This is a genomic window from Planctomycetaceae bacterium (assembly GCA_041398785.1).
Classification (GTDB): Bacteria; Planctomycetota; Planctomycetia; order Planctomycetales; family Planctomycetaceae; genus JAWKUA01.
On the sequence record JAWKUA010000001.1, the window covers coordinates 172,487 to 230,157 of the forward strand.

Sequence of the window (57,671 nt, forward strand, 5' to 3'; positions counted from 1 at the left end):
CAGCACCTGCAGCCCTCGCGCCACGTCCGGGTCTTCGCTGATTTCTTCGCCGGTGCGTCCGCGGAAGAATGTTCGCTGAACGCCTTTCGGAAGCTCCACCAGTTCATCCGGTTCCAGCCCCTTGCCCGCGTAGTTCTTGTGATCGGGTGAATAGAATTTGGCGGTTGTCAGTTTCAGTCCGGTGTTTCCCGGCATCTGAATAATGCTTTGCACGGACCACTTACCGTAGGTTTTCCGACCGACGATCCGGCCGCGAGCGTGGTCCCGGATGGCCCCGGCCACAATTTCGCTGGCGCTGGCGCTGTTTTCGTCAACCAGCAGGACCAGCGGATAGTTGCGTGTGCCGAAGTATTGCGCGGTAAAGGTCTGAGCCTGGCTGTCGGCGCGGCCTTCGGTCGAGACCAGTGTTCCTTCGTCGATGAACTGATCCGCGACGGATGCGGCCGTGTCCAGCAGTCCGCCCGGGTTGCCCCGCAGGTCCCAGATCAGTGCTCGCATGCCTTCGCGTTCAAGCTGACGAAGCGCGTCGGACATTTCCTCGGGCGTGGAACTCTGAAAGCCGGCCAGTCGGATGTAGCCGATCTTCTGCCGCTCGTCGATGATCAGGGCGCGTGTGACGCTGCGGACCTGCACGGAGCGACGCGTAAAGCTGCCCGACGCGGTGGTCCCGTCCGGCGATTCGAACGTCAGGCGGACGGTGCTGCCCGATTTGCCGCGAAGCAACCGGGCGGCTTCGTCCGTTGACATTTCCCGGCAGTCCTGACCGGAGATTTCGACAATATGGTCGCCGGGACGCAGGCCGCCTTCTTCGGCGGGGCTGTCCAGCAGGACGTTGACCAGATGCATTCCGTGGCCCTTGTCGGCTTCCATTTCGATGCCGATGCCGACGAATTCGCCCTGAATGGAACCGAACAGGTCGTTGTACCGGTCGGGAGTCAGGAAATCGCTGTAGTCGTCCAGAGCGTTGCAGGCGCCGAAGACGTATTCCATCACAACGACAGAGTCTCGAATTCCCAGTTCACGGCGAACGAGTTCACAGACGGTGGTGACAACACTGCGCGCTTCCAGTGCGCTTTTGACGGGACGATTCCAGTAGTTGCGAATCAGTTCCTTCTTAACGCGATCAACATGGTCAGCCGCCTTATCGGAACCATTGCTGGTCAGAAACCGATCATTGGTCAGCGCCATGTAGAGACTTTCGGTCCCGTGAGCGACAAGCCGGGTGACGGAGATATTGTCAACGTATTCGTCCTGAATGCGGCGAATGACGTCTTCCAGCATGTCCAGCGATTCAGCACGGCCTTTGGCCAGCAGTTGTTCTTCGAAGCTGCGGTCGGAGTATCGCCGGTCGACACCAAACTGAACTCGCGTGCGCCGCAGGCCGTAACGGAGATCCTCGTCTTCGGGCCAGCGTTTCAGAGCGGTTTCGTAGAATCGAATGGCATCGATCCACTGTCGGTCGGCTTCAAGCGTCTCGCCGTGCCGTGCGGCTGTGGCCGCCGATGTGAATTCCGAAAGATCGACCTGTTCGGCGGCCGGTGACGCGGATGTGAATGCAATCGCCAGTACGCACACGGCCAGCAGGCTGTGAACCAGACCACGTCGCTGCATGATGTTTTCCCCTCACTGCGCCGCGACAGCAGTCGTCGACAGCGCAGCAGACTCAGGCTATGTGTCTGCGAAGGATTGCATCCTGCAACTCGCGATTCCTCCTTTGAAACAGATCCTTCACCGAAAGCCAGGTCGTCCCCTCTGCGGAACGCCGCATTGGACACCGTCCAACACGACAGAATTCAGCAGTCACAATACGTCAGCCGTCGGCAACTTTCATCCTGAAGTCCCGGAATCGGCGTGGCAGTGCTTCCGCTTCACCTGATGCAAACTGCCCGCGGCAGGAAGGCACCCATCCGTGCTTGCATACTGACAAGACCGAAGTGCCTGGCCCGACCGAAAGCGGTATGGCTTTCGTGACGCTCAGCTTAAGCGGGGGGACCGCCGTCCGCGTGTCACAAAACGACTATATGACTGATTTTGCGTATGGTCAAACAGCGGTAATCCGCACACGTTTCCCAGACTCACAGATTGCCGCAACTGCCAAACGGCACTTGACTTAGCCACAAATCACGGCTGGCGACCGGTAGGGTTTTCCAGGGAATACGCGCAAGTTTTTCCGGGGAATTTCCCTGCGCCTGAATTCGCTCGCCCCAACTGTCCGGATTGCTGCCGGCAATTCCGTTGTGCCTGATGTGCAGACTGTCACAGTCGTTTCGGCCGGAAACCGTGTGGCCGGCCGCATCGGACCCCGTGAGAACCACGTATGACAATCAGTAATTCCCGTTGTCGGGCATTCGGGCGTCTTGTGTTCGCGTCACACGTTCCGTAGAAACCCCGCTTCTTTCGGACAAGCCCTCTCTTCGCCGGTTTCCGACTTCAGAAAGACTTGCTGTGTTCCGCGTTTTGATCACTGATGGCCTGCATGATGCCGGGATGAGGATTCTGAATGCCGCACGGGGAATTGAACCGGTCGTGATGAGCGACCTGTCCCCGGAACAGGTCCGCGACGAACTGAAAACCGTCGACGGTATCATCATCCGCAGCAAGACCCGACTGAACGCCGACCTGCTGAACGGCCAGAAACGACTGAAAGTGATTGTCCGCGCGGGTGTGGGAGTCGACAACATTGACCTGGATGCCGCCACGAAGGCCGGCATTCTGGTGATGAATACTCCCACCGGAAACACCACCAGCACCGCGGAACACACGATCGCCATGATGCTGGCTCTGTGCCGCAATATCGGAGCCGCCGCGGCCAGCATGAAGGCCGGCAAATGGGACCGGAAGCACTTCCAGGGAACACAGCTTTCCGGCAAGACGCTGGCGATCATCGGTCTGGGCCGCATCGGGCTGGCCGTCGCCAGTCGAGCCAAAGCGCTGGAAATGAAGGTGCTGGGCTACGATCCGTTTCTTTCCGAAGCCAGAGCCGCCGAATTCGGAATTGAACTGTACCGCGACGTCGACGACATCGTCACGAAATGCGATTTTCTGACCGTCCATACTCCCATGACGCCGGAGACCAGGGGCATCATCAACGCGGCACGGCTGGCTGCCATGAAGAAGGGAGCCCGCATTATCAACTGCGCCCGCGGCGGAATCGTCGACGAAAACGACCTGGCCGACGCCATCGAATCCGGTCACATCGCCGGAGCCGCCCTGGATGTCTTCACCAAAGAGCCGCCCGATGACAGACGCCTGATCGACCTGCCGCAGGTGCTCAGCACACCGCATCTGGGAGCATCCACGGACGAGGCTCAGGAACTGGTCGCCGTCGAAGCGGCCGAAATCATTACCGACTACCTGCTGAATAACGAAATCCGTTATGCCATCAATATGGCCCCGGTTTCCGGCGCGGAAATGCAGGATATGCAGCACTTCCTGAACCTCAGCTACCGACTGGGCCTGCTGTCGTCTCAAATGATTCGAGGCCAGTCGCTGAAGTCAGCGGAAATCGAATACCGGGGCGAAGCGGCTGACAAAAAGACGAAACTGATGACATCCGCGTTCGCCACCGGACTTCTGGAATCCGTGCTCGACGAATCCGTGAATATCATCAACGCAGCCTCCGTGGCACATAGCCGCGGAATCAAACTGACGGAATCCGCCAGCGGCGAATGTGAAAACTTCGCCTCGATGATTTCCGTCAGGCTGGTTACCGACCAATCGACGTTTGAGGCCGCGGGAACGCTGTTCGGACATCAGTTTCAGAGACTTGTCAAACTCGGCCCGTACAGCTTCGAAGCGTTTCTGGACGGGCGGCTGATGGTGTACCGGCATCGCGACGTGCCCGGACTGATCGGCTATATCGGTACGATCCTGGGCAAGCACAACGTCAACATTGCCAACATGGCTCTGGGGCGATCCCGGAATGAACCAGGCGGCGATTCCGTGGCCGTACTGAATCTGGACAATGAACCGTCGACTGATGCAATTCAGGAGATCCTGAAGCACAAGGAAGTTCTGGGAGTCGAACTGGTTCACCTGCCCGTCGCCGGCGCCGGCCTGCCGTGGCTAAGCGGTGATTGACGGACGGCTATCCCGGATTCTTCACGCGATCCGAGTTTCCTGACGTAAGGCGTCTGGGAAAACGTGGTCACGTTGAGTCGGCGAAATGCACACTGCACGATGGGACTCCGGTCCCGTCGCTGCAATTCGACGGGATCGGAGTCCCATCGTACAAACGTGTCAATAATCCGGCCTAAGCGGCACGACGCAGCAGCCGATCTTCCGCGTGGCGTTCTGCGATGAACGCATGAAGGACCGATGGTCACTTTCCGATGCAGAAACGGCTGAAGATGTGGTCCAGAATGTCGTCCGTATAAACTTCGCCCAGGATGACGGCCAGTTGATGGAGCGATCCTCGCAGTTCGATTGCGATGATCTCATCGCCGGAACCTGCGTTCGCCGCGGCAAGTGCTGACCTGATGGCAGCGGCTGCTCCGGAAAGGCTCTCGCGGCAGCGCAATGCGGTGCTGGAAAGCAGTTCTGATTTCGGCGATCCATCGTTCAGCAGCGCGTCATCCAGTGCCGCCACCAGGTCGTTAATGCCCGCACCGGTTTTCGCACTCAGATGGACAGCGTGCGAAATACCGTCGACGGTCGCGGCAGCCGCCGATGCCAGGTCGCACCGCGTGCAGACGTCGATCAGTTGCGCTGACAGGCTGGCCGCGTTTTGCCGAGCTTTCTGATCTTGAAGCAAACCGTCGTCCGGAAGGTCCGCCGCGGTACACCACAGAACAATGTCTGATTCGCCAAGCTGAACGGCCCGCTGTCGTTGTGCCTGCCGCATGACCGGATCATCGGTCAGTTCCCAGCCGGCCGTGTCGATCAACTCCACTTCGGACCTTCCCACTACCCACGCGGAGGACAGAAAGTCTCGAGTCGTGCCGGCCACGGGCGACACAATCGCCGACGGTTTTCCCAGAAGGCGATTGAACAGGGTGCTCTTGCCCGCATTCGGCAATCCTGCCAGTACAATTCGACGGCGGTATCCCGCAGGAAGCCGACTTTGAGCGTCGTCAGAAAGCGCCTGCAGCGCCGACGATTCGGATTCCAGGCGAGCAACGACTTGCTGTCGCGTGACGAATTCGATGTCTTCGTCGACAAAGTCCAGTCCGGCTTCCAAATCCCCCAGCAGCGCCACCAGGCTGTCGCGCACGCTGGCGAGTTTTCCTGTCAGCCCGCCGGCCAGTTGCGTCAGCGCCATTTGAAACTGTTCGTGGTCGGCCGCTTCGATCAGTCCCAGGACGGCTTCGGCCTGCACCAGATCGATTCTGCCCGCCAGAAACGCCCGCATCGTGAATTCGCCGCGATGGGCGGCTCGCACATCACTTTCCAGGAGCCGATCAAGCACGGCGTCCAGCAGCGGCGGCGATCCGATCGTGTGGAATTCCGCCATCGGCTGCCCGGTGTAACTTTTCGAAGTCGGCCAGTAGAACAGCGCGGCGGGCAGCGGAATGCCGACTTCAGGAAGAATCAGGTGACCGGGAAACCGACGCGGCAGCCTGGTTTCGGCCCAGGCGAGCGAAGCGTCGTCCGGCGTGAAGACGCGCCGGATGGTATCCGCCACGCGGGGACCACTGATCCGCACGATTCCTCGTTCGGCCGCGCCGGGAGGTGAAGCGATCGCGGCAATGGTGTCGTCGGGATGCAGCGGCATGAAAACGACTTTCGGTTCCAAGCTGTCAGACTTGAAACAATGATCGCTGAACGATGCTGCCTACCGTTTTTTCTTTTTGCCGCGGGTTTCCAGCTTGCGGCTTTTTTCGGCCTGCTTTTGTGCCTGTTCTGCGGCTTCCACAAGCCGCTGCATGAATCCGACCTTCGGGGGCCGAGCAGGTTGTGGATTGCCCGCGCCGTTTCCGGCTTTGCGGTTGCCCGCCTGAACAACGCGTTTTGGCGAATCGTCGCCAGCCAGCGGATCGACATATTCGTCTTCATTCGCCGTGCCGTCCGCGTCCGTCGAAGTCGACGATGACGTGCTGCCCAGCAGTTGGCGTTCGGCGATACCCCACAGGCTCGAAGCGATGAAGTAGATACACAGTCCGGCCGGTACATGCCAGAACATCACGCCGAAGAACAGCGTCATCATGTTCATCATCTTCTGCTGAACTTCCTGCTGCTCATCGGCCGGCGGCGGCATAAACATCTTTTGCTGCATCAGGAACAGCACGACGGTGATGCACGGCAGCAGGTTGAAGTCCTGCCCCAGAAACGGCAGCGAAAACGGCATTCGGAACAGTGAATCCGGTGCCGCCAGATTGTCGATCCACAGAAATCTGGACAACCGCAGATCGACGGCCGTGTTCAGACACGTATAGAGGCCGATGAAGACCGGAAACTGCAGAAACAGCGGCAGACAGCCTCCCAGCGGATTGATCTTATGCTTCCGCCAAAGTTCCATCTGAGCCTTGGCCATTTTTTCCTTGTCGTCGCCGTACTTCAGTTTCAGTTCGTTGATTTTCGGCTGCAGGTCCTTCATCTTCGCGGCGCTGATGGCTTGCTTGCGAGACAGCGGAAACAGGCAGCCTCGCACGATGACCGTCAGGCACACGATGGCCAGAAAGTACGGCAGACCGGCCTTATGCAGGCTGTTCAGCAGCGCGTGCATGCCGCGGGCAATGAAGCCGAACCACGTTCCGTAATCCAGCACGGAATCGGCTTCAAACGGAGGAGCGTCCAGTAGTTCGCGGTACTTCGGACCGACGAACAGCGCGAACCGATGGGTGACCGTGTCCTGCGGAGTTCCGGCCGGCGACAGGGCCACGGGGGTCGACGCCATCCGAAAACTGATATCGGAAAGCTCCTTCCGACGGCGGTCTTCCTGCACCATCATCGGGTATGTCCGATCGATCCACTTTTCGGCAAGCCGCTCTTCCAGCGGTCGCTCGTCGATCGGGCTGACCAGAGCCGCAAAGAACTGGACGTCGACTCCCGCGTATCGAAACACTCCCGTCCACTGATCGTTTTCGCGCAGCATGGGCAGGATCTGAACGTCCGTCAGCAGCTTTCCGGCATCCGATGCCTTGTCGCGGTATTTGGCGTACAGCTTCTGCACGGCTGTCGCCGCCAGCGTTACATCCTTTTTGTCCCCAACGAACTCAACCTTGATGTCCCGATGCTTGCGAGTGTGTTCGGCGTTTTCCAACAGGATGCCGACCGGTCCCTGAAGTTCGTAGGCGATCGACGTCCGGCGATCGGCAAGGTTCTGCACGGCCACGGAGACTTCAATCGTGTAGCCTGCGGATACTTCGTGGAACGCATTCCGCAGGGCTTCCGGTGTCCCGTCGATTCGTGGCAGGTGAAACGTCTTCTGCACGCGCAGGGATCTGTCCGGGGCAACAAATGCGAACGTTGCCGAATCATCTGTCGACGCCACCAGTTCCCAGTCCGCCGTTTCCAGTGACATCTGGAACGGCAGCAACTGGTTGTCGATGGCGTCAACCGCCATTGAAAATGTGCGGTCGGTTGTCGAATTGGTGCCGATGACCGTGACCTGTTCGTCCTGCCGCGTCAGTTCGCGGAACTTGGGATCGGTCAACTGCACGCTTTCGATGACGGCACCTGCGGAACTGAGTTCAACGCGAAGAAAGTACCCGCTGGCGGGATCAAGACTTCCCAGTTGGACGGATGTGTGCGGGTGAATTTCGGGTTCCGGCGATGCGTCAGCGGCGATGGAACCGGGATCCGCCGCTTTGTCAGTATCGGGGGCCTCCGCCGGGGAATCGCCGGTGTCCGAAGCGGCCTGCTGCGGCTGCTCGTCGGTCCCGGCAGCGTTGCCGGCATCATTGGCGTCGACGTTGTTCACATCCGCCGGCACGGGTTTCGGCGGAGGAAAGAACTTCGGCGCAATGAACGTCGTGTACAGCCAGAGAAAGCTGAACGACGTCAGGATGAACAGGAAAAAACGTCGGTTATCCATGAGCAAACCAGGCGGCAGAGACCAGCACGGCGGAGGCGATGCAGCATTCGATTCTTCGTCGGCACAGCCGGATTATTGCCCGCTACGCCCAAAGTGGTCGGTCGCGCAGCATATCGCTCACAACCAGTCGCGCGAATCGATCCTTCCGGGGAACTTCGATTTCCCGGCGTTCAGGACGATTTTCGCCAATCTTCAGCCTGCCCAACCGATTTGGTGCGAAGCTGGGAAACCGTCTCGCCGGTGGCAGTTGGCCGACTTCCGACCTCGCGATCCGGCCTATCGGCCTTCGCGAAGTCGATCGCCCAGAAAGTTGTCCAGATCGGGAATCGCGTAGATCTTTTCGGCAGTGGCATTGAAATCGTATTCGACGCGATGGAACCGCACTTCGTTCCCATCGACAGTCACATACGATGAACGCGGGTCATTGTTACGCGGCTGACCGACGGACCCGACGTTGATCATCACCTTCACTTCATTGAGCTGGTACCGGAAGTCGATTTCTTCCGGGGCCAGGAATTCGAGTCGTTCCGTAAACACGCCGGGAATGTGCGTGTGGCCCTGAAAACAGTATTGCGGCACCAGGGCGAAGATCTTTTCCATCTTCACCTGATTGTAGATGTCGTCCGGAAACACGTACTCATTCAGCGGATTGCGGGCCGAACCGTGGACGTACATGGTGCGTTCGTCGTCGCTCATGTAGCGGCGGTTGAGTTCGCCGAGAAACTCCCAGCGCCGCTCCGCCTGAGCACCCGACGATCCTTCCAGAACGGAACGCGTCCAGAAGATGGCGCGTTCGGCACCAGCGTTAAATCCTTCCGGGTCGAACAGGGCCGCCTGGTCATGATTGCCCAGCAGGCACATGTCCAGGTCCATCACCCGATCGATACACTCGCAGGGATTGGGCCCGTACCCGACGATGTCGCCCAGGCAATAGATCTCCGAAATCTCCTTCGACCGGATATCCGCCAGCACGGCCTCCAGGGCTTCCAGATTGCCGTGAATATCACTAATGAGTGCTTTCAAGTTCACTGTCCTTCCGCAGAACCGCCGACGGCGGTTTTGTCCACGGCAGCCGGAGCTGGTTCAGGAACACCCTTCGCCGCACGCTGAAGCGGGCTGTCGAAGCCGCAGGATCGGTTATCCGGAATGCAAGCCGCTGATTTCAGACTTCGTCGGTTCCCGACCATCAGCACAACATCCGAGTTCGATTTGAAGCGGCCGAAAGCAGATACTCCCAGGAGTCACGTCGCATCCAGGCGAACTGTTAAAATTCGCCGAACCGATTCCCCTGTTTAATCTCAGGAATTGTCCTGATCCTGCAATCCGGCAGGAAGCGGGGGAGTTTAGGAAGCGGTGCAGAACCAGACAAGCGATTCGTGATTACCCGCAGGCACCTCAGGCCGCCGCTGTATCGCCATGAACTGCGACAGCGGCGACTGAGAACCCAGGACTCGCCAGCCACGGCGTTGCCAAAGCCGGGAACTGATACAGCCCGCGTTCCGAAGCCGGCGACTTCAGCACTACTTGCTGACGGCTGTCGTGGTTTCCTCGCCGATCAGCGGTTCTGTAATCGACGCACTCGCGACGCGCACTCGCAGGTTGTGCGTTCCTTCCCGGCGGCAGCGTGTCTGGATCGCAAACACGGCCGACTGCCCTGGTTCCAGAGTCGGGATGGAACGGAACACCAGCACGCCGTTTTCCGCGATGTATTCCGACGGGCCTGCCGCCTGCAGCAGTTCCAGACCGAACGGAAGCTCACAACTGAGTCCCACGCCGTTGGCCGCTCGCGAACCGTCATTTTCGATGCGGACTTCAAACACGGCTTCGTCACCGACAACCGCCTGCTTCGTCCGGGCATCCAGTTTCAGCGACAGTTCGGCAACACCTTCGACGGTCGTGGAATGTTCGGCCACGGTGACTTTTCCATGGTCGGACACGACACCGGCCTGGTGGACGGCGGCACCGGCAGTCGTCGGCCGCAGTGTCACAATCAGACTGCTGCTGGATCCCGACTTCAGCGTTCCCACAAACCAGTCCACCGTTCGCTCCTGTTCCATGAACTTGCCGCCGCGATCGGCGCTGATGAATTCATAGCCTTCGGGAACGCGGTACTTGGCTCGCACATTGTTCGAAGCCACGTTGCCATCGTTCACGACAACCACTTCGTAGTCCGTCTGCTGTCCGACAACCCGCTGTTCCGGCCCGTGGACCGCAATACTGAGCTGCGGTTCAACGACCGTGATGTTCGTCGTTGTCTGGTCGGTGAGTTCTCCGTCGGCCGTTGCACGAACCGCCAGGTTTTGAGGTCCGCCCTGAACCGCGGCAACGCTGAGTTTCGCCTGCCGCGATTCACCGGGATTCAGAGTGCCGACTTCAATGGTCAGCAGACTTCCGCGGCGGTGTTCGAGTCCTTCCGGAATCGCCGCCTGAATGGTCACATTGCGAGCGACGCCGGTACCGGGATTGGTCACTGACACGACATAGCTGCCCTGCTGCCCGACTTCCACCTGCGCCGGTCCGTCGACGCTAAGCTGCAACATCGGCTCCTTCACGGTGAACACCGACGCTGCAAAACCCGTGAAGCGGACAAACGCATTCAACTGCATTCCGCCGCGACCCAGCGGAACGACGGTCAGTTCCACTCGCCGGGAGTCTCCGGCTGCGAGTTCTTCAAACGTCCACAGCGCTGACCCCGCGGTTGAATTCGGATCGGGGGAAGCGGCGATGACCTGCAGCCCGTCAGGAATCACGGCTTCCGCAATCACATGACGAACCGGGCTGTCGCTGCTGTTTCGGATGATCAGGTCGCACTTGCACTCCTGTCCGACGTTGAAGTCCCCGTGCTGCACCCACTGCAGCGTTACTGACGGACTCTGCGGACCGGTGTCCTGTGAACCGACGCCGTCGGCGTACGCTCGACTTGGCGATTCCGATCGAACCACCGTTTCCCGCAGGGCAGGCGCCGCGACAGGCGCCGGACCCGGCGCCGGTGAAGCGGCTGTCTGCGGCGGCGCGGCGGCTGATTGTTCCTTCAGAAACTCGGCAAACGGATTCGTGTCGTCAAAGTCTGTTGCTTCAGCGGCGATGAGTTCAATGTTTTCGGTTTGGTTTTCGGAATCGATGACAGCGGCTGCCTGAACAACGCCTTCCGCCGGGGAATTCTGTGATGCCGCACTGGAAGGATGCACCTGAAACGAAGCCGGCCATGCCGTATCGCTCGCGGCGGCTGGCGCGGTTCCGGCAGCGGGAGCCTTCGAAGCAATCTGCGGCGATGCCTTCGGCGCAGCGGCAGGCGTGCCCGGGGAAATCTGTTTCAGAGGACGCCGCGGAGGTGTCTTGACCGCTTCACCTGGTTCCTTAACCGAAGTTGCTGTCGGTGAGAAATACTCCAGCGACGCTCCACCGGCGGATGGCTGTGCGGCCGCGGAGGCTTCTGTGATTCCCGTCTGGTTCTTCAGACTATCCCATTCCGCAAACGGATTGACTTCATCCGACGCCGCGACCAGGCCAGGCAGCGACAGCAGGCACAGAACTCCCAGCGTGCGGCGTGTGCGAAAGCGACTCAGCATTCCGGATTCCTCCAGGAACCGCGCCGGACGATCGCCGGGCGGTTTCGAATATTCGTGTGGCGTTTTTCTGTCAGCAAATTCCGCCGATGTCCGCCGACGCGCGATCAAAGAGCCGGCGTCGAAACACGGAAGAGACGTTCATCTCTTCGTATCGGTTGCAGCGACCGTACGGATTAGTGAAGTTCCGGAGAATTGGGAAACTTTGCCGGTTGTGCCGGTTGGTCGGACCCGTGGCAACGTCCGCTCACGCCACCGGACAACGGCACAATGATCGCGGTGGAAGACGCGATTTCCGTTCTTTGGCCGAGCCGGCATTCCTCGTCGGATGCGGCTCATCGGACAATTCGCAGTTTCAATACTGAGTCCTACAATGCCGCCCGGACGCCGGCAGCGAACCGGGCACGATCAGCCGGCTGAGCCCTTTGCACGGCGTCACCTCGCGCCAGGCCGGAGAACGACGGGTCAGCGCGAAAGCTTCTGATTCATGACGAACGATCCCAAAACGCAGGATGACGACCGGGAAGCACGCCTGGCCGCGGTGCTCGACCGCCTGCTGACGGAATCCGGACGTCGTCCGTCAGCGGAGTTGCTGAAATCCGCGGTTCGCGAACATCCCGATTTGGAAGTCGAGCTGCGTGAACTTTTCGCCACCGCGATGATTGCCGACGACGTGGCGTTGTTCCAGTCCACGATCATTGGCCCGCTGACCGATGACCAGCCCCGTCGCGGTCAGCGGCTGACCAGCAGTCACGGTTCAGCCGTCGGCACGTATATCGCCGACTATGAACTGCTGGAAGAAATCGGTCGAGGCGGCATGGGGGTCGTCTACCGAGCCCGGCAGGAAAGCCTGGACCGCACCGTCGCGCTGAAGATGATTCCAAACGCGGCCTTCGCGGCGTCGCAGGATCTGGCTCGGCTGCGGGCCGAAGCGCTGGCGGCGGCTCGCCTGCATCATCCCAACATCGTTCCCATTTACGAAGTCGGCGAACACAACGGCCAGCCCTGGTTCAGCATGCAGCTTCTGGAAGGCCAGACACTTTCCGAAAGGCTGATGCAGGGACCGCTGGCCGCGGAGGAAGCCGTGCGGCTGCTGATTCCCGTTGTGGAAGCCATCGGCGCGGCTCACCGCGCGGGCGTGCTGCATCGCGATCTGAAGCCGTCGAACATTCTGATTACTCACGACGGTACTCCCTTCGTCACCGACTTCGGGCTGGCCAAGCGAGTCCCCGCGACGGAAGAACCGGTTGCAGCGTGCAGCAGTTCCCAGGACGGGCTGACTCAAAGCGGTGCTATTTTGGGAACCCCCGCCTGGATGTCACCGGAACAAGCGGCCGGACAGACCGAATCCATCGACGTGACTTCCGACATCTACAGTCTGGGTACGATTCTGTATGCGATGCTGACCGGCCGGCCTCCGTTTCAGGCGTCGTCGTCGTTCGACACGCTGCTGATGGTGATGGAACAGGATCCTCCGGCGATGCGGGTTCTGAATCCCGGCATCGATTCGGATCTGGAAATGATCGTGCTGAAATGTCTGCAGAAGCCTCAGGACCTGCGCTATTCGTCAACCGCCGCGCTGGCCGGTGACCTGAAGGCCTGGCTGAACAAGGAGCCGATCAGCGCACGCACATCAACGATTGCCAATGTTGTCGCCCGCTTGTTTCGCGAATCGCATCACGCCGCCGTGCTGCAGAACTGGGGAGTGCTGTGGATGTGGCACAGCCTGGTCCTGCTGATTCTGTGCCTGACAACCAACGCCATGCAGTTGGGCGGAGTCAGCGAACGCTGGCCGTTTGTCGGCCTGTGGGTTGTCGGGCTGGGATTGTGGGCGGCAATCTTCTGGAACCTGCGACATCGCGCCGGACCGATCACGGCCGTGGAACGCCACATCGCTCACGTCTGGGCGGGAAGCATGGCGGCTTCATCAACGCTGTTTGCCGTCGAATGGATCATGAACCGTCCGGCACTGGAATTCTCACCGGTGCTGGGAACGATCGCCGGAATTGTGTTCCTGGTGAAGGCGGGAACTCTTTCCGGAAGATTCTACGTCCAGGCGGTTGCGCTGTTTGCGACGTCGCTGGTCATGGCGGCGATACAGGTGGCTTCGACTCGCTATTCCGGGCTGCCGAACGTCAGCATTTCACTGTTCGGCCTCGTCACGGCCGCCGCCTTCTTTTTCCCCGGATTGAAATACTACCGGCAGCAGCGACACCGCGGGTAGTACGTCTTCCAACAAGGCGTTTCGCGCTGCGTCCGGAATCGGCTGAAGGACGCTGTTGGAACAAACGATGTTCGATCGCGACAGGACGTCACAAGTCGGTTTCCGACGGCTGCGCCGCACAACTTCTGCGAAGATGTGCTACCCGGAGCGATCGACGTTTTGGGTGACGCTCCCGAGCGCGGCGTTATAGGTACTGGTTCACGATATTTTCCAGCATCTCCTGGCGGCCGCTGGGACTTGCGTCGGCTTCGCCCTTCTGAAGCATGTACGTTTCCAGTTCCTCAAACGTCGCCTGACCCTGTTCGATGCGCTGGCCGATACCGGTGTCGTAGCTTTCATATCGCTTCGCGACGAAATCCGTCAGTACCTTGTCCGCGCGAATGGCGGCAGCGATTTTCAATCCGCGAGCAAACGCGTCCATTCCGCCGATGTGAGCATGGAACAAGTCAATCGGGTCCGTACTTTCGCGCCGCACTTTGGCGTCAAAGTTTGTGCCGCCGGGAGCCAGGCCGCCCTGTTTCAGAATCACCAGCATCACCTGTGTCGTCAGGTAAATGTCGGTGGGAAACTGGTCGGTGTCCCAGCCCAGCAACAGGTCGCCGGTATTGGCGTCGATGCTGCCGAGCGATCCCTGAATCGACGCGTACTCCAGTTCGTGCATCATCGAGTGGCCGGCCAGAGTCGCGTGATTCGTTTCAATGTTCAGTTTAACAACGTCCTCCAGACCGTATTGCCGAATGAAGTTCAGGCACGCCGCCGCATCAAAATCGTATTGGTGCTTTGTGGGTTCCTTGGGCTTTGGTTCGAACAGAAACTGGCCCGTGAATCCGATGGACTTCGCGTGGTTGTGAGCCATATGCATGAACCGGGCCAGGTGATCCAGTTCCCGCTTCATGTCAGTGTTGTACAGATTCATATAGCCTTCTCGCCCGCCCCAGAAGACATAGTTTTCGCCGCCGAGTTCGTGAGTAACTTCGATCGCCTTTTTGACCTGCGCGGCCGCAAAGGCAAACACGTCGGCATTGGGACTCGTCGCGGCACCGTGCAGAAACCGAGGGTGCGAAAACAGGTTCGCGGTGCCCCACAGAAGCTTGACTCCGGTGGCCTGCTGAGCCTCCTTCAGTTTCGCCGCCACTTTGTCGAACTTTGCATTGGTCTCCTTCAGCGAAGAGCCTTCCGGTGAGACATCGCGGTCGTGGAAGCAATAGTACGGAGCACCCAGTTTGGTGATGAACTCAAACGCCACGTCAACGCGTTTCAGGGCATTGTCCAGCGAATCGCTGCCGTCGTCCCATGGGCGATTCAAAGTGGGAGCGCCAAACGGATCGACGCCCGTGCCGCGAAACGTGTGCCAGTAACAGACGCTGAACCGCAGCCAGTCGGCCATCGAGCGGCCTTCGACCATTTCATCCGGGTTGTAATGGTGAAACGCCAGTGGATTCCGTGAGGCGGGGCCCTCGAACTGAATCTTCTGAATCTCAGGGAAATAGCTCATCAAACTGTTTCTTTCCGGGCTTCAGCCGTGAGCGGCTGTGAGGTGTTTCGGCTGCGGATTGTTCGATGCGGGATGCCGCTTTCGATCGGGCGGACAGTCTAGCGAGCCCCTGTTCGGCAGGGAATCAAGCCGCGCGGACCGTGTTGCGTCAGTCGGGACTTCGTCGAATTCTGCCGCGCCGCATGATCAACAGACCGCCGATAATCAGAGTGCCGCCGACAAGCTGGCGCATCGTCACCGGTTCGCCTCGCACCAGCCAGGCACTGGTCATGGCAATCACCGGTACCAGATTCTGGAAGACGGCCGCGTGAGCCGCGCCGGCATGACTGACTCCGTAGTTCCACATGGCCAGAGCGAATCCCGTGGAGAAGATTCCGGACCACGCAATCGCCACCCAGACTTCCGGAAGATTCAGCTTTGCGACACTGTCACCCAGACGGGGAGCCGCGATCGCCACATGGAACGGAAGCATCGTCAGCGAAGCAAAGGCCGACAATTGCAGCGGAGAAAGCTGCTTCAGCACGGGGCGACTGGCCACCGTTCCGCCCGCCCAGGACAGGGCCGCGCAAAGCATGAACACGTTGCCGTACAGGGACCTCTCATCGCTGGAGAAACCGCCGTTCTGAATGGTCACCACCAGCGTTCCGACAAATGCGATCACCAAACCAGCCCACGCCACGCGCGCCAGTCGTTCGTTCAGAAAGATTCGAGCCATCAGCGCGGTCCACATTGGAACCGTTGCAATGATCAGAGCAACGTTGCCGGAGGCGGCTCTGGCGATTCCCAGCAGGAACGTCAGTTGATAAATCCCGGACGCCAGGACCGAGTATCTCAGCATGGCGGCGTACGAAACGCCGGGCCACGACGGAAGGATCGCGCCGCGTTCGTGCCAGGCCAGCAGGTTTAGCACAACAACCGACACCGCCAGACGGATGGCATTCAGCGAATACCAGTCCATCCGATCAAGCCCGAGCTTGAACACGGGGATGTTGATGCCCCAGATCAGCACGACGCCCAAGAGCGATACGTCAGGCCAGAAGGAACCGACAGCCGATTCCTGTGCAGATTCGTGGGACACGGCGGGCATGGCAGAAACGCAATTCGCGCAGGTCGGTCAGTCAGAGACAGATGCCGACAGCGAATTGCCAACGGCCGGACAACGGGAATGCCCGTTGTACCAATTCGACCGCGACACTGCAGCCGTCTCCCGAAGTCGCCAGGACAGAAATCGCACAGCGTTCGTTGTGCCGTGCGTCTGAGAGGATGCCCCGCTGGCCACCAGCGCCGCCGAAGTCGAAACAAGCCGGCTTGAGGCGTCTTACGCGACCCGTCGCATGGGAATCACGTCCGCCACGGGCCACTCACCAGTCCGGCCAATCAACTCGGCGACCGATTCGTCGCCGGCGATCAATCGGTCGCCAATGGCATCCAGACGGTCCATTTCCTGCTGAATCTGTGACGCAATTTTGGCGATCTGTTCCCGACTGAGATCCTCCGGCAATTCCATCGGCCGACCAGCGATCAGCAGAGCCTTTGAAAACGGCTTCGGCAACATCATGTCCGACCATCCGCCGGGAACCGACCAGGCTCTCGTCGCCTTCAGCGAAGTGGGGACGATGGGCCGGCCGGTGCGCGACGAGAGGTAGACAATTCCGTCCTTCATCACGCGGCGCGGACCGCGGGGACCGTCGGGAGTGATACAAACGTGCAACTCGGGACGGTCAATAAGCTGCCTTGTGGCCTGGGCTCCACCTCGGCTGGCGGAGCCTCGCACGGGAGTAATTCCGGACAGTTGAGCAGCGTGGGCCAGATACGTTCCATCCTGATGGCGACTGATCAGTCCGGAAAGAAAGTACGTCTTCAGGCCAAACACTGCCGTGACGATTGCATCATGCCACAAACAGAAGCAGTACCGACGTGATCCGGCGGGCCGGCGATAGGGAGTCGCGTCGTCCACAACTGTGCGGTGATCGATTCGAACGGTCAAAAACAACGCTCGAAGCGCCCACGTACCAAGTCGAGCAATGATCCAGTTGGCAATACTGTTGCGAATCTTCATGGTGGCATCCCTGCCCTGAAATCCGTTACGGACGGACGCGTCGCGGCTCGCACATCGTAGTGAAACTTCCGACGATCCGGGAATCTCAACATCCGCCTGTTGCAGGATGCTGCGTCTGATCGCCGTCGCCTGCCGCAGAATGCAACACCGTCCGTATGCGGACTCAGCCACTGCACCGATGACTGCGGAGGACAAGCCGAACCGATTGTGGGAATTCCACGGTTTCGCGGACTCCGTCTTGCAAGCGTTGGATGAATTTTGCAAAAATGCGGTCAGTTCCGAAAAATGGCGCGAACCATGCAAAGGGACAGGGCCAGATTGCCTGATACGCCGAATTCGGCCGTTGTGGCAAGTTCGGACTTTTATTGGCTGGCACCGTGGGGTGGGCCAAATTCTTCCGTTCGGTGAATCCGAACGCTGCTCGCATCATTCATACGGAGATGAAAAGCGTTCTCCTGAGTTCTCGTTACTTTCCGCGAGCATGTTTTCTGAAAGGCTTCGTCTGGTGTTATCCGGGCGAAGCCTTTTGCGTTTCGCACCGTGGTTGCGTCTCCTGCGGTAAGGGGGACTGGAAGCTGGCAGGACATTTCCGCTGGATTGGTTCCGAACTGCAGGTGCAGGTGCGGATTTCGCCGCGCGCGTCCCGTGACCAGGTCAATGGCCGGATGGGAGATCGGCTGAAAGTCGCGATCACAGCACCTCCCGTCGACGGCAAAGCAAACGCCCACCTGATCGCATTCGTCGCAAAGCAGTTCCGAGTCGCCAAGTCGCAGGTGCAGATCGTTCACGGGCAGACGAGCCGAGATAAGACGATCAGCGTTCAGGACCCCGTCGAACTTCCGGAATCGTTTGAAGTCCGGCGCGCGGAAGATAAGAACCCGCCGGAATGAAGTCTGCCCGTGCTGTCACCTTCCGCACAGATTGCCACGGCGCGCGAACTCGGACGCAGGAAGCACACACCCGGTGGACGAGTTGCCGGCGATCAGCAACCGAAAGCAGCACAGGCATTTGTACCTGTGCTGCGGTTCCGGGAATCATGGACAGAGACGCCGTGTCGCTTGCTGCGTGCGGGTGCTATTTTGCAGCCGCAGCCAGTTCTTCGGCCTTCTTCTTCAGCTCGGCGGCCTTAGCCACGGTTTCATCCGACTTCTTTTTCGTCGCGTCGATGGCGGCCTGAGCTTCGGTGGATTTCTTCGCAGCTTCTTCGGCGGCCTTGACGGCCGCTTCCGCCGCCTTCTTCGCTTCTTCGACTGAGGCGCGTGCGGCTTCGGCGGCTTTCTGAGCGGCGGCGTGTGCTTCGTTCGTCAGCTTTGTGATTTCCTCCGATGCCTTCGGATTGTCCTTCAGCGCGGCGACAGCCTTTGCAGCTTCCGCGACGGACGCGTCCGCTGCGGCGGCGATTTCTTCGGCCTTCGTCACGGACTCGCCTGCGGCTGTCGATGCTTTCGCCGCTTCTTCCGACGCGGTGATCGCTGCGGCGGCGGCTTTGATGTCGGACTCAACCTTCTGGGCCAGTTCCTCGACTTCCTTCGCGGCATCTTCGGCGGCTCGCTGCGTTTCCAGCAGTTCCTTTGCTCTGTCCTTTTTGAAGTCCGGCACAATTTCCAGAGATGTCAGCACGGCCTTCAATGGCTCTTCGCCAGCTTCCGACACGGCTGTCTGCCAGACAAACAGCTTCTTCAGGTTCTTCAGCCCCTCCAGTTGCTTCATCCCGGAGTCGGTGACTTTGGTGCCGTACAGGTTCAGGTATTCCAGATTCTCAAGCCCCTGCAGGTGCGCCAGCCCGGCGTCGGTGATTCCGGTTGTTTCAAGATGAAGTCTGTGCAGTTCCTTCATTCCGGCCAGATGCTGCAGTCCCGCGTCAGTGATTTTTGTTCCGCGCAGGTTCAGCGAGTAGACGTTTGCCGCATCCTTCAGCAGCGCCAGTGTGTCGTCGGTGACGTCCTTGTCCGAAAGGTGGAACGCTACGGACAGCCGGGCATCGTTCATGGCCAGCTGCATTGCCTGACCTCCGGCCGACTGGACGGCTTCAATCAGCTTCTGGTCCGCTTCGGACGGCTTTTCCTGTCCGGCAGCCAGGGATGCGGCGAATACAATGCAGAAAAACGGGACGAGGGTCTTCACGATCAGAATCTCCTGCGGAGGGCAGCGGGAGGCGGGAAATCATTCAGGCTTTGAGATTAGGCAGATTTGCGTCCGGGTTCAATCATTTCGTCGCGCCGGAATGTTTTTCGACGGACAGTGGATCCAAAATGGCCGGGATTTCAGTGGCCGCGGACTCCTGCCGACGGACGAATTTGAACCTCCTGAGTGTGAGATTGTGGCGGGAAACGAGCCGCCTCGCGGAAACACGTTGGTTCCGACACGAGCGTCACTCTACGATCCCTCCTTCGTGACATTCTCCGCCGATAGCAGACTGGTGATGACATTGTCGCCTTCCACAACAACATCCACTTCCCTGTTCGACGGCCTGTTGTGGCGTGGGCGAGTCAAGTGGGTGATCCTGAAAACGGCGATGGAAGAACGGCTGGTCTACCGCGGCGACTTCGCGTTTTCGACGCTGGTCCGGTTCCTGCCCATCGTTACGCAGATCTTTCTGTGGAACGCGATCTTCGCAGGTGACACGTCGCGACGGCTGAACAACTACACCTATCCGGACATGGTGGCCTACTATCTGCTGGTGATGGTGGCACGAGCGTTTTCGAGCATGCCGGGACTGGCGACCGGCATCGCGGAATCGGTCCGCAACGGGTCCGTTCGCAAATATCTGATCCAGCCGGTCGACATGCTGGACTATCTGTTCTGGCACCGGATCGCTCACAAGCTGGTCTACTACGTCATCGCCGTGCTGCCGTTCGCGCTGGTGTTCTGGCTGTGCCGCGGCTACCTGCCGGCATGGCCCGGCGCGAACGTGATGGCCGCGTTTGTGTCGTCGCTGGTGATGGCGTTTCTGATCGGGTTTCTGATCGAAGCACTGATCGGACTGATCTCATTCTGGTTTCTGGAAGTCAGTTCCCTGATCTTTATCTACATGATGATGAACTACTTTCTTTCGGGGCACATGATTCCTCTGGAGTGGATCGGCGAATGGATTCCGTGGGTCTTCTACCTGCCGTTCAAATATCTCGCTTACACGCCGGCCGCGATCCTGCTGGGACATATTCCCGCGGAATCGCTGCCCGGAGAACTGGCTGTTCAGGCTGTCTGGGTGGTGGTTCTGCTGATTGCCAACCGAATTGCATTTGACCGCGGAGTCCGGCAGTACGGAGCATTCGGTGGATAGCGAACTCCCGCAGGAATCAGCTTCCGCCGGATTGGCGACGGATACCGCGCACCCGCGCCGGCGCGAAAGGCAGCATGGTCCCGTCGATCAGGTGCAATCGCCGGCGACGCACGGGCCTGCGCAGCCACTGGACCGGATGACTCACCCGGTGTTTGTATTTTCGTATCTGGCCAACCTGTCACTGGTCACGGCTAACGCGGCGACGTTTATCTTCGCGGACTGGGTCGCGTGGATCGCCCGGCATGAAAACTCGCAGGCCGTGTATCACGAAGAACTTCCCGGCCGCGTGGTTCAGTTCGGGCTGATCGCAGCGATCACCGCAAGGCTGTTTCTGGGTCAGGCGATCGACCGGTTTGGAGTCCGGCGAGTCTGGGTAGTGATGAGCCTGCTGAACGTTGCCGGCTGTCTGACGTTTGCCACGCTGCAGTCGACCGGTCCGATGCTGTACACGGGAAGAATTCTGTTCGCAACTGGACTTGCGGGCATGTTCACCTGTGCCACATTTCACATTCAATCGTGCGTGGCCGAACTGCGGCGAACGGAATTCATCGCGCTGCTGGGCAGCAGCGGGTTTGTCGGCATGATGCTGGGGCCGCAACTGGCTGATCTGCTTCGCTGGCTTTCCAGGGGCAGGACGCACTGTTCTTTTCCGCCGTATTCTGGACGGTGTTCGGTCTGAATTGCGGCTATGTCGTTCTGCTGCTGCTGGCCACAAAGGGACACGCCTTGCCGGCCAGGCAGCCGCGGCCGTCGCTGGTGACGCTGATGAAACGCTACTGGCCGGGATTGGTGACGGTGGTTTCAATGGCGATGGGCCTGACGTTCACCGTTGTTTCGCTTTACCTTGTGAGATTCAACAGACACGCGGGCATCGGCGGCATCGCAACGTTCTGGACAATCTACGCGGTGGCCGCGTTTTCGTTCCGCATCAAGACAGCGGGGCTGAGCCGACGAATCGGCCGCTATCGACTGATCTTCTACGGATTGCTGCTGCAGGGGCTGGGCTTGTGGGCACTGGTCCCGGTGACTCAAACCTGGCATCTTGCCTTCGCGGCGGCCAGTTGCGGACTCGGACACGCGCTGTTGTTTCCGTCGATCGTGTCGCTCGGTTCCGGAGCTTTTCCGCCGGAATATCGCGGCAGCGGAACCAACCTGACGCTGGGCTTTCTGGACCTTGGCTCCGCCATTTCCGCGCCGCTGATGGGACGAATCATTGACCTGCCAATTTTCGACGGCGCTGGTTTTCGCCAGATGTTTTTCATCGCCGGCAGCCTGACGCTGTCGATGGCTGGCACCTGGCTCATCGTCAACCGCGGCCGCCACGACGCCGAAAGCGCGTAAGAGCAGCTATTGCATGCGCGGCGATGGACGGAAATCCGGGAAGTATCCGCCGGGTTCACCGACATCGATTTCCACGCGGTCCTTGCCGTCTGCGGAAACCGCAATGATACGAGGAATCACAGCACCGCCCGAGGGATCCGGTGGATTGTGGTAGAATAGGATGGTTTTGCCGTCAGGACTCCACTTCGGCCAAAGCGCCACGCCGGGTTCGTTGGTGATTTGTCGAGGCTCTGAGCCATCGACGTTGATGGTCCAGATGTCAATGTTCGTGAGAGACAAACGTTCCTTATCACGGACGAGTGAGAACACCAGTTGTTTGTTATCAGGGGACCATGTTGGATACATCGCGATGCTGCCGAATTCCGTGAGTTTTCGAGCGTTCGTACCGTCTGGATCTGAGACGAAGACTTCGGTTTCGACAAACTTCCGATCGAAATTAGTCAGACTCAAAATCACCGCGGGTGGGTTATCAGACGTCACAAGCCCCGTAATCGCGACCTTCGTTCCGTCGGGAGACCACGACAGGTCGGAAGCGCTATGAATCTCGGTGGCAAATGGCCGAAGATTCTCTCCATCGGCATCCATTAGCCAGATGCGCTGATCACCATCGAGTTCTGAAATGAACGCGATCCATTTGCCATCCGGCGACCATCTCGGACGCATGTCGGTTGCCGGTCGGTTCGTAAGTCGAGCGACTTTTCCCGTGACAACGGACGCGACATGGATGTCCCACTGCTCTCCAACCTTCGCATGGAACGCGAAAGAATCTCCGGTCGGTGACCAACCAGGCGCCTCCGCGTATTTGAAACCCGCAGACATCAATTGGATGCGATTCGCCGAATACCGGTAGATGCCGACGTGGTCACCTTGTCTCGCCGTAAACAGGAATTCCGCCGTTGCTGCAGGCGGTGCCGCTGGCACTTGCGTTTCTGCGGTCGCCAACACGCACCACAAAACCAGGAATGTCTGACTGTGTGCCACCTGATTGCCTCGTGGGGGTTCGTGAGCGGTTGTTTATTCATCCAACGATCGACAGCTGGCGGTTTCAGCTTCGATAGCCATCCGGAATCCGCGCCGGTTACGAATTGATGCGGTGAGTCGGAACCGGGCGACCGGGACGGAAGCTCTGCAGGGAAACGATTCGGTGTCGCAGGTCCATTGCGTCGCAGGCCGCGGCCAGCTCGTCTCGAACGATGGCTTCCAGTTCGGCCGGGTCCGTGGCGACTCGCGCGTTGACGACAACATTCGCCGCTGAAGTCTTCGCCGACGACGGCAGCGACATTTCCGGACCGCTGGCGTTGCTGACCAGATTGGCCACAGCATACGCCCCATCGCACAGACCGATCACCTTCAGATGCGCGGCTTCCGAATCGGAGGCGACCAGGCGAGCATGTAGGCGGCCGATCAGATCCGAAAGCAGGTCGTCCAGCGAAAATTCTCCGGAACCGTCGACGGCAACCTGACTGTTCAGCCAGCCCAGTTCCGCTTCGCCTTCGGCATACACATCGTAGTCAACCTCCATCACCCGCTGACCGAACGACCCGCGCTGTTCCAACATGGCGATCAGCGAATCCATCCCTTCGCCACTTCGGGCCGAACACCGCAGGACAGGACGACCGGGGTATTCGGCTTCGATCAGCGACTGCAGTTCGTCGACGTGCTGCGGCGCGAGTTCGTCGATGCGATTGATCACGACGAAATCGGCTTCTTCAATCTGCTTGCGGAAAATGTAGTTAGCCTTCGGCGAGAATCCGCTGCCCGCGTCTCCCTTCAGAATTCGACGCCCGTGACTGGGTTTCAGGATGACACCGTACGGAGCGATATCCAGCGGCACTCCGTAGACTTCGGTCAACGGCCGAATGACGGTGGCGACCAGGTCCGTGCAGCTTCCGACAGGCTCCGCCAGAATAACGTCCGGAAGTTCACCGGTTCCCAGACCTTCGACCGTGTCGGTCAGAGCATCAAAGTTGCAGCAGAAACACGATCCGGCCACTTCACCGACGTCAAAACCCTGCGACCGCAGATTGTGGGTGTCGACCAGATCCGTGGTCTGGTCGTTGGTAACGATACCCACCTTCAGACCATGCTGCATGTAGTGCCGTGCCAGCCGGGCGATCGTCGTGGTCTTCCCGGCACCCAGAAATCCACCGAGCATAATGTAAACGGGTTTCATTGATTGACCTTCAATCGTGTTATGAATCTTTTGCCGGCAGCGTGCTAATTGCCGTCCGGCATTTCCAGTCGGCAGCACCCCAGGTCCAGAAATTTGCCAGCCTTGCCCGTCGACTGCAGCAGATCCGGATGCAGCCGGTAGTACATGAACCGCCCGTCTCGTCGCACTGCAACAAGGTCGGCATACTTCATGACTTTCAGATGATGCGAAACGGTTACGACTTCAGCCGCCAGCAGTGCCGCAATGTCGCTCACGGTCATCTCACCGGAACGCAGCGCAGCGATGATCCTTAGCCGGTGCGGATCGCCGAGCGCTTTCAGACGCGCGGCGCAAAAATCCGCTTGAAAGACATCCGGAGACGAATCGACCTGCGACAAAGCGGCGTTCTCCCTGCGAGCATTCGGCACAACATCCCAATGTTCTTAAGAATGTTACCGCCCCTGGATTGCCTCGTCAAAGCAGACAACCCGGCGGCTTCGCGAGGAATCGCGACAGCGTCGAAGAAGCTCTCAACAGCTGCGCTCCGGCCATCGGGATGAACGCGAGTTTCCGTTCCGTTAAGACTGCGCTAAGGCCTGCGGCCGATGAGAACACACCCTCCCGTTGAAACGGGAGCGACGGTCTTGAAATGGTTCAAGGGTTTGTTGAGAGAAACGTTTTGAAATGCTGAGACTCGATAGTGAATCGAGTCGGGGTCTTCCGGGGTGTGGATTTTCTGAGGCATGGCGCCGGTGTTCGATGGATTTTGGGGTAGTGACGTTGATATTGTCAGAGAGTTCGATGAAACAGACGGAAGCTCTGCGGGGACGCAACTTCCTGAGGGATAGTCGAATCGCCGGTGTGTCGACGGATGCATCGAGCACGCGTGGTGGCCGGTTACGTTTGCGTGCCGGTCACCACCTTTTCACTGATTCTCCAGGGCTGACCTGTTCGGACCATGGTGTTGAGGATCGTGAGCAGTTTTCGCATGCAGGCCACCAGTGCAACTTTCTTTGCTTTGCCGCGATCCAGAAGGCGTTTGTAGAACGTCTGGATGGCGGGGTTACTCCGCGTTGCCACCAGGGCAGCCATATAAAGTACTCGTCGGACATTTCTGCGGCCTCCGAAGACGGAACGCTGTTTGTCCTGTTTCCCCATTCTGACGATCGTGCCCGCCGACAGTTCGAAATCTGACGACGATTGAATACCGAGGTTCGGCAGGTCACCAGCAGTGTCGACGTTGTGACGACCCCGACTCCGGGAACGCTTTGAATGATCTCAATGGCGGGATTCGTTTCGGCTTGGCGGTTCAGAAATTCGCGGATCTTCTGTTCGATCATATCCTGTTGTTTTTTCAGCATTTTGATAACGCTGTCGATCGACCTGCGGCTGGTCTTGTCCCATGCCTGCCGGCGACGGTTTCTCTGATTGATCAGATGCAGCAGTTGCTCGCGGCGACGCACCAGCGCTTCGTGAGCCTCCTGAGCTTCTGTTTTGGGAAGCGTGGGCATGAGATCGACGGTTTCGCCGAATGTCCGCAGCAGCCTTGCATCAATCGGATCGGTCTTCTCCAGCAGGCCGAGTCCCTTGCCGAACTGTCGCACCTGGGGGATTGGCAACGCGACGATGCCGGCGTTCTGCAGTGCCCTGACAGAGTTCGTTCGTAGTCACCGGTCGCTTCGCAACGACGAAGGTCGTCTCGGGCGACTCAATTTCTTCGACGATGTGTTTGACGACGGCAGCCGTTGAATTGATCACCTCCGATTTCAACTTTCCCTGAGAATCACAGACGTCGAGCTTGTCCTTGCCACGTCCACACCAATCACACGAGTTGCCGGTTTTGAGCTTATCATTGTCCCATCCTAGTGAATACAGCTGGTCACACTCGACCGCTCAGCGACGGTTCGGGTTCGAAAAATAAAAGCCATGCGATCACGCTCCCGCACGATGTCGATGCACCAAGGGTCGATTATCGTCTGCATGGCCGCCTGATTCCGGCTCGAGACCAGTACCAGACTCATCAACCGTCAACAGAATTTCACCGGTATTTTCACCTGACTGAAGATACTAGGGTCAGTTTGGTCGCCGACTCGATTCACTATCGAGTCTCAGCATTTCAAAACGTTTCTCTCAACAAACCCTTGAACCATTTCAAGACCGTCGCTCCCGTTTCGACGGGAGGGTGAACCAGTCGCTGCTCTGCATTGGTCAATTCTCATCTGCCGATCGCCGAACGCACCGAGAATGCTCACAGTCGCGCTTCCTTACGGACGGGAATACCCGAAACGAACGACTGAATCCGTTTCCGGCTTCACTGCGCGGGACGTGTGTTCGATGAACCTGAAATGTTGGAAACCGTCGAGAGGGGAATCGCATCAGGTTGGGCTCAATGATACAGAACCAGACAGATTTTGTGCAGGCGGCGGGTGAGGTTGCTCCGCTTCCCCCGTCGGTCGTCAGGCTGCTGAGCCTGTTTGCCGACCCTGATTATGAGATGCGCGACGTGGTCCGCGCCGTTGAGCTGGATTCGAGTCTCTGTTTCAAACTCATGCGGCTGGCGAATTCAGCGGCGCACAGCGGTACGATTCGAACAACCGGCGAAGCAGTCGTGCGGCTTGGCAGTGAGACTGTGCAGTCACTGTCGATGGCGGAGGTCGCCCGGCCGGATCAGAACATCGACCTGACTCCGTTCGGACTCACGCCGGACAGCTATTGGAGGCACTGCATTGCCGTCGTCTCGTTTGCCGATGCACTCTACTCCGAGCGACGATCTCGGATTGGCAGCGGGCTTTCCGTCACCGCCATCCTGCATGACTTTGGAAAGCTGGTGCTGGCCGGGAATCTGCAGCCGGAAGATGCACAACGATTGAAGCTAAGAGACCAGGCACAGTCGCCCGTGGCCGCGGAGAATGAGATTTTCGGAATCAATCATGCCGAACTCACCGGGCTTGTGGCCGAGTCGTGGGCATTGCCATCTGATCTCGCTGCGGCAATGCGATCGCACCACGATCCGGACGCCGCCGCCAGTCCCATTTGTCATGCACTAAATCTTGCCAACCAGCTTGCGTGGCAACTGGACGAACGGATGTCTGACCTGCAGCGTGAATCGGACAGCCGGGAAGCTTCGCTGGCCGCGCTGAACTACGCCGACACCGACTGGGAACGGCTGTTTCGAGCGGGAGAAATCCGCTACCACGCGACGCTGGAATTCTACGGCTGATTCCACAACGTCCGTTGTTGATACTGCGGACTCCACCGAAGAAAGGCTGTTGCGTCAGGCCGGCTTCACATCGAAGCCGAAGCCGGGCCTGTCCGGCGGTCTCATGTAGATCCCTTCCTGCCCGCGAGTAATTCCGTTCTCTTCCTCGAAGCGATCATAGACCTCTTTGGGGCCGCCGGGCCACGGCAGGAACATTTCGCACCATGGTGTGTTGTCGTTGGTCAGGACGAAATGGGCGGCGCCGCCGCGCCAGCCGCCGTGAGGAATCACGGGCGTCTGATGGGCTCGCGCGAGCGCGTCGATCCACCGCAGTTCTGTCAGCCCGCCGCACCAGTTCATGTCCGGCTGCCAGATGTCGGCGGCATTGTGGCGAGCCAGCAGTTCGAACCCGTAACGCGTGTATTCGTGTTCGCCGGTCGCCATCCGCGTGGAACTGACCTGGGCGTTCAGCCGTCCCATGCCTTCATAGTCGTCCGGCATCAGGCATTCTTCCATCCAGTAAACGCGGTAAGGTTTCAGCCGCGCGGCCAGTTGTTCCGTGTACGATTCGGTCAGTGCCATCCAGCAGTCGAGCATGATTTCGCCGTCGGGCCCGAGAAGCTCGCGCGTGCGCCGGACAAGTTCTTCGTTTTTGTCCAGTCCTGCTTCGCCGTCCGCCGGTCCGTGAGGCAGCGCGAGTTTGATCTTCCGGTAACCGAATTCCAGGGCCTGTTCGATGTTATTGCCGGTGCAATAGCCCGGCACGCGGTCTCGATCCGTTCCCCCCAGCAGTTGATGCACCGGCTTGTGCAGAGCCTTGCCGACGATGTCCCAAAGTGCGTTGTCGACACCGCTGATCGCATGCACGGCGATCCCCTTCCGGCCATAGTACAGCGTCCCGCGCCACATGATGTCCCACAGCCGTTCGACCTGAAACGGGTCTTCGCCGATCAGCAGCTTCGGAAAATGCCGGTCGACGATGTACGCTCCGCCCGGTCCGCCGAGTCCGAACCCGGTGATGCCCTTGTCGGTTTCGATCACGACACCATCAGGGCCGAGATCGTCCGCGAAGAACAGCGACCGTCTGGGCTTGAAGCGGGGATAGATCGACATCGGGTTGGCAATTTCGACGCCGGATGTGTTCCACGATCCTTCCGCCGGTTCATACGTCGGCGGTGGATTCGAAGGAACCAGCTTTGCTGCCCGAATGGCTGTGATTTTCAGACCGCTGGCTTCATCCTGAAACGGCAGGTGAGCGGGCCTGGGAAACCGGTCCGCAACTTCCTGCGATTGCGCTTCAACCTGACTGCCGAAACTGACAAGCCCGGCCGCGGCAGCGGTCTTGACAAAAGTACGACGACGCATGGCTGACCTTTCGTGACGAACAGAGACAGGACTCGCGGATGACATCCGCGGCGCGTCCGGGCGCTGATACCGGAGCCTATCAATGCTGCCGCGCAACGGCCACTGCGACGCCTAGTCAGGCTTCCCTACCAGCAGACACTTCAATTCGCGATCATCGCGAACATACAGTCTCCCGTTGCTCAGCGCCGGCAACCGATAGCCTCGGGGAGTCGGCTGAAGAACCTGGCTGCGGTGCGATTCCCGGTAGGCCGATTCGTCGGCCGCGAACCGGATCAGTTCACCGGCGACATTCAGAAACAGCAATTCATCGTTGACGCGAATCAGGCTGCCATAGTCAAAACCGTCCTGCGACCACATGACTTTCTGCGCGGCCGGATTGATACACTTCAGCGACGCGCGGCCGATGTCCTGCCTTCCGTCCACGGCAAACAGCACATTTTTGTATCGGATTGGTGTCGCGTATTGAGTCGCCAGCAGCGTCTCGCCGCTGCCTGTCGGCGTGCCTTTGGTGGCGGAAATTCCGGCCCAGACACTGCCGACGCGATAGCTGGACGACAGAAACAGATGGTCATCCATCACGACCGGTGTCGCACCATTCACGGTTGGTCCGCGGGCACCGAACGGAAAGCTGAACCGGACGGTTCCGTCTTCGGGATTCAGCGACACGGCATTCAGTCGAGTCACGACAATCGCGTGCCGGGTTCCGTCCACTTCCGCGATCACGGGGGACGAATAGCTGGCGGCGTCCGAAAAGCTGTGCCACAGCGTTTCACCATCTTGGAGAGAAAACGCCACAACAGCCGCGTCGTCTCGCCCGCCGACATTCACGATCACGCGATCACCGTCAACGACCGGCGTGCTGCCGGCTCCGAAGTATCCTTCCGGCGCGGAGAAATCACTCCAGGTATCGCGGTGCCAGATTTCGTTTCCGGTCTGCAGATCCAGGCAGCGCAGGTTTCCCGTGACACCAAACACAACCACGCGATCGCCTGTCATGATCGGGACACAGCGCGGACCGTTGTCGCTGGACAGGCCGGATTCGTAACGGCAACCGAATTCGGCGGACCAGACCTGGTCTCCGGTGACCGCATCGCGCGCTTCAGCGATCTCGCTGTCGTCCCTCCGGTGAAACAACACCAGAATGCCGTCGCGAACGGCGACTCCCGCAAAGCCTTCGCCTGTTTGTGCAGCCCAGACGGTCTGCGGACCGGCCGAAGGCCACGCATCCAGCAGTTTTTCGTCGACGGCGATTCCGTCGCGATTCGGACCAAGTATCTGCGGCCAGTCACCGGCACCGGCCAACCCGCCGGGCACCACAAACGCCAGAATTCCGTAAGCCAGTCGTGAAGTTATCATCGCCGAATCCGCTGGATGAAAAACCGTGCTGCCGCCGGAAGCGTAGCGTTCGTTTCCCTGAATGAAAACAGCGATCGATCGCCATGAGTCCGGCACGGATCCTGCCGCGGCGGAGTTCGCGAATCGGCACGAATCCGACGTCAAGCGACTCTTCGCGATGGCCGCCAATGGCCGAATCTGACACTGCATCGGCATTTCGCAGCGGCCACTTGCCGGGAGCGGATCCGGTCGGCTGAGAAAAGTGGTGCAGTCTTGTGTCGCCTGCGCGTTGACAGCGGATGGTCCGGTCAATAGGTTCCCGCCTTCCGTTTCCCATCACATCCGACGAGAACAAATCACATGGCAAAGCAGAACGCGGCCGAATCGGCCAAGGCAATGACGAAGACGGAGATTCTGGCCGCCCTGGCCGAAGGCACCGGACTGAGCAAGAGCGACGTCGCCGGAGTGCTCGACAAGCTGGGTGAACTGATCGGCAAGAACATCGGCAAACGTGGCCCCGGCGTCTTCAACGTACCCGGACTGATGAAGGTCAAGGTCATCCGCAAGCCCGCGACGAAGGCTCGCAAGGGCATCAATCCATTCACGAAAGAAGAAACCATCTTCAAAGCCAAGCCCGCTCGCAACGTCGTCAAAATTCTGCCGCTGAAGGGCCTGAAGGACATGGTCTGATGCAGTCGCGGCTGCTCCCTTTGTGTCAGCCGCCGGATCTTTGGCCGGATGGCTGACGCCCCTGAACACGACGAAGGAAAGGGGACTGGCTCCAAGCGCAAGTTGACGGCAGGACTGCCTGTTCGCCACTGACGCTCGGTGCCAGTCCCCTTTCTGCGTTTTCCGTTCCGCGTCTGTTGTGCGGAAACACGAGCAGACCATTCGGACAGAACAGTCCGAACTCGTTGTCGACCCGATGGAAGTCGCAGTGGCTGAGCACTGCCGCCAGCCGGATGACGAAAGTACCGGGCCACATCTCGTTCCGCGTGCGACTGCCACGGGGTGACGTCCAGGCTCATCGGAGCCGGCGGTTGCACTTCCGGTTCGATGTGATCGCTGAGGACATTGGCTGCGGTTTTCGGTAAGCTCACCGACGGACTCTGTTCGGCATGGTCTCAGGATCCCTGCCAGTTGCGGGCAACCAGCGTCAGCGGCGTTCAATGCGCCCAACGGGGCGCCCGTTCGTCCGGCAGCTCTCCCGCCATGCCCTGCGATCCACTGGTCTGAGGAAACGCCTTTCCGGACCGCCGGTTTCGGGAAAGCTGTTCACGGTGAGTCAGGTTTTCAGAACAATCATCGGCAGCCGCTTCAACCTCCCGCGCAGCAGCAGCGTCGCTGTCGAAAGGCTGTTCAGGCGAATCGACAAGGGGAGAGCGGCGGCACGGCCGGCGTTTCCCGCGTATGATTCCCTGAACGAAAATCATGTGGCGACGCTGCCACATCGCGGGACGATGACTATTCGGAAGCGCGGTCGATTGGCAGCTCGCATTGTTCTGAGGTGAAGAGTCGCCGGAAGAGTGCCCGGCAAACCCCTGGAGTCAAGTGTGACGTCGATACTCGTCGTTGATGATTCCGCCACGGAGCGAGTTCGCATCGCCGGGCTGCTGTCGTGTCATCCGGACTATCAGGTGACCGCGGTGTCGACGGGAAGTGCAGCGATCAGAACCGTCGTCGAATCACCGGTCGACCTGGTTCTGACCGACATGCAGATGTCGGACATCAACGGACTGGAACTGGTCAGCCGGCTCCGTTCGGAACAGTCGGACGTGCCCGTGATTCTGATGGCCGCGGAGGGCAGCGAAGAACTGGCGGTAAAGGCCATTCGCGCAGGAGCCTCCAGCTATGTCAACAAATCCGCCGCGCCGCATGTGCTTCGCGAAGTCGTGGAACGCGTCCTGGCGGCTCGCGCGGAAAAGCTGTCACACGCCGCGGTGCTTCGCCACATGCGGGCCGACGAATACGAATTCAGCCTTGGCAACAGCCGGTCACTGATGTCGTCGACGGCCGCTTTTCTGCGGCGTGCGATTCAGGCGGTCAACCTGTGTCCCGAAAAGGAACTGCTGCGGGTCGGGATCGCCATGGAGGAAGCGCTGCTGAATGCCTGTCTGCATGGTAATCTGGAACTGGATTCCCGGCTGCGTGAGGGTGACGGCGTGGCGTTTGAACGGCTGGCCCGGTATCGACTGGAGCGTGATCCCTGGCGATCGCGGCAGGTCCGGGTGTTTGCTGCGATTTCGCCGCGACAGGCGTCCATCACCGTGGAAGACGAAGGTCCGGGATTTGACCCGAACGATCTGCCGGACCCGACCGATCCGGAAAACCTGCTGAAACCCCATGGTCGCGGAATTCTGATGATGCGCCTGTTTCTCGACGATGTCCGGTGGAACGAACGCGGCAACAAAGTCACCATGATCAAGAACGCAGAAATGTCATGATGTCGTCCCCCGGCCAATCTCCGGAAGAAGCGCTTCGGCAGACCCAGGCAGATTACCACGCGCTGGTCGACAGTCTGCCGGTGTGCCTGCTGAGAAAGGACCTGAGCGGGCGACCGATCTTCGCCAACGCGACTTATCTGAAGTTTCACGGAATCTCGGCGGAAGAACTGTTCGAAGGACGCGCCGGCAATCTGTTCGATGCGTCGCGGCACAAACGATTCGCCGAAGAAGATCAGCGGGTCGTGACCGACGGAACGGTGCTGGAAGACGTGATTCCACACGTCGGCCCTGACGGGGCTTCGCGATGGCTGGAACGAGTCAAGGGACCGCTGAAGGACGCCGACGGCCGGATTATCGGCATCCAGGTGATGTTCTGGGACGTCACGGAACGCGTGAAGGCGGAGGAAGCGCGTCAGCACGAAAGCGCGTTGCTGCAGGCTCTGCTGAAACACATTCCGGACGCGATCTATTTCAAGAACTCGCGCAGTGAGTTCATCCGCATCAGCGAAAGCCTGGCCAGAGCCTTCCAGCTGAATGACGTCAGCGAAGCCGTGGGCCGCACAGACGCCGACTTTTTCACGGCTGAACACGCCGACGCGGCTCGCGCGGACGAACTGGAAATCCTCCGCACCGGCCGGCCGATCATCGGACGCATCGAAAAGGAAACGTGGCCCGATCGCGAAGACACCTGGGTGTCCACAACCAAGCTGCCGCTGCGCGACGGCGATAATAACATCATCGGCACTTTTGGGCTGTCGCGGGATATCACCGACGTCATCCGAACCGAAGAAGCCCTGGCTCGCGAACGCGACCGGATGCAGACACTGATCAATCACCTGCCGGACGTCATTTTGATCAAGGACACGGACGGCCGGTTTCTGATGGTCAATCCCGCTCTGTATCAGCTTTACGGAGCGAAGTCGGCCGATGAACTGATCGGAAAAACGGATTACGATTTTGTCCCCGAAGAGGTCGCCGCCAACTTTGCCGCAGACGACCAGCGGGTCATGGCGTCCGGTCAGCCGCTGCTGGATCGCGAAGAATGCAACGTGGATCCGGACGGAAATCCGCTGTGGATGCTGACCAGCAAGATTCCGCTGCGCGATGCCGATGACAGGATCGTCGGGCTTGTCGGCATCGGTCGCAACATCACCAAACAGATGCAGGCTCAGCAGGAAGCCACGCGTCAGGCCATGGAAGCCGGCCTGCTGCACCAGGCAACGTCCCTGGCGCGCGACACGGATTCGCTGACGGTGGCGCTTCAGGGTTGCCTGGACATCGTCTGCGAACTGACCGGCTGGGCCGTCGGCCATGTGTATCTGCCGACCGAAGGCGGACTGCTGCAGGAACTGACTCCGACAGTGATCTGGCATCCGGTCAACATGGATTCCATGTCGGAATTTCGAGCGGTGACGGAAGGCATCCACATTCGACGCGGCGAAGGCCTGCCGGGGCTGATCTGGGACACCGGCGAACCGCAATGGGTCGCCGACATTGAATCCGACCTGCCGGTTTCGTCACCGCGGTCAGCCGCGTTTCGCAAAGCGGGAATTCGCAGCGCCGTCGGATTTCCGGTGTTCATCGGCAATGATCTGGTGGCCGTGCTGGAGTTCTTCGCCTTCGAACGCCAGCCTCGCGACGAAAAACTGATGCTGGTCTTTCAAAGTGTGGGCGAACAGGTCGGACGCGTCATTGAACGCCGCCGCAATGAAGCCACGCTGCGAGTCGCTCGCGACGCCGCCGACGCTGCCAACCGCGCCAAGAGTGATTTTCTGGCCAATGTCAGCCACGAAATTCGCACGCCCATGAACGGCATCATCGGCATGACCGAATTGCTGATGGACACCGATCCCACGCCGCTGCAGCGGGAATATCTGCAGATGGTGCAGGCTTCCGGCGACGCGCTGCTGCAACTGATCAACGATATTCTGGATTTCTCCAAAATCGAATCCGGAAAGATGGAACTCGATTCCACGCCGTTCGATCTGCAGGAACTGCTGGGCGACACCATGAAGTCGCTGGGGCTGCGGGCTCATAAGAAAGGACTGGAACTGGCGTATTCCATCGCCGCCGGCGTTCCCGACTATATCACCGGCGACCCGACACGACTGCGGCAGATTGTTGTCAACCTGGTCGGCAACGCGATCAAGTTCACTCATACGGGCGAAGTCGTGCTGCGCGTGACGATCGAAAAATCCGACGGGCAGGATGTCTGGCTGCTGTTCAGCGTGGCGGACACCGGCATCGGTATTCCGCCGGACAAAATCGACGACATCTTCGTCGCCTTTCAACAGGCGGACACGTCGACAACCCGAAGCTATGGCGGCACCGGTCTGGGACTTGCGATTTCCAGCCGGCTGGTCAGCATGATGGACGGCACTCTGCGCTGTGAAAGTGAAGTTGGTGCCGGCAGCACGTTTTCGTTCACGGCACACTTCGAAATCGCAAGTGACCGCATGAGGCCGCTGAAGGGCGACCCGCAGGCAGTCAGCAACACGCGTGTGCTGATCGTCGACGACAACGCAACGAACCGCCGCATCCTGTTTGAAATGTGCGTTAACTGGGGCATGAGTCCCATCGTCGCCACCGGCGCCAGGGAAGCTCTCCGGCTGCTGCGGCAGGGAGTCCACAGCCATCAGCCGTTCCGACTGCTGCTGTCCGATGTCAATATGCCGGAAGTCGACGGATTCATGCTGTGCGAACAGGTTCGTGCTGATGAAGATCTGAAGGCCGTGCACATTATTATGCTGACGTCCAGCGGCCGCCCCGGCGATTCCGCGCGGCGCCGCGACCTGCACATTGACGCCAACCTGCTGAAGCCGGTCAAACAATCCGAAGTGTTCAATGCCATCGTTTCCGTACTGGGCGTCAGTGACACCGACGACGATACCGGTTTTCGCGGTCGCGATACCGGCCGCCAGCAGGTCGTGGAACTGAATGTGCTGCTGGCGGAAGACAACATCGTCAACCAGAAACTGGCGATCGGAGTGCTGAACAAGCTGGGCCACACTGTCACCGTCGCCGGCAACGGAGCCGAAGCTGTGGAAGCCGCACGCTCCGGTGATTTTGACGTGATCCTGATGGACGTCCAGATGCCCGTGATGGACGGCTTCGACGCGACTCGCGCCATTCGACAGTATCAGGAAGAATCCGGACTCTCCATTCCCATCCTGGCCATGACCGCGCACGCGATGAAAGGAGATCGCGAACGCTGTCTGGAATCCGGTATGGACGAGTATCTCTCGAAGCCCATCCGCGCCAGGCAACTGGATGACATGCTGCGACGTGTCGTCTTTCCGCTGACACTGCAGCGACAGCATCGAGCCGAAAACGCACCCGTCATGAATCCGGCGCAGACGCAGGCAGCTTCCAAGACAGCCGATTCAACAGCAAGCCCGGACGACACGGCGCCGATCACGGAACTTGTCGACTGGGATTCCGCTCTGGCCAGCGTGGGCGGCGACAGAGAACTGCTGGCGTCGGTGATGGATGCATTCCTGAACGAACGCGAAAAACTGATCGATCAGATCAACAAATCGATCGCGGACGACGATCCCGCCGGTCTGATGCGCGCCGGCCACACTATCAAGGGAGCCCTGCTTTCCATCGGTGCCGGCATTCCGGCCGAGCCCGCGATGCGGCTGGAACAGATCGGCAGCTCAGGCACGACTGAGCATGCCCGCGAGATCGCCGATCAGCTTTCCGGACAACTGCACCAACTTGTGCGGCAGATCAGGCCGTTCGTCGAACGTCAGGGACAGTGAATCCGGCTCGACCGTCCCGTCGCTAAGCCGCGGCCCGTCACATACCTCACGAAATTCTCATCACTCATCACAGACAATGAAGGTGGCAGCATGCTGACGATTATCGTCGTCGACGACGCACTGACCGACCGTACACTGATCAGCGGCATGCTGTCCAGGGCATTCGACTGCGAAATTCAAACGGCCGAGAACGGCCGGGTCGCCATGGAGATGATCACGGAGCACCGGCCGGATCTGGTGCTGACGGACATCCACATGCCGGAAATGAACGGCATGGAACTTCTGAACGCCATTCGCGATGAATTTCCGATGGTTCCCGTCGTGCTGATGACGGCTCAGGGCAGCGAGGAAATGGCGGCCACGGCCATGCGAGCCGGTGCCACCAGCTACGTTCCGAAGCGTCGGCTGGCTCAGGATCTGATCAGTACCGTGCTGCGAATTCTGCATGGATCCAGCGAAGGATTCATCCCGCCGCAACTGATGCATCATCTGGAAACGGCGGAAATGTCATTCACGCTGCACAATGACCCCAACCTGATTCCATCCGTGGTCTCGTTCCTTCAGCGCATGCTTCGATGCCTGCCGCTGGGTAATGAAACCGAACGTCTGCGCGTCGGGCTGGCGGTCGAAGCAGCGCTGCTGAACGCGCTGTATCACGGCAATCTGGAGATCGGCGGCGGGAATGGTCGCGTCGACGACGAACGCCGCGCGGAACTGCTGCGGGAACGCTGCTATCAGGAACCCTACCGCGATCGACGAATTCACCTGACCGCGAAAATCAACCGCGATCGGGCCGAGTTCGTTATTCGGGACGGCGGCAACGGCTTCGATACCTCACGCATCGATCCCGACATCACCGTCATCGGAGCGGATCCGACTTCGGGACGCGGTCTGGCTCTGATGCAGACCATCATGGACAGCATGACCTTCAATGAAAAAGGCAACCAGGTCACGCTGGTCCGCAATCGTTACGTTGAACCGGCCGAGAACGCCCATCACGCGCCCGCGCGCTGACCGACGACCTGGTATCGTCCAGGTTCCGAGACGCAATGCGGGCGATGCTTCCCGTCGGCGAAGCTCACACGGCGATCAGCACATAAGCCACCGCCAGCAGGATCTGCATCGCCGCGAAAGGAACCGCGGTTTTCACGAAGTCCAGAAACGTCAGTCCCAGCTTCTGACGGTTGATAATCGTCATCGCCACAACCGTCGATGCACTGCCGATCGGTGTGATGTTGCCGCCCAGATTGGCTCCGAAAATCACGCACCACCAATAGGGCGAATCGGACGGTGTCGGCGGCTGCATGTTTCCCAGAATCTGAGCCAGCATCGCGGCCAGCGGGATGTTGTCCGTCACCGAACTGGCTGCCGCCGAACTGACCAGCAGCACCGACGAATCCAGAGGTCTGGGCCACTTCAGCAGATAGGCAATGCCGTCGCCGATAACGGCCAGCACGCGAGCATGCTCCATGACGTGAATCACGACAAACAGCGCCGCGAAAAACGCCAGCAGGTCCCAGTCGACGGCCGAATAGAACTTGTTCACTTCGTGCTTGTAGGCCAGCAGCACCACCCCGGCGAAAAACAGAGCGACGAAACCCATTCCCAGCTCGTTCAATCCGAACGGCAGCGCTGACTGACCAGCCAGAGCTGCGATGAAACCCGCGAGTGCCGCGATGGAAAACGCGAAGAATCGCGAGCTGGGGACGCTTTCGGACGGATCAAAGCTGCTGACAAGCTGGCGAGCCTCGTCGCGTTCTTCATCGGTTCGCAGTCCGCGAACACCGAACCGCCAGCGGGCCATTCCCAGAGTCGCAATCGTTGCGACGGCAACGTACGGCGCAGCGACCAGAAAAAACTTCACGAAGCTGATGCCGGCTTCCTTGCCGACGATGATGTTGGGAACACTGCTGATCAGTGTCAGCAGACCGCCAACATTCGTCAGCAGTCCTTCCGTCAGCAGAAACCCCAGCATCAGTTCCGGCCTTCCCAGCTTCTTCAGCGAAACCGTCGTCAGCGACCCGATAATAATCATTGCCGTGACATTGTTCAGCACGGCGGAAAACAGCACCGTCAGCAGTCCGTAGAAGATCAGCAGCTTCCACGGATCGCCGCCGGATTTCCGCGTGAGCATGATCGCCATCCAGGAAAACACGCCTGAACGGCTGGTGACTTCGACAAACAGACTGGCTCCCAGAATGATGGTGATCACGCCCCAGTCGATCGACGGGATATACACGGGAAGCTGCGTCGTATCGCCGCCGGGCAGAATCGTTTCACCGAAATGCAGCAGGTGCAGCAGCGTCGCCAGAATCAAACACAGCCCTGCGAAGGTTCCGACGATAATCGACTTCTTCGCGTGCAGTTTTTCTTCCAGAGCCAGAGCGGCGATCATCAACACCAGCAGCAGCCCAAACAGCAGAGTCACCCAGCCTGGCACGGCATGTTCAGCGGTCTGTGCGGTTTCCTGAAATGCCAGCAGTCGGGTATCGGCGACAATGTCCGGCAATTGCATGAGTCTTCCTGTCGTTCGAAGTTATATCCGTAGCGTCGTCGAAAACTTGAGTTGAGTTTCAGGCCGATCCGCTTCGAAGCGAATGCCGCCGGTTGTTGCGCAGAAAACCGGAATTCACATCCGGCGGCGGTAAAGACGCAGTTTCATTCGCTGCCGGAGCCGCATCGACAAGCGCTGTTGAACGCAGCTCCGCCGTCGTCGCAGGCATCATTCTTCCGCAACGATTTCCGCCGCACCGGATGCGGTCGACAACTCACGTCGTGATGTCCGCTTGACCGGGATCCTTCAAGGTCGGTCGTGAAGGGTACATTCCGGGGCGAACCGCGGCCAACCGGATCGGTGCCTGCCGGCGATGTGCATTTACGATTGGCGCGGATCGACGAACAGCCAGCACACAGCTCCCGTCAAATAAACACCGGCGAACATTAGCAGCACCAGGTCCCAGTTCGCCGTCCAGTCGAACAGCCAGGCCACCAGCACAGGACACGCCGCGGCCGCAAGGTTTCCGCACATGTTCATCAGGCCGAAAACCTGCGGCACGTGCCGGCCTCCGATGTCAATCGTCGCGGCATACGCGCACGGACCGGCGAGCGCCGCGAACAATGCTCCGGCCGCCAGCAGCGCAACGGCAAGGTTGACGTCCTTCACAAACCAGGCGGCAAGGATCAGACCTGCGCATGCGGCGATGGCTGCCGCGCCGACGCCGCTGCGGCTCAATCGCACACTTCCGCTGCGGCGCCAGACCCAGTCCGTCAGCATTCCGCCAAGAATGCTGCCCACCAGAGTTCCCGTCAGGACCAGTCCCTGCTGGTAGCCGGATTCCGCGGTCGAAACGCCTCGTGTTTCCTGAAGAAACGTGGGAAACCAGCTCGCAAAAAACATATATCCCGCGGCGCGACACGCTTGCTGACCGCACAGCAGCCAGATCACAGGACGCGTCAGCAGCGCCGTCCAGTGGCCGGTTGAATGATCTTCGAAGGTCTCGGCGGATGCCGGATCAGAACGACCGGATTCGGATTGGCCTGACGCGATCAGCTTGCGTTCCGCATCATTCACCCGGGGATCCTGTTCCGGCCGATCCCGAAATCGAATGTAGAATCCCATGGCCCACAGAATTCCCGGTGCGGCGAATGCGGCGAACACCCATCGCCAGCCGAACGGAGCGATCAGTCGTCCGGTCAGCGCAGCGGCCGCGATCGCACCGACCTGCATTCCGGCCGCCAGTAGTCCGCAGGCCAGCGATCGCTGCGAAAACGGCATCCAGTAGCCGACCGAATTGCACGACGCCGGAAAGATGCCTGCCTGCGCGAATCCCATTACCAGCTGTGCCACAATCAGCAGCCAGAACGCCGGAGCCGCCGCGATTCCAAAGGTCGCCATCGACCAGGCTAGCGCAAACACAGTCAGTGAAATCCGTGTGCCGAGTCGCTGAGCAAACCAGCCGCCGGGGATCTGCAGCAGTGCGTAGGTCCAGAAAAATGATCCCATGAACCAGCCGGACTGCCGCAGCGTCAGTCCCAGAGCGTCGCGAATCGTGCTTTCCGCCGTACCAACCGCATTTCGACACAGATAGGCCAGCGCCGCGGCGACGGTCAGCCAGGCCATCGTTCGATAGCGGACGGTTGTGGGCCGGTCGTTCATTCAAAGCACCGCCTGCAGTCGTTCGAACAGCCGATCGACTTCGGCCCGGGTTTCTTCGTCAAGTTCCCAGCCAACCGGCTGCACCTGCAGCGTATTTTGAAACAGCCCGCGTTTCTTCATCAGGTATTTTTCGATCGCCAGAAAACCGTCCAGGCCACCCTGAATCTGCAGCGCGACGATTGCACAGACCGGCAGCGAAAGCTGATAGACTCGTTCCTCATCGCCGGCCCGCAAAGCGTTCCACAGAGCGACAATCGCGTCCAGCAGATCCATTCCGGGAATCGTGCCGGTGATTCCGCGACGGTAGCAGTCGACCAGATTCATGCCGCCGGAACCTTCGAAGATGCGAGCTTCGCCGTTTGTCGCGTCGCGCAGCTTCGAAAGGTTTGGTCCCAGAGGACTGGCTTCCGGCTTGAAGAAAATCCGATCGGCGCCGAATCGTTTCAGCAGATCCAGGTAGACGCTCAAATCGATACCGCCTCCGACGTAATTCGACGCGTCCTGCACGATCAGCGGAATGGACACGCTGTCGGCAATGGCAGCGAAGTAGTCTGCCGCGGCGGCGCTGCCGAGTCTGGTGGCGACCGGAGGAATCGCCATCACCGCGCTGGCGTCCAGCGCGGCGGCGTGGCGAGCGAACTCAACCGCCGCAGCGGTACTTTCCGCGCCGACGCTGATCACCGTAAAGCCGCGACCGCTGACCGCCGAACAGACGTGTTCGGCAAGCTGCATTCTTCCGTGACAGCCCAGCCGAAGAATTTCGCTGACCATCGCCACCACGATTCCGTCGGCCCCTGTGTCGAACGCCCAGTCGATCTCACGCCGCAGAGTATCGACATCAATCGCGCCTTCGTCGGTCAGCGGCGTGTGCAGCACCGGCAAAACTCCGTGCGGCAGATTCGATGTTGTCATGGGCGTTGAGTTCCTGTCTGCGGCCCGCGGCGGAATTCTCATCGGCCGCCGACGAACCGGTGGCAGTCGCCGACCATCAACCCAGCACGCTGCTGACGGCATCGGTCATGGCGGCCTGCGTCAGTTCCAGGCTGCCGCGATCGAAAGGGGTCTGCCACACAGGATAAACCTCCGTGTCGTAGAGTTCTGCCGGCGGCAAATATCCGATTGAGCCGTTGATCAGATTCATGCACAAGACGGTGTGATCGGAATACTTCCGTCGAAGTTCCCGCTGCAGAATCGAATACGGTTCGCAGCAGCTTCCCACCAGCACGGCGTCGCCGATTCTCCACGCGTGAATAGCCAGGCTGTACGTGGTTCCGTCTCCGATACCTCGACGAATATCCCGTTTTCGCCGAAGACGTTCTTCCAATGCCCGGTCGGAACACTGCGATCGCTGCTCTTCAAGTTCTTCCGCCGACGGCCAGTCCTTTAGAGGCAGTTCGGCCGTGCTGCGAATCGCACGAAGCTGCCCGGACAGTTCGCGGGATTCATGTTTCCACACCGCCAGAGGTGCTCCGGATTCCACCGTTTCGCGAAACGCCAGGCGAGTCCCCGCGGGTTCCATGTCATTCAGCGTCGCCAGCGCCGCGTAACCAAGCTGGCGACCGTGAGCGTCCGCGACACCGGTATCGCCGACGTACTGATACCGCGGAGCCAGCTCGCCGCAGGCGCCAAGCAGGAACAGCGCGGGAGCGTCGGTGGCCTGCTGAATCGTCTCCCGCATCGCTCCCACGTAGTCCGGTGAAATCGCGGTGTTATCCCACGCCAGCGTTGTCGGATGACATGCATAATTCACCAGCGTCGCCATCTGCTTTCCCGTTGTGTCGGTAATTCGGCCGACCAGCAGCTTGTCGTCGGCAACAGCGTCCGGATTGTAGCCGCACACGATACGATCGCTGGTCGCCACGGGATCGGGCAGATCACGAACCGTCGCCAGGCCACAGCGCCCCAGGTGCCAGTCGAGCGTCGCGTCGCACATCGACTCCGTCGCCTGTCGAACGGTGTCGACCGTGGAATCGAACAGACGCTCCATCCAGCCGCGAAGCAGATCACTTCCCGGCAGCGAATCGTCGGCATCCATCAGCGGTGGCCCGCTGTGAGTATGGCTCAGCGCAAAGATGAGATTTTCCGGCGGCAACTTCAGACCGCTCAGCAGTCGCGTGTGAAACCGCTGAAAAGTGGCCGGCGTCTTCCACCAGCCGAGATCGGCGTCGACGAAGACCAAAGGCTGCCCGCCGTCCGCCGAAGAAAGTGCCAGCGCCGTCAGAGTCAGTGGCCGATGGATGGATTCCGCAACATCATGCCGCGCGGCTCCCCAGTTCCGCGCGTAGATGCCGACCGGCGGAGTGATGTCCGCGCGAGCAACACCGATCCGGCCGCGAAAGGAAGCGTGCTGAAAAACGGGTGGCTTTGCCGCTGTCATAAATCACCAGTCCCCCGCCGCGCCGTCGCGATAGAACACCCGCTGCGGAAGTTCCTGTTCGAACGGATGCTTCCGGACTTCATCCTCGTTGATCGAAATGCCCAGCCCCGGACGCGTGCCGGGAGTCACTGTCCGTGTCGCCGGGTCAACAATAAATCCCTCATCAACGATATCCTGCCGCCACGGCACATCGCTGTGTACCGATTCGCAGATGATGTAGCTCGGCTGAGAAAACCCAAACTCCAGCGACGCAGCTGTGCTGACCGGTCCCTGTGGATTGTGCGGAGCCAGCGCGATTCGATAGGCATCCGCGACCGCGGCAATCCTGCGGGCTTCGGTAAATCCGCCGCAGTGAGTCAGGTCAAGCTGGCAGATTTCGCAGCCGCGAACCGCGAACAGGTCACGAAACGCGGCCAGATGAGTCAGCCGTTCTCCCGTGGCAATCGGCGTCGTGACAGCCGCGTTGATGGCTGCCAGACTTTCGATGTTTTCCGGCCAGCAGGGTTCTTCGAAAAAGTACAGGCCGTAGTCGTCCAGAGCCCTGGCGAACTTCATTCCCATCGCCGGTGACGGACGCGCGTGACAGTCGACCATGATGTCGATCCTGTCTCCGACCGCTTCGCGCATCGCCGCGACACACGCTTCCGCCGCGCGCACGGGAGCCAGTCCTTCCACCGGCATGGTCGGAGGAACGGCCATTGACTTGAATGCGGTAAACCCGTCGCCAACGGCCTGACGGGCGAGGTCCGCGAACTGCTTCGCGTTGTCGACCGGTGTTTCGTAAAAGCTTTCCAGCTTGCCGCCGCCAAGATGGCAATACAGTCGAATGAAATCACGAACCGGTCCGCCCCACAGCCGGTGACAGGGGACCCCGTGAATCTTGCCGACGATATCCCAAAGTGCCAGGTCGATGCCGGCGATCGCCGTTGACCGGACAACGCCGTGACCGTGCCAGAAGTGCTGCCGCCACATCATCTGCCACAGATGTTCAACCCGCACCGGATCTTCACCGACCACCAGCGACGCCAGATCCTGAATGGCCCCCACGACACCGCGAGTATGCCATTCCAGCGTCGCTTCGCCCCAACCGAACAGCCCCGGCTGATCGGTCAGCACCTTCACAAACACCCAGTTACGCATCCGGGCATGGCAAACGAGCGTTTCGATGGCTGTAATTTTCATGGGTGAGAGCAATCGCGGCGCGACTTTGAGGCAGGGTATTGGTCCAGCTTGTGCAATGCGGCGACAACCACTTTTCGCGACTGAATCTTCTTGCACAACCGCAGGTCGGCGGTCTTGCGCAGCGTGTCACCGGCAACGTCGTACGCGAACCGGTACATGCCCTCGAACATGTCGCATGCCTGATCAACCGTCATGCTGCGAAGGCGTTCCGATTCCGGCACCCGCGTCGCTTCGTCGAATCGGCGATAACCTTCCCTGTAGTTCCTGTCGATGAGCAAACGCCGGGGGCATGTATCGACTCAGAATCTCCAGCGTCGCGAATCCCCTGGTCTGCCCCCGCTCCATCAACGCCGCGCGGGCATCGGCTGGGCCATACGTACAGATTGCGTGTCGAATCGCAGACCGATCACGCCCGTCGATCGCAATTGTTCCCGCGACCGACGGGCAAGTCGTACTGTGCCGGTGACTGCGGTCGGTCAGCCGTTCAGCGGTCGAACGACAGAGATCGGGCGCAGGTAGTCGTTCAGCGTGTCCGGCGAAACGACTCCGCCGCCCATGCCGCTCTTGCCGACTCCGCCGTAGGGAACTCCGTGAACGATCACATTGTGAGCGTTGATCCAGCCGTTGCCGCTTTCGAACGCTTCGGCCACGCGGGCACACCGGGCCAGGTCCTTCGACCACACGCTGTTGCCCAGACCGTAGTCTGTGTCGTTGGCCAGTCGAATGCCTTCGTCCTCGCTGCTGAACGGAGCCAGAAACGCGACGGGGCCGAAGATCTCTTCGCGAGCCGCCACGTTGTCCAGCTTACCGGCCAACAGAGCGGGCTTCACAAAATACCCGTTTCGGCCGGGGACTTCCGCAGGTCCGCCTTCCAGAACCATTTCGGCTCCTTCGGCGACGCCCTTCTTCAGGTAGCCCAGCACTCGTTCGCGCTGTTTGGGATTCACCACCGGCCCCATCTCCGAACCTTCTTCCATCTGGTAGCCGATCTGGACCGACTTCATCCGGGTGATGCATTCATCCACGAAATCGCTGTAGATGTTCTTGTGGATCAGCCAGCGAGTCGCGTCGCAGCAGACCTGGCCGGTGTGGAACGTGATGGCCTGGACCAGCTTCTCGGCGGTTTCCTGAATGTCGACGTCGTCGAAAATAACCGCGGCGCCCTTACCGCCGAGTTCACACTTGACCGGAGTCAGGTTGCGACCGCAGGCTTCCGCGACCAGGCGGCCGACTTCCGGTGACCCGGTGAAACTCATGCGGCGGAACTTCGGATTATTGGCCACGGCGGCTCCGGCGGTTTCGCCGAATCCCGTGACGACGTTCAGAACTCCCGCGGGCAGAAGTTCCAGTTCTTCAATCATCCGGCACAGATACAGCGCGGACAGCGGCGTGTCTTCGGCCGGTTTCAACACACACGTATTTCCCGCGGCCAGTGCCGGAGCCAAGCCCCAGCCAGCCAGCAGGAACGGAAAGTTCCAGGGAATGATGAACCCGCAGGCTCCCCACGGATGCCGGGCGACCCATGCTTCGTGATGTTTCACGGCGATGACGTTGCGATAGTTGACGGCCTGTGACAGATCAGCGAAGTAGCGAAACGTGTCGATAAAGTTTTGAATATCGCCTTCCGCCTGAGCATAGATCTTGCCGCAGTCGAGCGACTCAATCTGAGCAAAGATTTCCTTCCGATTTTCAACGGCATCGGCAATGCGATGCAGAGCGGCGCTGCGTTCGTTGACCGGAAGCTTACCCCAGCCGCTGTTGTGAAACGCAGCGACGGCTGCGTCGACGGCTGCGTCGACGTCATCCTTCTGCAGACCGGTGACGGTGGCGATTTTTTCGCCGCGACCCGGGTCAACAACGTCGAACGTCTTGCCGCTCTTCGCTTCAACCCAGCGGCCTCCCACGAATGACTTATGCAGCGATGTGGACAGGAAGTCGGAGACGTCCGGATGCAGTTCGACCGAAGTTTCAAGAGTTGCGGACATGCGGCGGGTTCCTTTCGGCAGAGGTGAGACGACAGTCACGTTGGAACGAGCCGAAGATCGTACCGCTGCCCGTCGCGAAATCCAAACGTAGCCGTCGAATGCCGGACGCGGTTCGGCGAATTCGCCAGGCAACCGTCAGTGAGACGGGGCGCAGCGGCAGCCGGAGTCGCAAAACGGCCGGCCGTCAGCGGTCAGATCAGGCCGGGAATCACGCTTCCGCCGTCGACGATTTTCATCGGACGGCCAAGCGGACTGAGATTCTCGTGGGCGGCGTTAACGTTCAGGGATTTGCAGATCGTCTGGAACAAATCCTGAACCGTCACGGGAGAGTGATCGACGGCCGACCCGTCCGCCGTGGAAGCGCCGTAAACCTGACCGCCCCGGATTCTGCAGCCGGCCAGTGCGACGTTGAAGACTCGCGGATAATGATCACGGCCTGTTCGCGGATTGATCTTCGGCGTGCGGCCGAATTCACCCATCCAGACGACCAGCGTCGTGTCGAGCATTCCGCGGTCTTTCAAATCCGCGAGCAGTGCCGCCATGGCCGGATCGACTTCCGCCGCATTGGCCGCGACTCGTTCAAAGTTGTCCTGGTGAGTGTCCCAGCCGCCGGACCGTACTTCGACAAAAGTCACACCGCGTTCGACCAGTCGGCGGGCCAGCAGACAGCCGTTGCCGAAATTGGTGTCTCCATACTGATCCCGCAGATTCTGTGATTCTTCCGACGTATCGAACGCGGAGATTTCCGGAGTCAGCACCAGGTCCGATGTTGTCCTGAAAAGTGCCTGATGATTCTCCACCAGTTGCTTCGCGCCGGCTTCGGCGAATTCGTTTTCCAGACGCGTCAGCAGTCCCGATCTCCGCTGAAACCGGTCGACCGATGTTGGCAGCGAAACGTTCTGCGGCGGTTGACCGGGGCGGTTCACAACAAACGGTTCGTATTCCATTCCCAGAAAGCCGGAACCCTGTGTGCTGCTTCCGATTGAAACGAACGACGGAAGTTCGCAGGCGGGATCGGAAATCTGCTGGGCGATACACGACCCCAGCGAAGGATGTTTCACGCTGCCGGACGGAATGTAGCCCGTATGCATCTGGTACGTGGCTCGCGGATGACTGCCTTCCTTATTCGTCATCGAACGAACAATCGCGACGTCGTTCAGACTCGCGGCGACCTTCGGGAAGTATTCGGCGATTTGAATGCCGGCGACACTGGTGTCGATGGCTTTCGTCGGTCCGCCGTTGTCTGTTCCGGGCTTGGGATCAAACGTTTCAAACTGGCTTGGTCCGCCCTGCATCCAAAGAAGAATCATCGAACGTCCCTGAGCCCTGAGGCCTTCAGCGGCGGCGGCCATTACATCGCGAAACCCCAGGGTTCCGGCCGCCAGCGCGCTGGCCGAAACCGTGTGCAAAAACCGGCGGCGAGAGAATCCAGGATGGGAAACTGATACGCTGTCAAAAATGTGTGTTGTCATCAGTTCGCTCTCATAGTTGACGAGATGCTCACGCAAACGACCTATGGAAACGGGGCGTCGGGACGCCGGAAGTCACGAGACCATTCAGGGGATTCTCGGATGCCGACAAGCTGCCTGATACCCACCAAACAGAATCGACGCAACACAACGTTCAGCGCAGGCACGGTTCTTGCTTGATTGCTGAAATCCGAGTTTTCAGAATCCCTGTGTGTCTCAGTGCGTGCTGGCTGGGGTTGAGCGGGTCGCACGGCCGAAGCCTGCAAAAAATCGGAAGTACGATTCCACTCAACCCCGACCAGCACGCACTGGCAGCGGACTACCGTCACGAGTCCGCCCTGTCTCTATATTCGAAGCCGGCACCCACGTGCGACGACGACTTCACGGCAGCGCTGATTATCGCTTGCATAGAAACTCACTGCCGTTAATCAGCGACCACAGAATGTCTTCCAGCGCCGCGTTCCGATTCGGAGTTTCCTCCACGTAGCTGCGGCAAATTTCGGTTTCGGCGACCGTGGGTTTGCGACCCAGTGTCCGCAGGTAGATTCGGGAGATTGCATCGTTGTTGTCTGTCGCTTCCGCGGCGACCGACGCCACGACGCTGCCGGCTGAGTTTGACCGCACAAAGTTCTGCAGTGGTGGCGAATTCATCATGAACAGCGTCTCCGGAATCCCGCCGGTCAGGTCAGCCTGTGGTGTCGACGGATCAAAGCCGAACGTTGTGGAAAACACACGACGTCCGGGATCGCGGTCTTCTGCACCGGGAGCGTTCTGTCCGCGCCGCGGGTTCGGGCGAGGCAGCAGGCGAGTTGTCCCCAGCGTCTGACAAAGAGCGTCGTACAACTGATCGGCCCGCAGCCGCACCGGTTCGCAGCGTACGAAGCCTTCCGCGGTCGTGTTCATGGGACGCTGGTAGACCTGAGTTGCAGCAATCGTTCGAATCAGCCACTTCAGGTCGTGTCCGCTGGCGACAAATCCGTCGCACAGAACGTTCAGAGCGTCTTCGTGGACGACAGTCCGATCCGGGCCGATGTCGTCGATTGGTGTATAGAACGCGGTCCCCGTCATTTCCGACCACATGCGGTTCACGATCGAACGGGCGAACCACACGTTGTCCGGACTGGTGATGAACGTTGCCAGTGACTTTCTGCGATCCACGTCTGACTCTCCGGACGGAATCGACTTTCCGTCCAGGAAGAACTTCGGCTCAACCAGCGTGCCCTTCGAGGCGGGATCAGACAGGTCGGCCATGTAGTGTTCCGAAGCGCCCTGGCCGGGGCGGTTTGCGTTGGGAGGCTCCGCAGTCAGGATTTCGCGGATGGAAACTTCGCCGTTTCCGTCCTTGTCGATGGCGCTTTTCACGCGGTCGTTCCGGAAGACTCGCTGAACCCGCGTGCCCTGCGCTTCGTCTTCGGAAATCACGCCGTCGCGGTTGCGGTCAATGCGAGTCAGAATGGCTCGCGTCAGATTCGGACGACCTTGTGGCTGGCGGTCAAATGACGTGATGATGAAGTCAGCCCGCTTGTCGCTCTGCGGATCTCGCCGGACAGCAACGCGCGGGAAAAACGCGGCAAGCTGATGAAACTGCTCCCGCTTCCATTGATCCCACGGATGATCGTGGCAATTGGCGCATTGAATCTGAACTCCCAGAAACAGCCGGGAAGCCTCCGCGGCAATTTCTTCCGCTTGGCCTTCGTGGGCGAACATCAGTGCGGCGGCTCCGTTTTCTGAGACCTTGCCGGTCGCCGTCAGCAGATCGGTGGCGATCTGATCCCATCCGCGACCGGCGGCCAGTTGCTGACTCATCCAGCCTTCGAAGACGGGGCGAATCAGGGCCGCTCGAACGTTGGTCGCTCGCAGCAGCATGGCGTCTTCCCAGTAGCGCCCCCAGTTTTCGCCGTAGTAATCGGAAGATAGCAGCACATCGACGGTCTCGCTGCGTTTGTTCGGCGAGCCAGATTGTTCAAAGCGGGAAATTTGCCCCGGTGATGCCGGCCGACCCGCGATATCGAACGAGATTCGCCTTAAAAAGGTAGCATCGTCGACCTGAGGCAGCTTCGCGACACCTTCCGCGTCCAGAATCAGCTTGTCGACGCGTGCAGCCACGACAGAAGGCGACGGTACGCCGGATGTCGCCGGCACCGCACGTTCCTTATCGGCGGAATTTTCGACTGCCAATGCACTGATGCTGCACAGAGCCACGGCAATGGACCAGAAGATTCTCATAGAAACGCCCCTTCAATCGGCGCAGGAAGACCCCTGCATTGCGGTTTCAACCTTCGCGGACGGCAAAAGTACCGAAGAAATCTGTCCCTTTTCACAATTCGCCGGGCGTTCGCGCCGCGGGAACGCGCCACGCTTCAGAACCACGGGAATTCTACGTTCGCAGCAGTTTCAGTGTCTGCTGCATTCCCGTGACGACCGCTCCCGTATCCGAACCCAGCGCCAGGAAGCGAATACCAAGCTGCCGGTGCTGTTCGACAAGTTCCGGACGGGACAGAATGCCGGCCACCTTGCCATGCCGATTGCAGGATTCTACCACCTGTTTCAACGCATCGATGAAATGCGGCGGCGTGAAGTCACCCGGACACTGCATGTTCACCGACAAATCCAGCGGGCCGACAAACAGCACGTCGATCCCGTCGACGGAAGCGATCGCATCTGCCGCCGCGACAGCTTCGGGAGTTTCAATCTGCACCACCACCAGGCTGCGATCGTTGGCTTCGCGGAAGTAGGTCTGCCAGTTGCGTCCGAAATCGGTGGCTCGAATCGCCCCCGCGACGCCGCGATTTCCCAGCGGCGGATACTTCATGCACCTCACCGCAGCGCGAGCTTCATCCTGCGTGCTGACATAAGGGAACATGACCCCCGCGGCTCCGCTGTCCATCGCAAACTTGACCGTATCCGGATCGACGGATCGCAGCCGAACGACCGGCGCCGCTGCGGAATTCCGGCACGCCAGCAGCATGTTTCGAAGATCCGCCAGCGAACCGGAACCGTGTTCCAGATCGATCAGCAGCCAGTCAAAGCCGGTGTTGGCCGCGATTTCCACGGCTGTGGCCGATCCCAGGTTCAGAAACGTTCCGGCCATGACATCCGTGGCCAGTCGAGTGCGATCGATCCATTGCATAAGTCGTGTTTCAGCGAAGGTTGTCTGACAACGGAAGTCGGTCCGTGTATTGTTCGTTCGCCGGCCCGGGTCAACCTGCCGGCGATGGTTCTGGCCTGCCGATGAAATCTGCGGCACGGCGAGAATGGATCGGCAAATTCCATGAACTCATTTTCTGAACGGTGACATCCTATGAGATCCCGACCCGCCTGGCACGCAAACCCGATGTGTTGTCTTCTGACCGCCGCAATTCTGTTGGCTGCGTCGCTGCCCGGTTCGGCCACCGCAGCGGAGAAGCAGGCGGACACAATCATCGACATCTGGTCCGACACTCCACCCGGCCCCAAGCGCGACGTCGGTCAGGAACAGGACTTCACGAAGGACACCGACAGGCTGATTGCCGGCCGACGGATCATCAAGCTCGGTAATGTCGCCACCCCGCAGGCTCACGTGTTTCTTCCGCCGGAAGACAAACGCAGCGGCGCGGCAATCGTTGTGTGCCCCGGCGGAGGTTACAGCATTCTCGCCTGGGATCTGGAAGGAACCGAAGTGGCCGAGTGGCTGAATACCGCGGGAATCACGGCCGTCGTGCTGAAGTACCGTGTCCCGACTCGCGACCAGGAACAGAAATGGCTGGCTCCCGTTCAGGACGCTCAGCGAACAATCAGCCTGGTGCGACATCACGCTGACGACTGGGGGCTGAGTTCCGACCGGATCGGCATCCTGGGATTCTCCGCTGGAGGCGACACGGCTGCTCGCGCTGCTCTGGCGGATCACCGTCACTACGACGCACAGGATGACGCCGATCAGCAGCCGTGCCGGCCGGATGCCGCAATGCTGATTTATCCCGGTTACCTTGCCAATGAAGACCGATCGGCGCTGCAAAGTGATTTGGTCGTGTCGAAGTCGTCGCCGCGCATGTTTCTGGTTCACGCCTTCGATGACGGAGTCCCCGCCGAAAGCAGCCTGTTAATGCTTCAGGCTTTGAAGAAGGCCGGAGTTCCTTCCGAACTGCACATTTACGACGCCGGCGGCCACGGTTACGGACTGCGGCCCGTCGACGAATTTCCGGTAACCACCTGGAACCATCCGTGTTCGTCGTGGCTGAAGCGAAACGGCTGGACAAAGTAGCGGTCGACCGAACACCGGCGGCTAATTTTTTTCGGCTGAAGCGGGAAACGGCGGCGTATTTTCACGTGCTTCTCTGACGGACCGACGTCAGCCCGGCGTGCCGGTTGGCTTGACGGGCCTGAGTCGCGTCCGCATTCTGAACGCGTCCCGGCCATCCCCGCGCGGCACGTCAGATGACTGATTCCAGGCAACCCATCATTGAAGAGCAGGCTCCGGGCTCCAGCAGCGCGGCAGCGCCGCGCGTGATTGAATCGCCTGCAGCGCCCGAAGACGTTTCTGTGGCCACTCCGCCGACGTCGCGTTCGGCAACACCACAGCCGAGTGTCGGTAACGGAAAGCCGCATTCCCCGGCATCCGAACATTCCCCGGCTGCTCATCCGGTCTTCAACCGTCGAGATCAGCGGGTGCTGTTCATTTTGGGGATCGTGTTCTTCGTCATTATCGGTGCTCGCTGGGTGATGATGACGCGCAGGCCGGAGCCGTTGCCGTGGCAGCGGGGCGAGGCGTTTGACCGGCTGTTTCGCGTCGACGTGAATTCCGCCACATGGATTGAATGGAATCAACTGGAAGGGATCGGGCCGGGCTATGCTCACCGGATCGTGGCCGATCGCCAGGTCAACGGGCCGTTTGCCAGCATTGACGATGTCACGCGAGTCCCGGGAATTGGCGCATCAACGCTCGACCGCATTCGTCCGTGGCTTACAATCAGCCATGAAAGCGGTTCACTCAATGCAGCAGTCCGTGACTCCCGATCCGACACCGAACCCGACGACCACAGACGAAGCAGCACGGAATGACGGTGCGACACACCGCGAAAGCAGCCGTCGAAGGTTCACGCAATATCGCCGACGAGCCCGATCCGGAAAACTGCCGCCCGGCGGATTCCACACTTCCGGTAACTCACGGCTTCCGAAGGATCGGGTCCGCTCCGCGTCGCGACTGCTGATGCGGTTCTTTCAACTGCTGTCTCCGTTCCGCGGGCAGATCCTCTGGGCGCTGGGAACGCTGACGGTGGCGACTGTGCTGGCGCTGATTCCTCCCGCCGGCACGAAGTTTCTCGTCGACTACGTGCTGGCGCAGAAACCGCTGCCGGAACCGTGGCGGACCTGGTTTCCTCAGTTGGCAAACGCGCGGTTGCTGCTGCTGGTAACCGTGCTGGTTGTGGTCACGATTTCGCTGACCAAAATCGCGATTCACATCTGGGGACGATGGTATGCCACGCGCATCACCAAGCACATTCAGCTCGACGTACGCCGGCAGGTCTTCGAACACGCCGTGCGACTGCCGCTGCATCGTGTTCAGGAAATTCGTTCCGGCGGCGTCGCCTCAATTCTGCGGGAAGACGGCGGCAGCGTCGGCGAACTGGTGTTCGGCCTGCTGTACAACCCCTGGCAGGCCATCATTCAACTGATCGGCAGTTTTCTGGTGCTGGCCTGGATTGACTGGACGCTGCTGCTGGGAGCACTCGTGCTGCTGCCGCTGGTGTTCTTCACTCACCGGGCATGGATCGACAGGATCCGACCGCAGTTCCGTGCCATTCGAAAGCAGCGCGAACAAATCGACGCCGGCGCGGCCGAAGCGTTTGCCGGCATGAGAATCGTTCGAGCCTTCAGCCGCCAGAAACGCGAAGCCGGTCGCTTCACCACCGAAAACAATCTGATGGCCAGGCAGGAACTGTATGCCTGGTGGTGGATGCGAGCGGTAGAAATGGTCTGGGAAGCGATGATGCCCGTCAGCAGTGCCGCCCTGCTGTTCTACGGTGGCTGGCGAGTGATCGATGGAGCGATTACCGTCGGAGACCTGATGATGTTTCTGGTCTACCTGCTGATGCTGCTGCAGCCACTGGCCACGCTGGCCCAGAGCGCCACGCAGTTGCAGAACAGTCTCAGCGGTCTGGACCGAATTCTGGATCTGCTGGACGAAGAACTCGAAATGCAGTCGACCGACGATTCCATCCGCGCGGACCGCCGCACGGCACGGGGCGACATTGAATTCCGCGGCGTCACGTTCGCCTATCCCGGTACCGATACTCCGGCCCTGATCGACATCAATCTCAAAGTCGAAGCCGGGCAAACCGTCGCACTCGTCGGACCAAGCGGCGCAGGCAAGACGACGCTGTGCAACCTGGTCGCTCGCTTCTACGACCCCACCGACGGTATTGTGCTGTTCGACGGTCACGACCTGCGCGATTACCGCGTGGAGTCGTTTCGCAGCTTGTTGGGAGTCGTGGAACAGGATGTGTTCCTGTTCGACGGCACCATCGCCGCCAACATCGCTTATGCCCGGCGGGATGCCGGCGAAGCCGAAATTCGGGCCGCCGCCGACGCGGCCAACGCCACCGAATTCATTGATCGGCTGGTCGACGGCATGCAGACCCTGATTGGCGAACGCGGCGTGAAACTCAGCGGCGGTCAGCGGCAGAGACTGGCCATTGCCCGGGCCATCCTGGCCAACCCGCGGCTGTTGATTCTCGACGAAGCCACCAGTAACCTCGACACGGAAAGCGAACGACTGATTCAGGAATCCCTGGGTGACCTGATGCAGGGACGCACGTCGTTCGTGATCGCTCACCGGCTGAGCACCATCGCGGGAGCGGATCGGATCTGCGTTATCGAAAACGGACAAATCACACAAACCGGAACGCACCGCGAACTGATGATGTCGGGCGGAAAATACCGCACAATGGTCGAACAGCAGGTTCAGATGACGCTCGGCAACGCCGACCCGGCCCTGATCGCGCATTGACAGCTTCCAGAATTCAGGATCTGCCGATTCGAGCTGCGGACTTGTGACTTCCAGTCAGCGAGTGACACGATGACACGGCACAGACTTTCTTACGCTTCGCACCTGCTAGTGGTCGGTTCCGGAATGCTGCTGGCCCCGGTCATTTGCCTTTCGTCACAGGCACTGGCCGCTGACCACTTTCGCGATCGCATCGTGCCGATCCTGCAGACGCACTGCCTGTCGTGTCACAACGACGTTGATCGCAAAGGAGATTTCTCACTCCAGTCCGCTGTGGCGTTGAAGTCCAGTGATTTCGTCGAACCCGGCCGGCCCGACGACAGTCACCTGCTGAACGTCCTGATCGCCGCCGACGGCGAACCTCCGTCCATGCCCAAAGACGCAGAACCCCTGACCAGCGACGAAGTGAACTCGCTGCGAACGTGGATCGCCGAGGGAGCACATTGGCCGGAAAACTTCGAACTCACCGAACCGGCCGTGGACGACTTCGACTGGTGGTCGTTCCAGCCGTTGACGCGTCCTCCCGTGCCGACGTTCGAAGACGGCTCTGACGAAGCGGCCTGGATTCGTTCGCCGATTGATGCGTTCATCCTGGAAAAACTGCGCGAGCACAATCTGCGGCCGTCACCGGAAGCCGACCGACGGACGCTCATCCGCCGGCTGGCCTTCGACCTGACCGGGTTGCCGCCGGATCCCGAACAGCTTCACAAGCTTTCGCTGGTACCAATCACGGACGTTGTCGAACAACTGCTAGCGTCACCTCAGTATGGCGAACGCTGGGCGCGGCACTGGCTGGATGTCGTCAAGTACGCCGACACCTGCGGCTACGACAAAGATAAATTGCGGCCGAATGCCTGGCCGTATCGAGACTACGTCATCCGGTCCTTCAACGACGACAAACCCTACTCGCGCTTCGTCCAGGAACAGATCGCCGGAGACATCCTGTTTCCCGGCGAACCCGATGGAATTCTCGGACTGGGCTTCATCGCTGCCGGGCCGTGGGACTTCATTGGACACGTCGAAGTGCCCGAATCCAAAATCGATGGCATGGTCGCTCGCAATCTCGACCGCGACGACATGGTGACCAACACGCTGAACACGTTCTGCAGTGTCACGATTCAGTGTGCTCGCTGCCACAACCACAAGTTCGACCCGTTCACTCAGGAACACTACTACAGCCTGCAGTCGGTGTTCGCAGCGGTTGATCGAGCAGAACGGCCGTACGACATTGATCCGAAAGTCGAACAGCAGCGAAACGAACTCACGGCGTCGCGGTCCGAACTCGACGCAGCGCTGAAAAAATTCGACGCCGAGCGACGGGACGAAGGTGGTCCGGAACTCGCCGCTTTGACCGCGAAGATCAGCGAACTCAAGCCGCGAGCGATCGCGTCCGACAAGCGGCCGGAATTCGGCTACCACAGTCAGATCGCCGCAGCGAGCGACGTCGAAAAATGGGTGGAAGTGGATCTCGGTCGCGACGTCGCGCTTTCAAAGGTCGTCCTGCACGCCAGTCACGATGACTTCAATGGCATTGGAGCGGGATTCGGATTTCCCCGGCGGTTTCGCGTCGAAGCACGGACCAGCACGGATCAAACAATGACGGTGGCTGACTTCACGGACGCCGCATTCGCGAATCCCGGACTCCAGCCGATCGAACTGCCGGCGAACTCCGTCACCGCGAGATTTGTGCGCATCACCGCGACGCAACTGGCCGAACGTCAGAACGATTTCATCCTCGCTCTGGCCGAACTCGAAGTGTTCGACAAATCCGGTACCAACGCCGCAGCGGCAGCCGCCGTGAATGCGCTCGATTCGATCGAAGCACCCGATCGCTGGCGAAAGTCGAACCTGACCGACGGCATCTGGCCGCGCGCGGCTGATCCGGACATCGCCGCCGACTTGGCCGAGGCGGAACAGCTGAAGAACGAAATCCTGGCTCGCGTGTTGACGCCGGATCGCGTCGCCGAACGTCAATCCCTGCAAACCCAGCGCGACGCAATCGATCAGCAATTGAAGGCGCTTCCGGCGGGCAGCATGGTCTACGCCGCGGCCACACATTTTTCTCCACAGGGAAACTTCAAGCCGACGAATGGCAATCCTCGCATGGTCACAGTTTTGCATCGAGGCAACGTGCAGCAGCCTGGCGAGCCCGCTCGTCCCGGCACAATTCCCTCAGCGAAAACGACGCGTGGCAGTTTGAACTCGGTGAAGAACAATCTGAAGCGGATCGCCTGCGAGATCGCTCGCTGGATCACTCGCGATGACAACCCGCTGACATGGAGATCCATTGCCAATCGCATCTGGCAGTACCACTTCGGCCAGGGACTCGTGGATTCGCCGAACGACTTCGGACGAATGGGGCAGCAGCCGACTCATCCGGAACTGCTCGACTGGCTCGCAGCCGAGTTCCGCCAAGCCCAGTCGTTTAAGCACATGCACCGGCTGATCGTGAGCAGCGCGACGTACCGGCAAACGTCGTCCGTTGTTCCTTCTCGCCGGCGGGGAGAGAGCCAGAGTGAGGGGGTGAAAGGTGCGAGGCGATTCTGCGGACGAGTTACAGGCACCAGCCGCGGCCCCTTATCCGGCCTCGGCCACCTTCTCCCCCGGTGGAGAAGGACATGCTGTTGCCAGTGCTGCTGAAATCGACGGCGACAACCGATTCCTGTGGCGGATGAACCGCCGCCGACTTTCGGCCGAAGAGGTTCGGGACAGCATTCTTGCCGTCAGTGGTCGCCTGAATCCGGAGATGGGCGGCCCCGGCTTCTATCTGTTCGAATCCTCGAAAAGACCGACCATTCGCCACACTACGAATACCACAAATTCGATCCGGCCGACCCGGCATCACACCGCCGTTCGATCTATCGCTTCATTGTGCGATCGCAGCCCGATCCGCTCATGACAACGCTCGACTGTGCCGATTCGTCGCAGAGCACTCCCAAACGCACGGAGACGCTGACTTCTCTGCAGGCTTTGTCGCTGCTGAACAATCGCTTCGTGCTGACAATGTCGGAAGCCTTCGCGGAACGCCTGCAACAGCGATCCGGCACGACGGCCGAAAAAGTCGCGTTCGCGTTTGAACACGCCACCGGCCGACAGCCGACGGCCGACGAAGCGGAAACTCTGAGTCGCTACGTCGACGAACACGGTTTCGCCAACCTGTGCCGAGTGCTGTTTAACCTGAGCGAATTTGTGTTTGTGGATTGAAATCATGCTCCCGCCGAATGTTCCTCAATCAAACCGGACAATCCTTTGCCGGACTTGCTGCGGCAACGATGCTGTTCGAACAGCAGCAGGCTGAAGCGGCAACAGGCACGGGCG

At 59.9% G+C, this 57,671-nt stretch carries 41 protein-coding genes and 1 pseudogene (1 of these 42 cut by a window edge); 17 read left to right on the forward strand and 25 right to left on the reverse strand.

Going from position 1 to position 57,671, the window contains the following annotated elements; genetic code table 11:
* Positions 1 to 1,611, reverse strand: the 5' portion of a protein-coding gene (locus tag R3C19_00740) for a S41 family peptidase (protein MEZ6058868.1). Its footprint begins 72 nt before the window's first position; 1,611 of the gene's 1,683 nt are visible here — the first part of the coding sequence; its start codon is at positions 1,609 to 1,611; its stop codon lies beyond the left edge, outside the window.
* An 834-nt stretch (positions 1,612 to 2,445) separates the two neighbouring features.
* Between R3C19_00740 and serA the strand changes: the two genes are divergently transcribed.
* On the forward strand, positions 2,446 to 4,080 hold the full coding sequence (gene serA / locus R3C19_00745) for a phosphoglycerate dehydrogenase (protein ID MEZ6058869.1): 1,635 nt from the start codon (positions 2,446 to 2,448) through the stop codon (positions 4,078 to 4,080).
* A 241-nt stretch (positions 4,081 to 4,321) separates the two neighbouring features.
* Here the strand turns inward: serA and R3C19_00750 are convergent, their stop codons facing one another.
* The 4 genes from R3C19_00750 to R3C19_00765 all read right to left on the reverse strand — a co-directional run bounded on the left by R3C19_00750 (position 4,322) and on the right by R3C19_00765 (position 11,544).
* Positions 4,322 to 5,713: a tRNA modification GTPase gene (locus R3C19_00750; GenBank protein ID MEZ6058870.1), complete on the reverse strand. Its 1,392-nt coding sequence runs from the start codon at positions 5,711 to 5,713 to the stop codon at positions 4,322 to 4,324.
* 60 nt (positions 5,714 to 5,773) lie between these two features.
* On the reverse strand, positions 5,774 to 7,975 hold the full coding sequence (yidC, locus tag R3C19_00755) for a membrane protein insertase YidC (GenBank protein MEZ6058871.1): 2,202 nt from the start codon (positions 7,973 to 7,975) through the stop codon (positions 5,774 to 5,776).
* Between the two features lie 276 nt (positions 7,976 to 8,251).
* Positions 8,252 to 8,998 (reverse strand): metallophosphoesterase family protein, encoded by a 747-nt coding sequence (locus R3C19_00760; protein MEZ6058872.1) that lies wholly within the window; start codon positions 8,996 to 8,998, stop codon positions 8,252 to 8,254.
* Positions 8,999 to 9,495: 497 nt separating this feature from the next.
* Entirely contained in the window at positions 9,496 to 11,544 is a 2,049-nt protein-coding gene (locus tag R3C19_00765; GenBank protein MEZ6058873.1) for a hypothetical protein, read from the reverse strand.
* A 484-nt stretch (positions 11,545 to 12,028) separates the two neighbouring features.
* On the opposite strand from R3C19_00765, the gene R3C19_00770 reads away from it, so the two are divergent.
* Complete coding sequence (locus tag R3C19_00770) at positions 12,029 to 13,765, forward strand: serine/threonine-protein kinase (GenBank protein ID MEZ6058874.1); 1,737 nt, start codon at positions 12,029 to 12,031, stop codon at positions 13,763 to 13,765.
* Positions 13,766 to 13,949: 184 nt separating this feature from the next.
* Here the strand turns inward: R3C19_00770 and xylA are convergent, their stop codons facing one another.
* The 3 genes from xylA to R3C19_00785 form a co-directional block, all read right to left on the reverse strand.
* Positions 13,950 to 15,260 (reverse strand): xylose isomerase, encoded by a 1,311-nt coding sequence (gene xylA / locus R3C19_00775; GenBank protein MEZ6058875.1) that lies wholly within the window; start codon positions 15,258 to 15,260, stop codon positions 13,950 to 13,952.
* Between the two features lie 148 nt (positions 15,261 to 15,408).
* Positions 15,409 to 16,347, reverse strand: coding sequence for a DMT family transporter (locus R3C19_00780; protein MEZ6058876.1), 939 nt, complete (start codon positions 16,345 to 16,347; stop codon positions 15,409 to 15,411).
* A 231-nt stretch (positions 16,348 to 16,578) separates the two neighbouring features.
* Positions 16,579 to 17,319, reverse strand: a complete 741-nt coding sequence (locus R3C19_00785; GenBank protein ID MEZ6058877.1) for a lysophospholipid acyltransferase family protein — start codon at positions 17,317 to 17,319, stop codon at positions 16,579 to 16,581.
* A gap of 440 nt (positions 17,320 to 17,759) precedes the next feature.
* On the opposite strand from R3C19_00785, the gene R3C19_00790 reads away from it, so the two are divergent.
* Entirely contained in the window at positions 17,760 to 18,209 is a 450-nt protein-coding gene (locus R3C19_00790) for a DUF167 family protein (GenBank protein ID MEZ6058878.1), read from the forward strand.
* 184 nt (positions 18,210 to 18,393) lie between these two features.
* Here the strand turns inward: R3C19_00790 and R3C19_00795 are convergent, their stop codons facing one another.
* Complete coding sequence (locus R3C19_00795) at positions 18,394 to 19,443, reverse strand: hypothetical protein (GenBank protein MEZ6058879.1); 1,050 nt, start codon at positions 19,441 to 19,443, stop codon at positions 18,394 to 18,396.
* A gap of 298 nt (positions 19,444 to 19,741) precedes the next feature.
* On the opposite strand from R3C19_00795, the gene R3C19_00800 reads away from it, so the two are divergent.
* From R3C19_00800 to R3C19_00810, 3 genes are read left to right on the forward strand one after another with little or no spacing between them, the layout of a single operon-like run.
* Positions 19,742 to 20,602 (forward strand): ABC-2 family transporter protein, encoded by an 861-nt coding sequence (locus R3C19_00800; GenBank protein ID MEZ6058880.1) that lies wholly within the window; start codon positions 19,742 to 19,744, stop codon positions 20,600 to 20,602.
* Positions 20,595 to 21,281 (forward strand): MFS transporter, encoded by a 687-nt coding sequence (locus tag R3C19_00805; protein ID MEZ6058881.1) that lies wholly within the window; start codon positions 20,595 to 20,597, stop codon positions 21,279 to 21,281. The genes R3C19_00800 and R3C19_00805 overlap by 8 nt, the downstream gene beginning before the upstream one ends.
* Positions 21,269 to 21,943, forward strand: coding sequence for an MFS transporter (locus R3C19_00810; GenBank protein ID MEZ6058882.1), 675 nt, complete (start codon positions 21,269 to 21,271; stop codon positions 21,941 to 21,943). Before R3C19_00805 ends, R3C19_00810 begins: the two co-directional genes overlap by 13 nt.
* Before the next feature lie 6 nt (positions 21,944 to 21,949).
* Here the strand turns inward: R3C19_00810 and R3C19_00815 are convergent, their stop codons facing one another.
* From R3C19_00815 to R3C19_00830, 4 genes and pseudogenes are all read right to left on the reverse strand, one after another.
* The gene (locus tag R3C19_00815; GenBank protein MEZ6058883.1) at positions 21,950 to 22,606 is read right to left on the reverse strand and encodes a hypothetical protein; all 657 of its coding nucleotides are present in this window, start codon (positions 22,604 to 22,606) and stop codon (positions 21,950 to 21,952) included.
* Between the two features lie 415 nt (positions 22,607 to 23,021).
* A complete protein-coding gene (locus R3C19_00820; GenBank protein ID MEZ6058884.1) occupies positions 23,022 to 24,116 on the reverse strand; it encodes a GTP-binding protein in 1,095 nt (364 codons plus the stop codon).
* A 44-nt stretch (positions 24,117 to 24,160) separates the two neighbouring features.
* A complete protein-coding gene (locus R3C19_00825) occupies positions 24,161 to 24,523 on the reverse strand; it encodes a metalloregulator ArsR/SmtB family transcription factor (protein MEZ6058885.1) in 363 nt (120 codons plus the stop codon).
* Between the two features lie 469 nt (positions 24,524 to 24,992).
* Positions 24,993 to 25,235: pseudogene (locus R3C19_00830) on the reverse strand (transposase).
* Positions 25,236 to 25,363: 128 nt separating this feature from the next.
* Here R3C19_00830 and R3C19_00835 point away from each other — a divergent pair.
* Positions 25,364 to 25,762: a hypothetical protein gene (locus R3C19_00835; GenBank protein MEZ6058886.1), complete on the forward strand. Its 399-nt coding sequence runs from the start codon at positions 25,364 to 25,366 to the stop codon at positions 25,760 to 25,762.
* A gap of 722 nt (positions 25,763 to 26,484) precedes the next feature.
* Positions 26,485 to 27,315: an HDOD domain-containing protein gene (locus R3C19_00840; protein MEZ6058887.1), complete on the forward strand. Its 831-nt coding sequence runs from the start codon at positions 26,485 to 26,487 to the stop codon at positions 27,313 to 27,315.
* 54 nt (positions 27,316 to 27,369) lie between these two features.
* Here the strand turns inward: R3C19_00840 and R3C19_00845 are convergent, their stop codons facing one another.
* Both R3C19_00845 and R3C19_00850 read right to left on the reverse strand, forming a co-directional pair.
* Complete coding sequence (locus R3C19_00845; protein ID MEZ6058888.1) at positions 27,370 to 28,659, reverse strand: enolase C-terminal domain-like protein; 1,290 nt, start codon at positions 28,657 to 28,659, stop codon at positions 27,370 to 27,372.
* 111 nt (positions 28,660 to 28,770) lie between these two features.
* Entirely contained in the window at positions 28,771 to 30,015 is a 1,245-nt protein-coding gene (locus tag R3C19_00850; GenBank protein MEZ6058889.1) for a PQQ-binding-like beta-propeller repeat protein, read from the reverse strand.
* Between the two features lie 339 nt (positions 30,016 to 30,354).
* On the opposite strand from R3C19_00850, the gene R3C19_00855 reads away from it, so the two are divergent.
* The 4 genes from R3C19_00855 (at position 30,355) to R3C19_00870 (ending at position 37,216) form a co-directional block, all read left to right on the forward strand.
* On the forward strand, positions 30,355 to 30,684 hold the full coding sequence (locus R3C19_00855) for an HU family DNA-binding protein (GenBank protein ID MEZ6058890.1): 330 nt from the start codon (positions 30,355 to 30,357) through the stop codon (positions 30,682 to 30,684).
* An 863-nt stretch (positions 30,685 to 31,547) separates the two neighbouring features.
* Positions 31,548 to 32,438, forward strand: a complete 891-nt coding sequence (locus R3C19_00860; protein MEZ6058891.1) for an ATP-binding protein — start codon at positions 31,548 to 31,550, stop codon at positions 32,436 to 32,438.
* The gene (locus R3C19_00865) at positions 32,435 to 36,202 is read left to right on the forward strand and encodes a PAS domain-containing protein (protein ID MEZ6058892.1); all 3,768 of its coding nucleotides are present in this window, start codon (positions 32,435 to 32,437) and stop codon (positions 36,200 to 36,202) included. Before R3C19_00860 ends, R3C19_00865 begins: the two co-directional genes overlap by 4 nt.
* 90 nt (positions 36,203 to 36,292) lie before the next feature.
* The gene (locus R3C19_00870) at positions 36,293 to 37,216 is read left to right on the forward strand and encodes a response regulator (protein ID MEZ6058893.1); all 924 of its coding nucleotides are present in this window, start codon (positions 36,293 to 36,295) and stop codon (positions 37,214 to 37,216) included.
* A gap of 64 nt (positions 37,217 to 37,280) precedes the next feature.
* Here R3C19_00870 and R3C19_00875 read toward each other — a convergent pair whose 3' ends face one another.
* From R3C19_00875 to R3C19_00920, 10 genes are all read right to left on the reverse strand, one after another.
* A complete protein-coding gene (locus R3C19_00875; protein ID MEZ6058894.1) occupies positions 37,281 to 38,717 on the reverse strand; it encodes an SLC13 family permease in 1,437 nt (478 codons plus the stop codon).
* 360 nt (positions 38,718 to 39,077) lie between these two features.
* A complete protein-coding gene (locus R3C19_00880; protein MEZ6058895.1) occupies positions 39,078 to 40,358 on the reverse strand; it encodes an MFS transporter in 1,281 nt (426 codons plus the stop codon).
* Positions 40,359 to 41,270 (reverse strand): dihydrodipicolinate synthase family protein, encoded by a 912-nt coding sequence (locus R3C19_00885; GenBank protein MEZ6058896.1) that lies wholly within the window; start codon positions 41,268 to 41,270, stop codon positions 40,359 to 40,361.
* A 76-nt stretch (positions 41,271 to 41,346) separates the two neighbouring features.
* Positions 41,347 to 42,735, reverse strand: coding sequence for an alkaline ceramidase (locus tag R3C19_00890; GenBank protein MEZ6058897.1), 1,389 nt, complete (start codon positions 42,733 to 42,735; stop codon positions 41,347 to 41,349).
* Positions 42,736 to 42,738: 3 nt separating this feature from the next.
* Entirely contained in the window at positions 42,739 to 43,917 is a 1,179-nt protein-coding gene (locus R3C19_00895) for an enolase C-terminal domain-like protein (protein ID MEZ6058898.1), read from the reverse strand.
* On the reverse strand, positions 43,914 to 44,111 hold the full coding sequence (locus R3C19_00900) for a hypothetical protein (GenBank protein MEZ6058899.1): 198 nt from the start codon (positions 44,109 to 44,111) through the stop codon (positions 43,914 to 43,916). The genes R3C19_00895 and R3C19_00900 overlap by 4 nt, the downstream gene beginning before the upstream one ends.
* Positions 44,112 to 44,393: 282 nt before the next feature.
* Positions 44,394 to 45,902 (reverse strand): aldehyde dehydrogenase family protein, encoded by a 1,509-nt coding sequence (locus R3C19_00905; GenBank protein ID MEZ6058900.1) that lies wholly within the window; start codon positions 45,900 to 45,902, stop codon positions 44,394 to 44,396.
* A 191-nt stretch (positions 45,903 to 46,093) separates the two neighbouring features.
* Positions 46,094 to 47,374: a DUF1501 domain-containing protein gene (locus R3C19_00910; GenBank protein ID MEZ6058901.1), complete on the reverse strand. Its 1,281-nt coding sequence runs from the start codon at positions 47,372 to 47,374 to the stop codon at positions 46,094 to 46,096.
* A 393-nt stretch (positions 47,375 to 47,767) separates the two neighbouring features.
* The gene (locus R3C19_00915) at positions 47,768 to 49,597 is read right to left on the reverse strand and encodes a DUF1549 domain-containing protein (protein ID MEZ6058902.1); all 1,830 of its coding nucleotides are present in this window, start codon (positions 49,595 to 49,597) and stop codon (positions 47,768 to 47,770) included.
* Between the two features lie 151 nt (positions 49,598 to 49,748).
* Positions 49,749 to 50,501: an aldolase/citrate lyase family protein gene (locus R3C19_00920; GenBank protein ID MEZ6058903.1), complete on the reverse strand. Its 753-nt coding sequence runs from the start codon at positions 50,499 to 50,501 to the stop codon at positions 49,749 to 49,751.
* Between the two features lie 171 nt (positions 50,502 to 50,672).
* Between R3C19_00920 and R3C19_00925 the strand changes: the two genes are divergently transcribed.
* From R3C19_00925 to R3C19_00945, 5 genes are all read left to right on the forward strand, one after another.
* Entirely contained in the window at positions 50,673 to 51,611 is a 939-nt protein-coding gene (locus tag R3C19_00925; protein MEZ6058904.1) for an alpha/beta hydrolase, read from the forward strand.
* Positions 51,612 to 51,784: 173 nt separating this feature from the next.
* Positions 51,785 to 52,408 (forward strand): helix-hairpin-helix domain-containing protein, encoded by a 624-nt coding sequence (locus R3C19_00930; protein ID MEZ6058905.1) that lies wholly within the window; start codon positions 51,785 to 51,787, stop codon positions 52,406 to 52,408.
* A complete protein-coding gene (locus R3C19_00935; GenBank protein MEZ6058906.1) occupies positions 52,323 to 54,356 on the forward strand; it encodes an ABC transporter ATP-binding protein in 2,034 nt (677 codons plus the stop codon). Before R3C19_00930 ends, R3C19_00935 begins: the two co-directional genes overlap by 86 nt.
* A gap of 69 nt (positions 54,357 to 54,425) precedes the next feature.
* On the forward strand, positions 54,426 to 56,993 hold the full coding sequence (locus tag R3C19_00940; GenBank protein MEZ6058907.1) for a DUF1549 domain-containing protein: 2,568 nt from the start codon (positions 54,426 to 54,428) through the stop codon (positions 56,991 to 56,993).
* 24 nt (positions 56,994 to 57,017) lie between these two features.
* Positions 57,018 to 57,557 carry a DUF1553 domain-containing protein gene (locus R3C19_00945; protein ID MEZ6058908.1) on the forward strand — a complete coding sequence of 180 codons (540 nt, stop codon included), beginning with the start codon at positions 57,018 to 57,020 and terminating at the stop codon, positions 57,555 to 57,557.
* The last annotated feature ends 114 nt before the right edge of the window (positions 57,558 to 57,671 follow it).

Coding starts and splice junctions, on each gene's coding strand:
- R3C19_00750 (MEZ6058870.1), bottom strand. CDS start 5,713: ATGCCGCTGCATCCCGACGACACCATTGCCGCGATCGCTTCACCTCCC.
- yidC (MEZ6058871.1), bottom strand. CDS start 7,975: ATGGATAACCGACGTTTTTTCCTGTTCATCCTGACGTCGTTCAGCTTT.
- R3C19_00765 (MEZ6058873.1), bottom strand. CDS start 11,544: ATGCTGAGTCGCTTTCGCACACGCCGCACGCTGGGAGTTCTGTGCCTG.
- R3C19_00770 (MEZ6058874.1), top strand. CDS start 12,029: ATGACGAACGATCCCAAAACGCAGGATGACGACCGGGAAGCACGCCTG.
- xylA (MEZ6058875.1), bottom strand. CDS start 15,260: ATGAGCTATTTCCCTGAGATTCAGAAGATTCAGTTCGAGGGCCCCGCC.
- R3C19_00780 (MEZ6058876.1), bottom strand. CDS start 16,347: ATGCCCGCCGTGTCCCACGAATCTGCACAGGAATCGGCTGTCGGTTCC.
- R3C19_00785 (MEZ6058877.1), bottom strand. CDS start 17,319: ATGAAGATTCGCAACAGTATTGCCAACTGGATCATTGCTCGACTTGGT.
- R3C19_00790 (MEZ6058878.1), top strand. CDS start 17,760: ATGAAAAGCGTTCTCCTGAGTTCTCGTTACTTTCCGCGAGCATGTTTT.
- R3C19_00800 (MEZ6058880.1), top strand. CDS start 19,742: ATGACATTGTCGCCTTCCACAACAACATCCACTTCCCTGTTCGACGGC.
- R3C19_00815 (MEZ6058883.1), bottom strand. CDS start 22,606: ATGCGTCCGAGATGGTCGCCGGATGGCAAATGGATCGCGTTCATTTCA.
- R3C19_00820 (MEZ6058884.1), bottom strand. CDS start 24,116: ATGAAACCCGTTTACATTATGCTCGGTGGATTTCTGGGTGCCGGGAAG.
- R3C19_00840 (MEZ6058887.1), top strand. CDS start 26,485: ATGATACAGAACCAGACAGATTTTGTGCAGGCGGCGGGTGAGGTTGCT.
- R3C19_00845 (MEZ6058888.1), bottom strand. CDS start 28,659: ATGCGTCGTCGTACTTTTGTCAAGACCGCTGCCGCGGCCGGGCTTGTC.
- R3C19_00850 (MEZ6058889.1), bottom strand. CDS start 30,015: ATGATAACTTCACGACTGGCTTACGGAATTCTGGCGTTTGTGGTGCCC.
- R3C19_00855 (MEZ6058890.1), top strand. CDS start 30,355: ATGGCAAAGCAGAACGCGGCCGAATCGGCCAAGGCAATGACGAAGACG.
- R3C19_00865 (MEZ6058892.1), top strand. CDS start 32,435: ATGATGTCGTCCCCCGGCCAATCTCCGGAAGAAGCGCTTCGGCAGACC.
- R3C19_00870 (MEZ6058893.1), top strand. CDS start 36,293: ATGCTGACGATTATCGTCGTCGACGACGCACTGACCGACCGTACACTG.
- R3C19_00875 (MEZ6058894.1), bottom strand. CDS start 38,717: ATGCAATTGCCGGACATTGTCGCCGATACCCGACTGCTGGCATTTCAG.
- R3C19_00880 (MEZ6058895.1), bottom strand. CDS start 40,358: ATGAACGACCGGCCCACAACCGTCCGCTATCGAACGATGGCCTGGCTG.
- R3C19_00885 (MEZ6058896.1), bottom strand. CDS start 41,270: ATGACAACATCGAATCTGCCGCACGGAGTTTTGCCGGTGCTGCACACG.
- R3C19_00890 (MEZ6058897.1), bottom strand. CDS start 42,735: ATGACAGCGGCAAAGCCACCCGTTTTTCAGCACGCTTCCTTTCGCGGC.
- R3C19_00895 (MEZ6058898.1), bottom strand. CDS start 43,917: ATGAAAATTACAGCCATCGAAACGCTCGTTTGCCATGCCCGGATGCGT.
- R3C19_00900 (MEZ6058899.1), bottom strand. CDS start 44,111: ATGACGGTTGATCAGGCATGCGACATGTTCGAGGGCATGTACCGGTTC.
- R3C19_00905 (MEZ6058900.1), bottom strand. CDS start 45,902: ATGTCCGCAACTCTTGAAACTTCGGTCGAACTGCATCCGGACGTCTCC.
- R3C19_00910 (MEZ6058901.1), bottom strand. CDS start 47,374: ATGACAACACACATTTTTGACAGCGTATCAGTTTCCCATCCTGGATTC.
- R3C19_00915 (MEZ6058902.1), bottom strand. CDS start 49,597: ATGAGAATCTTCTGGTCCATTGCCGTGGCTCTGTGCAGCATCAGTGCA.
- R3C19_00920 (MEZ6058903.1), bottom strand. CDS start 50,501: ATGCAATGGATCGATCGCACTCGACTGGCCACGGATGTCATGGCCGGA.
- R3C19_00925 (MEZ6058904.1), top strand. CDS start 50,673: ATGAGATCCCGACCCGCCTGGCACGCAAACCCGATGTGTTGTCTTCTG.
- R3C19_00930 (MEZ6058905.1), top strand. CDS start 51,785: ATGACTGATTCCAGGCAACCCATCATTGAAGAGCAGGCTCCGGGCTCC.
- R3C19_00935 (MEZ6058906.1), top strand. CDS start 52,323: ATGAAAGCGGTTCACTCAATGCAGCAGTCCGTGACTCCCGATCCGACA.
- R3C19_00940 (MEZ6058907.1), top strand. CDS start 54,426: ATGACACGGCACAGACTTTCTTACGCTTCGCACCTGCTAGTGGTCGGT.